General features: G+C 72.9%; 56 protein-coding genes (2 of these 56 running past the window's edge). 24 read left to right on the top strand and 32 right to left on the bottom strand.

The window, feature by feature from the left end; all coding sequences use genetic code 11:
• Window positions 1-637, top strand: partial view of a cupin domain-containing protein gene (locus ACQP2P_RS30825; protein WP_433606718.1) — the 3' portion only. Its footprint begins 227 nt before the window's first position; the window shows 637 of its 864 coding nt (coding positions 228-864); the start codon falls outside the window, past its left edge; the stop codon is at window positions 635-637.
• A 5-nt stretch (window positions 638-642) separates the two neighbouring features.
• Here ACQP2P_RS30825 and ACQP2P_RS30820 read toward each other — a convergent pair whose 3' ends face one another.
• A complete protein-coding gene (locus ACQP2P_RS30820) occupies window positions 643-1170 on the bottom strand; it encodes a hypothetical protein (RefSeq protein WP_433606716.1) in 528 nt (175 codons plus the stop codon).
• A 75-nt stretch (window positions 1171-1245) separates the two neighbouring features.
• Window positions 1246-2088, bottom strand: coding sequence for a LysR family transcriptional regulator (locus ACQP2P_RS30815; RefSeq protein ID WP_433606714.1), 843 nt, complete (start codon window positions 2086-2088; stop codon window positions 1246-1248).
• A gap of 80 nt (window positions 2089-2168) precedes the next feature.
• On the opposite strand from ACQP2P_RS30815, the gene ACQP2P_RS30810 reads away from it, so the two are divergent.
• Complete coding sequence (locus ACQP2P_RS30810; RefSeq protein WP_433606713.1) at window positions 2169-2810, top strand: hypothetical protein; 642 nt, start codon at window positions 2169-2171, stop codon at window positions 2808-2810.
• Window positions 2811-2817: 7 nt separating this feature from the next.
• On the opposite strand, the gene ACQP2P_RS30805 is transcribed toward ACQP2P_RS30810, so the two are convergent.
• The 4 genes from ACQP2P_RS30805 to ACQP2P_RS30790 are packed head-to-tail and all read right to left on the bottom strand — an operon-like array spanning window position 2818 to window position 6967.
• On the bottom strand, window positions 2818-4095 hold the full coding sequence (locus ACQP2P_RS30805; RefSeq protein WP_433606712.1) for a lipopolysaccharide biosynthesis protein: 1278 nt from the start codon (window positions 4093-4095) through the stop codon (window positions 2818-2820).
• A 35-nt stretch (window positions 4096-4130) separates the two neighbouring features.
• Window positions 4131-4922, bottom strand: a complete 792-nt coding sequence (locus ACQP2P_RS30800; RefSeq protein ID WP_433606710.1) for a FadR/GntR family transcriptional regulator — start codon at window positions 4920-4922, stop codon at window positions 4131-4133.
• A gap of 10 nt (window positions 4923-4932) precedes the next feature.
• The gene (locus ACQP2P_RS30795) at window positions 4933-6183 is read right to left on the bottom strand and encodes an amidohydrolase family protein (protein ID WP_433606708.1); all 1251 of its coding nucleotides are present in this window, start codon (window positions 6181-6183) and stop codon (window positions 4933-4935) included.
• 10 nt (window positions 6184-6193) lie between these two features.
• Complete coding sequence (locus ACQP2P_RS30790) at window positions 6194-6967, bottom strand: class II aldolase/adducin family protein (protein WP_433606706.1); 774 nt, start codon at window positions 6965-6967, stop codon at window positions 6194-6196.
• Window positions 6968-7144: 177 nt separating this feature from the next.
• On the opposite strand from ACQP2P_RS30790, the gene ACQP2P_RS30785 reads away from it, so the two are divergent.
• Entirely contained in the window at window positions 7145-7489 is a 345-nt protein-coding gene (locus ACQP2P_RS30785; RefSeq protein WP_433606705.1) for a DoxX family protein, read from the top strand.
• Window positions 7490-7550: 61 nt separating this feature from the next.
• Here the strand turns inward: ACQP2P_RS30785 and ACQP2P_RS30780 are convergent, their stop codons facing one another.
• The 4 genes from ACQP2P_RS30780 to ACQP2P_RS30765 all read right to left on the bottom strand — a co-directional run bounded on the left by ACQP2P_RS30780 (window position 7551) and on the right by ACQP2P_RS30765 (window position 10337).
• On the bottom strand, window positions 7551-8534 hold the full coding sequence (locus ACQP2P_RS30780) for a sporulation protein (protein WP_433606703.1): 984 nt from the start codon (window positions 8532-8534) through the stop codon (window positions 7551-7553).
• Between the two features lie 76 nt (window positions 8535-8610).
• The gene (locus tag ACQP2P_RS30775; RefSeq protein WP_433606701.1) at window positions 8611-9471 is read right to left on the bottom strand and encodes an NAD(P)H-hydrate dehydratase; all 861 of its coding nucleotides are present in this window, start codon (window positions 9469-9471) and stop codon (window positions 8611-8613) included.
• Window positions 9458-10177 (bottom strand): histidine phosphatase family protein, encoded by a 720-nt coding sequence (locus tag ACQP2P_RS30770; protein ID WP_433606699.1) that lies wholly within the window; start codon window positions 10175-10177, stop codon window positions 9458-9460. Before ACQP2P_RS30770 ends, ACQP2P_RS30775 begins: the two co-directional genes overlap by 14 nt.
• 25 nt (window positions 10178-10202) lie before the next feature.
• The gene (locus ACQP2P_RS30765; RefSeq protein ID WP_433606697.1) at window positions 10203-10337 is read right to left on the bottom strand and encodes a hypothetical protein; all 135 of its coding nucleotides are present in this window, start codon (window positions 10335-10337) and stop codon (window positions 10203-10205) included.
• Here ACQP2P_RS30765 and ACQP2P_RS30760 point away from each other — a divergent pair.
• From ACQP2P_RS30760 to ACQP2P_RS30745, 4 genes are all read left to right on the top strand, one after another.
• The gene (locus ACQP2P_RS30760) at window positions 10336-11109 is read left to right on the top strand and encodes a phosphotransferase (RefSeq protein ID WP_433606695.1); all 774 of its coding nucleotides are present in this window, start codon (window positions 10336-10338) and stop codon (window positions 11107-11109) included. The two genes, ACQP2P_RS30765 and ACQP2P_RS30760, sit on opposite strands and share 2 nt — an antisense overlap.
• A 39-nt stretch (window positions 11110-11148) precedes the next feature.
• Window positions 11149-13410, top strand: coding sequence for a putative bifunctional diguanylate cyclase/phosphodiesterase (locus ACQP2P_RS30755; protein WP_433606693.1), 2262 nt, complete (start codon window positions 11149-11151; stop codon window positions 13408-13410).
• A gap of 468 nt (window positions 13411-13878) precedes the next feature.
• On the top strand, window positions 13879-15264 hold the full coding sequence (locus tag ACQP2P_RS30750; RefSeq protein WP_433606691.1) for a lectin: 1386 nt from the start codon (window positions 13879-13881) through the stop codon (window positions 15262-15264).
• A 124-nt stretch (window positions 15265-15388) separates the two neighbouring features.
• Window positions 15389-16162 (top strand): SDR family NAD(P)-dependent oxidoreductase, encoded by a 774-nt coding sequence (locus tag ACQP2P_RS30745; protein WP_433606689.1) that lies wholly within the window; start codon window positions 15389-15391, stop codon window positions 16160-16162.
• On the opposite strand, the gene ACQP2P_RS30740 is transcribed toward ACQP2P_RS30745, so the two are convergent.
• The 7 genes from ACQP2P_RS30740 to ACQP2P_RS30710 all read right to left on the bottom strand — a co-directional run bounded on the left by ACQP2P_RS30740 (window position 16134) and on the right by ACQP2P_RS30710 (window position 22503).
• The gene (locus ACQP2P_RS30740) at window positions 16134-17183 is read right to left on the bottom strand and encodes a LacI family DNA-binding transcriptional regulator (protein WP_433606687.1); all 1050 of its coding nucleotides are present in this window, start codon (window positions 17181-17183) and stop codon (window positions 16134-16136) included. The genes ACQP2P_RS30745 and ACQP2P_RS30740 overlap by 29 nt on opposite strands.
• 19 nt (window positions 17184-17202) lie before the next feature.
• Entirely contained in the window at window positions 17203-18228 is a 1026-nt protein-coding gene (locus tag ACQP2P_RS30735) for a LacI family DNA-binding transcriptional regulator (RefSeq protein ID WP_433606685.1), read from the bottom strand.
• A 16-nt stretch (window positions 18229-18244) separates the two neighbouring features.
• Window positions 18245-19060, bottom strand: a complete 816-nt coding sequence (locus tag ACQP2P_RS30730) for a carbohydrate ABC transporter permease (protein WP_433606683.1) — start codon at window positions 19058-19060, stop codon at window positions 18245-18247.
• A complete protein-coding gene (locus tag ACQP2P_RS30725) occupies window positions 19057-19563 on the bottom strand; it encodes a carbohydrate ABC transporter permease (RefSeq protein WP_433619333.1) in 507 nt (168 codons plus the stop codon). The genes ACQP2P_RS30730 and ACQP2P_RS30725 overlap by 4 nt, the downstream gene beginning before the upstream one ends.
• A complete protein-coding gene (locus ACQP2P_RS30720; RefSeq protein ID WP_433606681.1) occupies window positions 19481-19921 on the bottom strand; it encodes a carbohydrate ABC transporter permease in 441 nt (146 codons plus the stop codon). Before ACQP2P_RS30720 ends, ACQP2P_RS30725 begins: the two co-directional genes overlap by 83 nt.
• Window positions 19922-19971: 50 nt before the next feature.
• Entirely contained in the window at window positions 19972-21282 is a 1311-nt protein-coding gene (locus ACQP2P_RS30715; RefSeq protein WP_433606679.1) for an ABC transporter substrate-binding protein, read from the bottom strand.
• A 207-nt stretch (window positions 21283-21489) separates the two neighbouring features.
• Window positions 21490-22503, bottom strand: a complete 1014-nt coding sequence (locus tag ACQP2P_RS30710; RefSeq protein ID WP_433606678.1) for a LacI family DNA-binding transcriptional regulator — start codon at window positions 22501-22503, stop codon at window positions 21490-21492.
• Window positions 22504-22673: 170 nt separating this feature from the next.
• Between ACQP2P_RS30710 and ACQP2P_RS30705 the strand changes: the two genes are divergently transcribed.
• From ACQP2P_RS30705 to ACQP2P_RS30695, 3 genes are all read left to right on the top strand, one after another.
• A complete protein-coding gene (locus ACQP2P_RS30705; protein ID WP_433606676.1) occupies window positions 22674-25169 on the top strand; it encodes a glycosyl hydrolase 2 galactose-binding domain-containing protein in 2496 nt (831 codons plus the stop codon).
• Window positions 25170-25210: 41 nt separating this feature from the next.
• Entirely contained in the window at window positions 25211-26086 is an 876-nt protein-coding gene (locus ACQP2P_RS30700; RefSeq protein ID WP_433606674.1) for an ROK family protein, read from the top strand.
• A 74-nt stretch (window positions 26087-26160) separates the two neighbouring features.
• Window positions 26161-27648, top strand: coding sequence for a glycosyl hydrolase (locus ACQP2P_RS30695; RefSeq protein WP_433606672.1), 1488 nt, complete (start codon window positions 26161-26163; stop codon window positions 27646-27648).
• A 179-nt stretch (window positions 27649-27827) separates the two neighbouring features.
• Here ACQP2P_RS30695 and ACQP2P_RS30690 read toward each other — a convergent pair whose 3' ends face one another.
• On the bottom strand, window positions 27828-28748 hold the full coding sequence (locus ACQP2P_RS30690) for a hypothetical protein (protein ID WP_433606670.1): 921 nt from the start codon (window positions 28746-28748) through the stop codon (window positions 27828-27830).
• 113 nt (window positions 28749-28861) lie between these two features.
• Here ACQP2P_RS30690 and ACQP2P_RS30685 point away from each other — a divergent pair, with 113 nt between their 5' ends.
• Window positions 28862-29134, top strand: a complete 273-nt coding sequence (locus tag ACQP2P_RS30685) for a hypothetical protein (protein ID WP_433606669.1) — start codon at window positions 28862-28864, stop codon at window positions 29132-29134.
• Entirely contained in the window at window positions 29131-29397 is a 267-nt protein-coding gene (locus tag ACQP2P_RS30680) for a hypothetical protein (protein ID WP_433606667.1), read from the top strand. Before ACQP2P_RS30685 ends, ACQP2P_RS30680 begins: the two co-directional genes overlap by 4 nt.
• Here ACQP2P_RS30680 and ACQP2P_RS30675 read toward each other — a convergent pair.
• Complete coding sequence (locus tag ACQP2P_RS30675; protein WP_433606665.1) at window positions 29394-30692, bottom strand: hypothetical protein; 1299 nt, start codon at window positions 30690-30692, stop codon at window positions 29394-29396. The genes ACQP2P_RS30680 and ACQP2P_RS30675 overlap by 4 nt on opposite strands.
• Before the next feature lie 672 nt (window positions 30693-31364).
• On the opposite strand from ACQP2P_RS30675, the gene ACQP2P_RS30670 reads away from it, so the two are divergent.
• Complete coding sequence (locus ACQP2P_RS30670) at window positions 31365-32198, top strand: LLM class F420-dependent oxidoreductase (protein WP_433606664.1); 834 nt, start codon at window positions 31365-31367, stop codon at window positions 32196-32198.
• A 79-nt stretch (window positions 32199-32277) separates the two neighbouring features.
• Window positions 32278-32700 carry a TIGR03668 family PPOX class F420-dependent oxidoreductase gene (locus tag ACQP2P_RS30665; protein WP_433606663.1) on the top strand — a complete coding sequence of 141 codons (423 nt, stop codon included), beginning with the start codon at window positions 32278-32280 and terminating at the stop codon, window positions 32698-32700.
• Here the strand turns inward: ACQP2P_RS30665 and ACQP2P_RS30660 are convergent.
• Window positions 32616-34718 (bottom strand): ATP-binding protein, encoded by a 2103-nt coding sequence (locus ACQP2P_RS30660; RefSeq protein WP_433606661.1) that lies wholly within the window; start codon window positions 34716-34718, stop codon window positions 32616-32618. The genes ACQP2P_RS30665 and ACQP2P_RS30660 overlap by 85 nt on opposite strands.
• Window positions 34719-34820: 102 nt before the next feature.
• Between ACQP2P_RS30660 and ACQP2P_RS30655 the strand changes: the two genes are divergently transcribed.
• From ACQP2P_RS30655 to ACQP2P_RS30640, 4 genes are all read left to right on the top strand, one after another.
• Window positions 34821-35588: a dienelactone hydrolase family protein gene (locus ACQP2P_RS30655; RefSeq protein ID WP_433606659.1), complete on the top strand. Its 768-nt coding sequence runs from the start codon at window positions 34821-34823 to the stop codon at window positions 35586-35588.
• Window positions 35578-36495 (top strand): cation diffusion facilitator family transporter, encoded by a 918-nt coding sequence (locus tag ACQP2P_RS30650; RefSeq protein WP_433606657.1) that lies wholly within the window; start codon window positions 35578-35580, stop codon window positions 36493-36495. The genes ACQP2P_RS30655 and ACQP2P_RS30650 overlap by 11 nt, the downstream gene beginning before the upstream one ends.
• A 177-nt stretch (window positions 36496-36672) precedes the next feature.
• Entirely contained in the window at window positions 36673-37107 is a 435-nt protein-coding gene (locus ACQP2P_RS30645) for a hypothetical protein (RefSeq protein ID WP_433606655.1), read from the top strand.
• Window positions 37083-37676: a hypothetical protein gene (locus ACQP2P_RS30640; RefSeq protein WP_433606653.1), complete on the top strand. Its 594-nt coding sequence runs from the start codon at window positions 37083-37085 to the stop codon at window positions 37674-37676. Before ACQP2P_RS30645 ends, ACQP2P_RS30640 begins: the two co-directional genes overlap by 25 nt.
• Before the next feature lie 188 nt (window positions 37677-37864).
• Here ACQP2P_RS30640 and ACQP2P_RS30635 read toward each other — a convergent pair whose 3' ends face one another.
• From ACQP2P_RS30635 to ACQP2P_RS30610, 6 genes are all read right to left on the bottom strand, one after another.
• On the bottom strand, window positions 37865-38308 hold the full coding sequence (locus ACQP2P_RS30635; RefSeq protein ID WP_433606651.1) for a hypothetical protein: 444 nt from the start codon (window positions 38306-38308) through the stop codon (window positions 37865-37867).
• Window positions 38309-38572: 264 nt separating this feature from the next.
• On the bottom strand, window positions 38573-39184 hold the full coding sequence (locus ACQP2P_RS30630; RefSeq protein ID WP_433606649.1) for a DUF2625 family protein: 612 nt from the start codon (window positions 39182-39184) through the stop codon (window positions 38573-38575).
• Window positions 39185-39837: 653 nt separating this feature from the next.
• Window positions 39838-40413, bottom strand: a complete 576-nt coding sequence (locus ACQP2P_RS30625; protein WP_433606647.1) for a uridine kinase family protein — start codon at window positions 40411-40413, stop codon at window positions 39838-39840.
• A 264-nt stretch (window positions 40414-40677) separates the two neighbouring features.
• Window positions 40678-41187, bottom strand: coding sequence for a protein-tyrosine phosphatase family protein (locus ACQP2P_RS30620; RefSeq protein ID WP_433606645.1), 510 nt, complete (start codon window positions 41185-41187; stop codon window positions 40678-40680).
• A gap of 191 nt (window positions 41188-41378) precedes the next feature.
• Window positions 41379-41663 carry a hypothetical protein gene (locus ACQP2P_RS30615; protein ID WP_433606643.1) on the bottom strand — a complete coding sequence of 95 codons (285 nt, stop codon included), beginning with the start codon at window positions 41661-41663 and terminating at the stop codon, window positions 41379-41381.
• A 325-nt stretch (window positions 41664-41988) separates the two neighbouring features.
• The gene (locus ACQP2P_RS30610) at window positions 41989-42561 is read right to left on the bottom strand and encodes an AAA family ATPase (RefSeq protein WP_433606641.1); all 573 of its coding nucleotides are present in this window, start codon (window positions 42559-42561) and stop codon (window positions 41989-41991) included.
• A 358-nt stretch (window positions 42562-42919) separates the two neighbouring features.
• Between ACQP2P_RS30610 and ACQP2P_RS30605 the strand changes: the two genes are divergently transcribed.
• Window positions 42920-43327, top strand: coding sequence for a hypothetical protein (locus ACQP2P_RS30605; RefSeq protein WP_433606639.1), 408 nt, complete (start codon window positions 42920-42922; stop codon window positions 43325-43327).
• Window positions 43328-43727: 400 nt separating this feature from the next.
• On the opposite strand, the gene ACQP2P_RS30600 is transcribed toward ACQP2P_RS30605, so the two are convergent.
• Complete coding sequence (locus ACQP2P_RS30600) at window positions 43728-44582, bottom strand: helix-turn-helix transcriptional regulator (protein ID WP_433606637.1); 855 nt, start codon at window positions 44580-44582, stop codon at window positions 43728-43730.
• A gap of 83 nt (window positions 44583-44665) precedes the next feature.
• Here ACQP2P_RS30600 and ACQP2P_RS30595 point away from each other — a divergent pair, with 83 nt between their 5' ends.
• Window positions 44666-45664 carry an NAD-dependent epimerase/dehydratase family protein gene (locus tag ACQP2P_RS30595; RefSeq protein ID WP_433606635.1) on the top strand — a complete coding sequence of 333 codons (999 nt, stop codon included), beginning with the start codon at window positions 44666-44668 and terminating at the stop codon, window positions 45662-45664.
• A gap of 99 nt (window positions 45665-45763) precedes the next feature.
• Here ACQP2P_RS30595 and ACQP2P_RS30590 read toward each other — a convergent pair whose 3' ends face one another.
• Window positions 45764-47257: an alpha/beta hydrolase gene (locus tag ACQP2P_RS30590; RefSeq protein WP_433606633.1), complete on the bottom strand. Its 1494-nt coding sequence runs from the start codon at window positions 47255-47257 to the stop codon at window positions 45764-45766.
• A 218-nt stretch (window positions 47258-47475) separates the two neighbouring features.
• On the opposite strand from ACQP2P_RS30590, the gene ACQP2P_RS30585 reads away from it, so the two are divergent.
• Both ACQP2P_RS30585 and ACQP2P_RS30580 read left to right on the top strand, forming a co-directional pair.
• Window positions 47476-49188, top strand: coding sequence for a hypothetical protein (locus tag ACQP2P_RS30585; RefSeq protein WP_433606631.1), 1713 nt, complete (start codon window positions 47476-47478; stop codon window positions 49186-49188).
• Entirely contained in the window at window positions 49182-50054 is an 873-nt protein-coding gene (locus ACQP2P_RS30580) for a hypothetical protein (protein WP_433606629.1), read from the top strand. The genes ACQP2P_RS30585 and ACQP2P_RS30580 overlap by 7 nt, the downstream gene beginning before the upstream one ends.
• A 171-nt stretch (window positions 50055-50225) precedes the next feature.
• On the opposite strand, the gene ACQP2P_RS30575 is transcribed toward ACQP2P_RS30580, so the two are convergent.
• The 3 genes from ACQP2P_RS30575 to ACQP2P_RS30565 all read right to left on the bottom strand — a co-directional run bounded on the left by ACQP2P_RS30575 (window position 50226) and on the right by ACQP2P_RS30565 (window position 53447).
• Window positions 50226-51482: a PKD domain containing protein gene (locus tag ACQP2P_RS30575; protein WP_433606627.1), complete on the bottom strand. Its 1257-nt coding sequence runs from the start codon at window positions 51480-51482 to the stop codon at window positions 50226-50228.
• Between the two features lie 144 nt (window positions 51483-51626).
• Window positions 51627-52298 (bottom strand): hypothetical protein, encoded by a 672-nt coding sequence (locus ACQP2P_RS30570; protein WP_433606625.1) that lies wholly within the window; start codon window positions 52296-52298, stop codon window positions 51627-51629.
• A gap of 141 nt (window positions 52299-52439) precedes the next feature.
• Window positions 52440-53447: a polysaccharide deacetylase family protein gene (locus ACQP2P_RS30565; protein WP_433606623.1), complete on the bottom strand. Its 1008-nt coding sequence runs from the start codon at window positions 53445-53447 to the stop codon at window positions 52440-52442.
• 64 nt (window positions 53448-53511) lie between these two features.
• Here ACQP2P_RS30565 and ACQP2P_RS30560 point away from each other — a divergent pair, with 64 nt between their 5' ends.
• Both ACQP2P_RS30560 and ACQP2P_RS30555 read left to right on the top strand, forming a co-directional pair.
• The gene (locus ACQP2P_RS30560; RefSeq protein ID WP_433606621.1) at window positions 53512-53679 is read left to right on the top strand and encodes a hypothetical protein; all 168 of its coding nucleotides are present in this window, start codon (window positions 53512-53514) and stop codon (window positions 53677-53679) included.
• A gap of 11 nt (window positions 53680-53690) precedes the next feature.
• Entirely contained in the window at window positions 53691-54716 is a 1026-nt protein-coding gene (locus tag ACQP2P_RS30555) for a LacI family DNA-binding transcriptional regulator (protein ID WP_433606619.1), read from the top strand.
• A gap of 43 nt (window positions 54717-54759) precedes the next feature.
• Here ACQP2P_RS30555 and ACQP2P_RS30550 read toward each other — a convergent pair whose 3' ends face one another.
• Window positions 54760-56430 carry the 3' portion of an FtsX-like permease family protein gene (locus ACQP2P_RS30550; RefSeq protein WP_433606617.1) on the bottom strand. The gene runs 828 nt beyond the window's last position, so the window shows 1671 of its 2499 coding nt (coding positions 829-2499); its start codon lies beyond the right edge, outside the window — the gene reads right to left on this strand; it ends in the stop codon at window positions 54760-54762.

Here is a 56430-nt window from a genome sequence, read left to right as displayed (position 1 = left end):
CGACTTCTTCGCCCACACCCCGAAGAGCGTCATCGCCAAGAACTTCGGCTGGTCGCCCGAGCACCTGGACCGGCTGCCGGAGCGCGAGAAGTACATCTTCGCCGGCCAGGTCCCCCCGCCGCTGGAGCGCGACCAGGTGGTGAGCCCGACCGGCGACGTGCCCCGCAGCTTCAAGCACCGCCTGCTGGCCCAGGAGCCGGAGCACTTCAACGGCGGCCGGGCCCGGGTCGCCGACTCGACGAACTTCGCCGCCTCGGACACCATCAGCGCGGCCCTGGTCGAGATCGAGCCGGGCGGCCTGCGCGAGCTGCACTGGCACCCGACGGACGACGAGTGGCAGTACTACATCTCCGGCCGCGGCCGCATGGGCGTCTTCGCGAGCTCGGGGCAGAACCGCACCTTCGACTACCAGGCGGGCGACGTCGGGTACGTGCCGTTCGCCTTCGGCCACTACGTCGAGAACACCGGCAGCGAGCCGCTGGTGTTCCTGGAGATGTTCCGCAACCCGAAGTTCGAGGACATCTCGCTGAGCCAGTGGATGGCGAACACGCCGCCGCAGGTGGCCGCCGACACGCTCAACCTCCCGCGCCGGGTCGTCGAGTCCATCCCGAAGACGAAGACCCGCATCACGGCCTGAGCCCGTCAGCCGCGCCCGGCGTAGAGGTAGACGGTGACGGCGTCCGGCGCGTCGAGGCCGAACAGCACCGACCGGTACGTGCCGTCCGCCGTCGGCTGCTCCTCCTTGATGCCGGACACGGACACCGCGGTGCCGGGGTCCCAGAGGTTGCCCCCGCCGACGTTGTGCTCCGCCGTGACGGCCCGCAGCCCCGGCGTCGGCGGGGCGGTGAACTTCCCGGCGGCGACGAACGCGTCGAGCCCGGTGCGCGGGATGCGGAACTTCGCCGAGAGGCGGGTTTCCAGGCCGTTGGTGTAGGCGGCGGCGAGCAGCACCGTCCCGGGCGGAAGGGTCACGTGCGCCACCGCCTCGACCCGGGCCGCACTCGCCTCCACCGGCTTGGACTGCACCGGCAGCAGGTCGATGCCGGCGGTGCTCGCGACGAGAGCCGTCACTCCGCACGAGATCAGGGAGAGCACCAGGCTGACGCTCGCGAGCACGAGCGCGGTCTTGCCCTGGCGGACGCGAGGCGCGGGGGCGGGGGCGTCGATCACCGTCGTACTGTAGCCACCCCACTCCACGCCCCAGACCCGCGGCGGCTGCCGGGCTCGCGGGGCCGGTCACCGCCGTCAGGCCCGCGCCGCGATCCGGACGAACGAACGCGCCAGCGGCGTCAGGCGGGCCGGTCGCCAGGCCAGCACCAGGCGGCTCGGCGGGCGGTCGTCGACGGCCACCGTGACCAGGCCCGGCGGCAGCGGCTGGCCGAGCGGCGCGAGCGCCGAGGTGCCGTTCCAGAGCACGGACTGCAGGCACTCCTGGATCGTGCGCATGACCGGCGCGTCCGGGGCGGCGGGGCCGGTCCAGTAGGCGGCCCAGAGCGGGTCGGTGCCGTCCGGCAGCCGGATCCAGCGGCGGGCGGCGAGCGCGGCGACGGACACCGGCCCGGCGCCGGCCAGCGGGTCGTCGGCGCGGACCACGATGCCGACCGGGTCGGCGCTCAGGACGCGGGTGCGCAGGCCCTTGCCGTCGAACGGGGTCCGGGTGAGCGCGACGTCGACGAGCCCGGCCCGAAGCCCCGCGGTCGGGTCGCCGAGGCCGGACTCGTGCACGGTCACGGAGGCGTGCGGGTGCTCGCGGCGGAAGTCGGCGACGAGCCGGCCGCTCACCCATCCGGCGGTGTCGGCGAGCGTGCCGATGGTCAGCGTCTCGGAGCCGGCCTCGGCCCGCACCCGGGCCCGGAGCCGGTCGGCCTGATCGAGCAGCGTCGTCGCCTTCTCGTACAGGGCCTCGCCCGCGGGGGTCGGGGTCACGCCGTGCGGGGTGCGCTCCAGCAGGGTCGCGCCGAGGTCGGCCTCGAGCTGCCGCAGCGCCCGGCTCAGCGGCGGCTGGGTGATGTGCAGCCGCGCGGCCGCCCGCCCGACGTGCCGCTCCTCGGCCACGGCGACGAAGTACCGCAGCAACCGCAGGTCCACGTGCGCACCATACCCAGAGGGTATGCGGCGGACACGGAAGGTCTTGGACGCGAGCGCCGCGGCGGGGCAACGCTGAAGGCATGGAGAACCTGCGCGTGGCCATCGGCCGCAACGACACCACGGAGGCGCTGTTCGAGCGCGGCACCGTGCGGACGGCACCGACGCTGGTGGACGTCTTCCGGCTCCTCGTCGACGGCGAGGCCGACGTGGCCGAGTTCGGCCTCACGTTCTACCTGCGCTCGCTGGACAACGGGGCGCCGTTCCTCGCCGTCCCGGCGTTCCCCACCCGGGTGTTCCGGCACTCGTGCGTCTTCGTGCACGCGGACAGCGGCATCACGCGCCCGGAGGACCTCGAGCGGGACTGGTACCGCCGGACCGGCATCTTCCCGATCATGCACACGATCGCGGCGCCCCGCGGGCTGCTCGCGGCCCGCCCGGGTCTGGCGCGCGAGATCTACGACGTCTTCCTGGCCGCGAAGGAGACCGGCGCCGACCGGTACCGGGCGCGGCGCCGCCTGTTCCAGGCGCCGACGATGCTGCCGTGGGCGAACGCGCTGGACGAGCGCAACGAGGCGCTGTTCGGGCCCGACTGGTGGCCCTACGGCATCGCCGCGAACCGGACGGCGCTGGACACGTTTCTGCGGTACCACCACGAGCAGGGGCTGTCGAGCCGCCGGTGGAGCGTCGAGGAGATCTTCAGCGCCGAGCTGCTGGACACCTAGTCCGGCGTCATCCGGCGCGGGAGCCCGCCCCGCGAGGTTCGGCCGCGGGGGGCGCCGTCACGGGCGGTTCGAGCGGCACCGGGCGCCGGGGTTCGCCGCGCCGGCCCAGTCCGGCGAGGATGATCGCGAGGGCCGCGGCCTCGGCGACGGCCGTGGCGCCCGCGGTGCCGAGCGGGCCCCAGAGCGGCACGCCCACGGCGACGCAGACCGTGAGCACGGCGGCGACGATGGTCATCGCCTTCGTGGCCCGGCCGTAGTGCCCGTCGCCGATCCAGTTGAACAGCAGCGCCCGGGTCACCGCGAGGCACGGCAGCGCGAGCATGAACACGGCGAGCCAGGTGGCCGCGCCGGGGTGCGGCAGGGACAGCACCGTGTGCGTGAGGAACGGGGCCAGGACGGCGACGGTCGCCGCGCCCGGGATCGCGCACGCCAGGGCCACGCCGATCGAGAAGCCGGCCGGGTGCGCCGAGTGCTCGATGCCGAGCCGACTGCGGGCCCGCGCCACCATCGGCACCTGCAGCGCGGACTGCACCACGCCGCCGATGGCCTGGTACGCGGTCACGATCGCGCCGAAGCTGCCCATCACGGCCGGGGTCGCGACCAGGGACAGCACGAGCGTGCCGAAGCGGGCGACGTACAGGTCGGCGAGGGAGAAGCCGAAGAGGTGGCGGCTGGAGCGGTACCCCGCGATCGCCCTGCGCGCCGAGAGCCCGTGCAGCAGGTTGGCCCGCAGCGACCCGTGCTTGCCCAGCACCAGTTCGCCGGCGAGCAGCTGGGCCAGGCCGGCGGCGGCCAGGGCGACGGTGAGCGGGACGCCGAGCAGGACCATCACCAGCGAGGCCGCCTTGCTGGTGCACATGAGCACGGCGCTGGCCAGGAAGCGCATCCGGCGGCTGAAGTCGGACAGCTGGAGGGTGGCGAGCCCGTTGCCGAGCGCGACCACGCCCGCGGCGGCGAGGGCGCCGAGGCCGTACCCCTTCGTGGCGTAGAACGCGCCGACCGCCACGGTGCCCAGCAGCAGGCCGGGCACCACGACGAGCATCCACTGGCTGCGCACGAGGGCGCGCTGCTCCTCGGTGCCGTTGAGGTACAGCAGCGTCGAGCCGCCGCTGAGGAAGATGAGCACGAACGCGAGCGCGGACGTCATGACCGTGTAGGCGCCGATCTCGGCGGTCTGCCCCAGTTTCGCGCACAGCGCGAGGATCGCCGCGCTCAGCAGGCCGTTGGCGACGACCGCGCCCGCCGCGATGGCCGAGTTGCGCGCGAGCGCGCGAACCTCAGCCATGTGCCCCACTCATGCGCCGAACGTAGCAGGCGCCCTCAGTCCGCCTCGCCTGCCTCGCCCGGCGGCAGCATTAGCTCACGCAGGAGGGTGAGGTCGATCGACGGCGAGCCGACCGGCTGCGGGTTGCGCTGCGCCGAGGCGAGGTGGGCCGCGACGAGCTGGTGCACCGCCTCGGACTCGCCGGCCTCGATGAGCTGCAGAATCCTGCCGTGTACCGCTCCGGACTCCTCGCGCTGGCTGAGCGGTACCCCTCGCGGCTCCGTGCGGCTCGCCCAGCCCTCCTCGTGGCTGGACCAGAGCGCCTCCAGCGCCCCGGCCAGCACGATCAGCGGCGGGTTCCCGCACAGGCTCACCAGCGCCTCGTGGAAGCGCCGGGACACGCCGACCACGGTGGGCAGGTCGCCGATGCTCGCCAGGTACTCCTCGTGCAGCTCGCGCAGGCGCGGCACCACCGTGTGCGCCCGGTCGCCGCGGGCCGCGCAGAGCGCCGCGCACGCCGGCTCGACGTGACGCAGGGCGACCGCCACGTCACCGATGCCGGAGCGCTGGGCGGCGAGCACGAGACCGAGGTTGTACCCGAGGTTGGCCGGGGACGGCCGGTGCACGACGGCACCGCCCAGCCGCCCCCGGCGCACCGTGATGAGGCCCTCCGCCTCCAGGATGCGCATCGCCTCGCGCAGGGTCGGCGCGCTGACCTGGTAGCGCCGGATCAGCTCGTCGGCCTTGGGCAGGGGATCGCCGTCGGCCAGCTCGCCGTTGATGATCTGCGCCCGGACGCGGTCGGCGACCTGCTCGGCGAGCCGATGGACGCGTACCCGGGGCTCCACGGCCGTGAGCTTAGTAGGCGTCGGGGTCCCGCTGCACGGCCTCCGGGACCGGGTGCCGGTACAGCCTGGACGCGTTCTCCCACGTCATCTTGCGCACGTCGGCCTCGGGCAGGCCGCCGATCTCCTCCTCGATCGTGCGCTGGGTGTGCGGCCAGGTCGAGTCGCAGTGCGGGTAGTCCTGCTCCAGCAGGATGTGGTCGACGCCGATGACGTCGCGCAGCGGGAACGTCGACGGGTCCTCGACCGCACAGAAGTAGAAGTTGCGCAGCAGCACCTCGGCCGGGGTGAGCTCGATGCCCTTCCAGGTGCCGTACATCTCGTGGTAGCTCAGCATGTGGTTGAGCCGGTCGACCAGGCCCGGCACCCAGCCGATCCCGCCCTCGGAGAGCACGATCCTGATGTCGGGGAAGCGGACGGGGATGCGGGAGTACAGCCAGTCGACGGCGGAGAACATGGAGTACCCGAAGAACAGCACGCCGACCACGTCCGGCGGGGCGTCCTCGGCGGTCGACGGCGAGCTGCTCGACGAGCCGATGTGCAGGTTCACCACGGTGCCGGTCTCGGCGCAGGCGCGCATGATCGGGTCCCAGTGGTCGGTGTGCAGCGACGGCATCCCGAGCATGTGCGGGGCCTCGGTGAACGTCACCGCCTTGAAGCCGCGCTCGGCGTTGCGGTAGATCTCCTGCGCGCCGACCTCGGGGTCGAGGAAGTACGGCAGCTGGCACGGGATCATGCGGTCCGGGTACGCGCCCGACCACGCCTCGATGTTCCAGTCGTTCCACGCGCGGGTGGCCGCGAGCGCGAGCTCGGGGTCCTGGGTCGACAGCTGCAGGCGCTGGCCCGCGAAGCCGGGCAGGAAGGACGGGAAGCACAGCGAGGCGTACACGCCCGACAGATCCATGTCCTTGATGCGCTCGTGGATGTCCCAGGAGCCGCGGCGCATGTCGTCGAAGCGGCTCGGCTCCATGCTGTACTCGTCGACGGGCCGGCCGACGACGGCGTTGAACCCGACGTTGGGGAACTCCTTGCCGTCGTACATCCAGACGTGGCTGCCGTCCTTGTCGACGACGCGCGGGGTCTGCTCGGCGTACTTGGCCGGCATCCGGCCCTCGAAGGCGTCGGGCGGCTCGACGATGTGGTCGTCGACGGAGATGAAGGTGTACTTGCGCGGCTGCCGCGGCGGGTCGGGCAGGAACGTCACCTTGTCGCGGGCGGCGGTGGTGAAGCTCGTGTTGGTCAGGAGCTCGTCGATCGAAGCCATGGGGTGTCTCCTAGTCCAGGACGTCGGGTTCGTGGCGGAGCAGCTTGCGGACCGCGCCGGCCCAGAAGTAGTCGGATCCCCGCTCCAGCAGGGACTTCTTCATGCCGTGGCGCAGCCCCGGGGCGATGGCGAGGGGATCGCGGCCCAGGAGCATGACGTCGTAGGCGAGCCTGCAGGCGCGGTCGATGCTCGCGGAGCGGTACGTGGCCTCCTGGATCGTCGGGGCGGTGACGATGATCCCGTGGCTGGCCAGGATGACGACGGACTTGTCGCCGATTCGCCGGGCGAGGTCGGCCCCGAGCTCGGCGTCGTCGACCTCGCCGGTGTACTCGTGCACGAACGCCAGATCGCCGTCGAACATCGATCCCGTCTGGTGCACGATCTCGGGCAGCACGCCGATCGCGGCCAGCACGGTCACGTAGTACGGGTGGTTGTGCACCACGACGCGGGCGTCGGGCCGCGCGCGGTGCAGCTCGGTGTGGATGTGGAACGCCGGGGTGACGTCCCATCTGCCGTCCTTGACGGCGCCGTCACGGTCGACGACGCACAGGTCCGAGGCGGAGACCTCGTCCCACCACAACCCCCACGGGTTGATCCACATGTCGCCGTCGCCGTTTTTGACCATGGTGATGTGCCCGGCGATGTTCTCGCTGAAGCCGGTGTTCGCCAGGATGCGGAACGCGCAGGCCAGGGCCTGGGCGTCGGTGAGGTCGACACCGATGGGCGGGGTGATGCGGGGAGCCCAGACGGCGGTCCCGCCGGGCTTCTCGGTCACGGTTGTCACTGACCACCTCCGTGTAAATCTTTTAAAAGATTTAGCGGCCGGAGGGGCTGGAGTCAAGCAATCGCTTGGTTGGACTGGCTCGCCGCGGCCTTTGCGGCGTTTTGCGGGCGCCGAGCTTTCGTGTCGCCGGGGTTGGCCGCACCATAGATCCATCGAACACGAGCTACGGAAGGCGACATGTTCATCGGGTATCTCGTCGCAAGTGTCCTGCTGGCCCTGCTCCTGATCGGCTCGGCGACCGGCAAGCTGCGCCGCGCCGACGCGGTCGTGCAGAACCTGGACCGGGCCGCCGTCCCGCACGGCTGGTACCCGTGGCTGGCCACGGCCGAGGTGGCGGGCGCCCTGGGCCTGCTCGCCGGCCTGGCGTACCGGCCCCTGGGGACCGCCGCCGCGATCGGCCTGACCCTGTACTTCATCGGCGCCGTGGTCGCGCACGTCAAGGCGGGCGACCGCGGCGGCCTCGGCCCGGCCTCGTTCCTGCTGTTGCTGTCCATCGCCGCCGGCGTGCTCTCGGTTCTCTAGAGCGCGGCGGCACCCGCGCGCGGAGGGCTCCTGACCCGGGCCCTCCGCGCGCGGTCCCCGGCTACTCGAAGTCGCCGAAGTCCTCGCCGCCGCCGTCGTCGAAGACCTCGTCGATGATCTCGCCGGCCACCAGGCCGCCGACGATGCCCGCGGCGCCCGCGGCCACGACGGTGCCCATGCCCATCCCGCGGCGGCCGTGGCCCGGGTGGCCGTAGCCGCCGTGGCCGTAGGGGTCGTGGCCGTAGCCGTGGGCGGACTGCATCGCCGTGAAGTGGCGGTCGGTGGCCTGGCGCACCCAGCCGTCCACCAGCGCGGTCCAGTTGGTGCCGTCGACGCCGTCGTGGCCGATGCTGAAGCGGCTGATCATGTCGTGCGAGGGCCGGAACATCCCGCCGCGCTTGTCGAACTCCAGGATGACCTCCACGCCGCGGGGGTTGGTCACGAAGGTCAGCTCGACCTCGTTGACGCGGCCCGCGTACTGCTGCGGCGGCCAGAACTCGATCTCCTGATAGATCGGCAGCTGCTGCGACACGCCGTGGAGGCGGCCGTGCTCGACGTCGGCGTGCTTGAAGCGGAAGCCGAGCTCGGCGAACGCGTCGAGGACGGCCTGGTGGGCGGGGAGCGGCGTGATCGACACCGGGTCGAGGTCGCCCTTGTCGCGGCCGCCCGCGACCTCCAGCTCGGTGCGCACGCCCATCACCATGCCGCGCAGGTGCTGGCCGTACACGTTCGTGATCGGCGCCTCCCACGGCACCGCCAGGCGGAACGGGATCGACTCGGTGGTCGCGCCGCGCACGGTGAAGTGGTCGGCGACCGAGGTTCGGGTCAGCTCGAGGCCGGCCTCGCCGTCGAAGCCCGCGCGCTCCACCTCGACGCGCGTGACGAGCGAGAGCACGACGTGCTCGATGCGGGCGTCGCGATCGCCGCCCTGGACGTGGACGTGGCCGTCGATGAAGCCGCCCGGCTGGACGGCGGGGGTGTCGAGCACCGTGTCGACGCTCGGTCCGCCAACCCCGAAGGCGGCGAGCATCTTCTTGAACACCATGGCAATTGACACTAGCACGTGGCACTGTACGGTCTCCGCAAACAGTGATGCCCGTGCGAGTGAAGGCGGTCCCGGGTCAGACGGTGCCGATGGTGTACGCGACCTCGTCCAGCAGCTCCCGCGCCAGGTAGCCGGTGCGGCCGAAGCGGGGGCCGAGGCGCTGGCCGGCCATGGCGTGCGCGTACGTGGCCCAGCACCCGGCCTGGGCGGGCTCGGCCCCGCGCGCGAGCAGGCCGGCGACCAGGCCCGCGAGGACGTCCCCGCTGCCCGAGGTGCCCAGGCCGGCGGCGCCGCTCTCCTCGCGCCAGACCGTGCCGTCCGGGTCGGCGACGTAGCCGTGCAGGCACACCGTCGCCGCGTACCGGGCGGCCAGGGCGGCGGCCTCGGCGGCCAGGTCGTCGCCGGGCTCGCGGCCGAGCAGGTGCCGCGCCTCGGTGCGGTTCGGGGTGAGCACCGCGCCGCACTTGGCGTGTTCGAGCGTCTCCGGGCGGCGGCTCAGCGCGCCCAGGGCGTAGGCGTCGAGCACGACCGCCGTGTCCGGGGAGGCCTCGGCCAGGACCGTCGCCAGGATCTTCTGCGTCTCCTCGATGTTGTCCAGACCGGGCCCGAGCGCGACCGCGTCGGCCTGCGCCACCTGCTCGAGCAGCGTTCGCGGCAGCTCGGCCGAGACGCTGCCCTCGGCGGTCTCGGGCAGGCCGATCACCTTCGCCTCCGGCACCACGATCGACAGGGCCGCGGCCGTGCTCCCGGTCACCGCCAGCTGCAGCCGCCCGGCGCCGGCCCGCAGCGCGGCCACGCCGGCCAGCAGGACGCCGCCGGGGGTCGTGCGCGAGCCGCCGATGACGAGCACGGTCCCGCGGTCGTGCTTGTCGCCGGTGGGCTCGGGCAGCGGCCAGTCGCGCAGCACGCGCGGCGTGATCACCTCAATCGTCGGCACCGACGTACTCCTGGGTCGTCGTCGCGGCCGTGTGCAGGTGGCCGACGTCGTTGAACAGTTCGGGGCGCAGCACCCCGCCCACGTTGACCCAGCTGCTCACCGAGCAGTTGGCCATGGCGGTCGAGCGGGACAGGGCCATGAGCGTCTCCTCGTCGAGGCCTTCCACGAGGTACCGCACCAGCATCACGATCGCCTCGTGCCCCACGAGCAGCACGCGCCCGCCGGGATGCTCGGCGCGCACGTCGCGCATCAGGCTGCGCAGGCGCAGCAGCACGTCGGACCAGGACTCGCCGCCCGGCGGCCGGTAGTACATCTTGCCGAGCCGCTGCCGCCGCGCCGCCTCCTGCGGCAGGCGCGCGGCCACGCCCCGGTTCGTGAGCAGGTCGAGCTCGCCCAGCTCGCGGTCGCGGAGGCGCTCGTCGTACCGCATGGCGATCCCGGTCCCGCCCAGCGCGATCATGGCCGTCTCCCGCGTGCGCAGGTAGGGCGAGACGACGGCGAACTCGGGCATCTCGTGCGCGGGCAGCCCGCGGACCCACTGCCCGACGGCGGCGGCCTGCTCGCGGCCCAGCCCGGTCAGCGGCACGTCGGCGTCGCGCTCGACGAGGTCGATGACCTCGAGCCCGCCGCGCTCGGCCTCCTCGGCCCGCACGTTGCCGACGCTCTGCCCGTGCCGCACCACGCCCAGCCAGCTCAGTTCCGCCATGACTGTCGGCGTACCCAGCGCGGGGCTACTTGAAGCCGTCCCGGGTCAGGGAAAGATCGCGGCCCTGTTCGCGGGCGGCCGCCACCCACTGCGGCAGCCTCTCCTCCCGGGCGGGCTCGGCGGGGTCGATCGCGAACGCGGACACGTACTGTTCGGCCATGGGGACAGTATCGTGGTCCGCGCTGCCGGAGCGGGTGCGCGGTGGCGTGGCGGACCGCCTCGCAAGCCCGGTCGTCGGCGCCGCCGACCTTGCGGGCGGGCACTCGGAGGGGGCGGCGGCCCGGCTGCGGCTCGCCGACGGGCGGGACGTGTTCGCGAAGGCGGCCGCCGACCCGGCGGTGCGCGACTTCCACCGGCGCGAGGCGGTCGTCGCGGCCGGGCTTCCGGCGTCGGTACCGTCGCCGAAGCTGCTGTTCGCCTTCGACGACGGCCCGTGGGCGGTGCTCGTGTTCGAGTTCGTCGCGGCCTCGATGCCGGGCCCGGCGGACCTGCCGCGCGTCCTGGACACCGTGACGGCCATGGCGGGCGCGCTGACGCCGGCTCCCGTCCGCCCGCCGACCCGGCCGCGCCTGGCCGGGTTCGAGTCGCTGGACCTGGCCGGTGACACGCTCCTGCACGGGGACCTCTACCTGTTCAACGCGCTGGTGTCGCCGGAGCGCGTCTTCGTCGTCGACTGGGCGCACGCGTGGGTCGGCCCGGCGTACTGCGACGCGCTCATGCTGATGGCCGGTTCGCCCGACGCGGAGGCGTTGTGCGCCGCGAACCCGCTCACCCGCGACCTCCCCCCGCGCGTGGTCGACGCGTTCCTGGCCGCGCACGCCGGCTTCCTGCTGAACCTGGCGGCGCGCGCCGCGGATCCCCGGCTGTCGGGCACGGCCGCATCCCTCGGCCGGGCGTCGCGGGATTGGCTGGCCCGCAGAGCAACCGGCTGAGCACCGGGCCTGCACCCGGCGGTGGGCACAGTGGAGGGCATGCGGGCATGGATGTGGTACCTCGTCGCCGGTCTGCCCGTCGTCCTGGCTGCTGCGCTGCTGCCCGCGTTCGAGCGCCAGCTCGTCTACGGCCTCGGCGGTGCCGCCACCATCGCCGCCATCGTCCGGCGCCTGCGCGCGGGCCGGGTCGACCGCCGGCGGGCCTGGTGGTTCGCGCTCGCCGCGATGGGCTGCGCCCTGACCGCGAACCTGTGCTGGGCGGCCGACCTCGGCCTCGGCGGCACCGGCGACGACCTGCCGCTCGTCGACGGCATCTACTTCGCCATGTACCCGCTGATCGGCGCGGCGATGCTCGGGCAGCCGGCGGTGCACCGCTACGGCTCCGCGCTCGCCGGCTTCACCGAGGCCGGGGTCGCGCTCTGCACGGCCGTCGTGGTCACCTGGGTGGCGCTCTACGACCCGTTCGTGCGCGACCGGCCCACCCACTCGGTCAGCCTCAGCATCGCCCTGTTCCCGGCCCTCGACCTGGTCATCCTCGCCGCCGCGGTGCGGATGGTGGTCGCCGCCGGGGCGCTGCGGCCCACCCACCTGCTGCTGCTCGGCGCGGGCGCGTGCCTGCTCACGTCCGACGTCCTGTACTTCGTCTCGGCCTCCGGCGGCGGCGCCTGGGCCGGCTCGGGGATCATCTCCGTCGGCTGGGCCGCGACGTACCTGTTCCTCGGCGCGTCGGCGCTGCATCCGTCGGCCGCGCTGCCCCCGGCGCCGGCCCGGCCGTCCTCGGCCACGTGGGGCACCGTGGTGGTCGCCGTCGTCGTGCTCGTCGGGCCGGTGGCCACGGCCTGGTCGCTGCTGCGCGAGCTGCGCGAGCCCAGTCTCGACGTGGCCGACGTCGTGGTGCCGCTCGTGCCGACCGCCGTCACCGCCCTGCTGCTGGTGATCCGGCTCGGGCACGCCGGGCGGGTCGAGCGGCGCCGGGCCCTCGACCTGCAGGACGCCCTGCGGCAGCAGTCGCAGATGCAGGCCCTGCTGCGCCACCACGCGCTGCACGACGCGCTCACCGGGCTGCCGAACCGCCGCCTGCTCGACGACCGGCTCACCGAGCTGCTCGCCGTCGGCGGCCGGGGCGGGCTGATCCTGCTCGACCTCGACGGGTTCAAGGACGTCAACGACCGTTTCGGGCACCCGACCGGCGACGCGCTGCTCGTCGAGGTGGCCCGCCGGCTCGAGGCGCTGCTGAGCCCGGGCGACACCCTGGCCCGCCTCGGCGGGGACGAGTTCGCGCTGCTGTGCCCGGGCGTGGGGGAGGCGGAGCTGCTGGTGCGGGGCGAGCGGCTGCTGGCGGCGCTGCGCCGGCCCGTCGACGTGAACGGCGCCGAGCTGCTCGTCTCCGGCACGGCGGGGGCGCGCGGGTTCAGCGCCGGGTACAGCGCGACGGTCGTGCTCGCGGACGCCGACGTGGCCCTGTACGCGGCGAAGGCGGCCGGCAAGGACCGTGTCGTCGGCTTCGACGAGCAGCTGCGCGACCGGCAGCTGCGGCGCAGCCAGACCGCGCAGCGGCTGCGGGCCGCCCTCGCGGCCGACGAGCTCGCCGTGCACTACCAGCCGATCGTCGCGCTCGACGGGGACCGCACCGTGGGCTTCGAGGCCCTCGTGCGCTGGTGCCCGCCCGGCGCGGCGCCGATCGGGCCGGACCGGTTCATCCCGGCCGCGGAGTCCAGCGGGCTCATCGTGGCGCTCGGCGACTGGGTGCTCAACCGGGCCTGCCGGGATGCCGCGCCGTGGCACGCGGCCACCGGGGCGGGGCTGAGCGTGAACGTCTCGCCGCGGCAGCTGGCCGAGCCGGACTTCGTGGCCCGGGTGCACGCGGCCCTGGCGGGCTCGGGGCTGCCGGGTCACGCGCTCACCCTGGAGATCACCGAAGGGGTGCTCGTGGGCGCCGGGACGCAGGCGGAGCAGACCATCGCACACCTGGTGGCGCTGCGCGCGATCGGCGTGAAGGTCGCCATCGACGACTTCGGCACCGGGTACTCGTCCCTGGCCTACCTGCGGGACCTGCCGATCGACATCCTCAAGATCGACCGCTCGTTCCTGCCGCACAGCCGGGACGACCTGGCCGGGCAGACCGCGCTGGTGCGGGCGATCGTGGACCTCGCGCGCAGCCTCGGGCTGGAGACGGTCGCGGAGGGCGTGGAGACCGAGGAGCACTGCGACCTGCTGCGCGGCCTCGGCTGCGACCGGGTGCAGGGGTATCTGCTGGGCCACCCGGTCCCCGCGGACGCGATCCTCGAACCCGTCGCCTGACGCGGGCGGAGCAACAGTCGACTGCACCGCACCCGCACTGGCTGAGCAGAAGCACCGCGCCCTGCGCGCCCACGATCGCGGCCTGCGTGGCGAAGACGCCGAGCCGGCCCGGGACACCGACCCCGCACTGCTGCCGAGCTACGCAGTCTGGTCTCTCGTGCCCGGGTACACCACCCTCGCGTTGCAGGGTGCGATCGACAGCGGCAACCCGGATCCACGTGCTTCGCGCCATGCTCGCCCTTCTTGACGTGCCCGGCCCTCCGCGGACGAGCATTCCTCAAATGCGTTGAGCCGCATTCGACCGCTCCACCAGTTCCGGAGCATTGCGGCATCCGCGCAGCGGCTCGCTTCCGCTCGTATTGACAGCCGTGACCTTCCGGCCCTACTGTCGGTGCGCTTACTCGGTTCAGTAAGGGTGCTGAACCGAGGGGTCCGGGCGCCGCCTCGCCCGGCCCGGAAGGAGTCCTCGTGCGCAAGGCTCTCGCCGCGGCGGCGATCCTGCTCGCCGCGCTCATCGCCAACCCCGCGCCCGCCCAGGCGTTCCCCGCATCGACGCGGGCGGCGCTGGTCAACTACCTGTCGGGCATCTCCGGGCAGTACACGATCACCGGCCAGCACAACCGCGAACCCAACTCGGACCCGACCAAGTGGACGCGCGTCGCCCAGGGCATCACCGGCCAGACGCCCGGCCTGTGGGGCGGCGACTTCCTGTTCGCCTCCTCCGACGTCAACGCGCGCCAGACGATGGTCAGCGAGGCCATCCGGCAGTGGCAGGGCGGCTCGCTCGTCGCGCTGACCTGGCACATGTGCCCGCCCACGGTCGGCTCGACGTGCGGCTGGGACTCGGCCGGCGTGCTCAGCCACCTCTCCGACAGCCAGTGGAGCCAGCTCGTCACCGACGGCAGCGCGCTCAACACGGCGTTCAAGAACCGGCTCAACGAGGCCGTGCCCTACCTGCGGCAGCTGCAGAACGCGGGCGTGCCGGTGCTGTTCCGCCCGATCCACGAGATGAACGAGGGCTGGTCGTGGTGGGGCGGGCGCCCCGGCGCCAACGGCAGCCGCAAGCTGTTCCAGATCGTGCACGACTACTACGTGGGCCAGGGCCTGTCCAACCTCGTGTGGGTGTGGAACGTCAAGGACGTCAACATGGGCTCGATCGGCGACTACTGGCCGGGCGCGTCCTATGCGGACATCGCCACGCTCGACATGTGGGTGAAGCTCGCCCCGAGCACGAGCGACTACCAGGCGATGCTGAACGTGGCCGGCGGCAAGCCGATCGCCCTGGCCGAGGTCGGGCAGGTGCCGAGCGTGGCCCTGCTCAACGCCCAGCCGCGCTGGACCTACTTCATGGTGTGGGCCGAATACCTGCAGGACCCGGCGTACAACACCAACGCGAACGTGCAGAACACGTACTTCAACAGCCGCGTGCTGGTGCGCGGCGAGTTCACGGTCCCCGGCGGCTCCTCCTCGCCGGGCGGCGGGCCGGTCACCGGGCTGGCGGGCAAGTGCCTCGACGTGGCCGCGTCGGGGACGGCGAACGGGACGAAGATCCAGCTGTACACCTGCAACGGCACCGGCGCCCAGAACTGGACGGTGGGCTCCGACGGCACGCTGCGAGCCCTGGGCAAGTGCCTCGACGTGGCCGGGGGCGTGAACGCGGACGGCACGAAGGTGCAGCTGTGGGACTGCAACGGCAACACGCACCAGCAGTGGGCGCGCAACGGCCAGACGCTGCGCAACCCCGAGACCGGCAAGTGCCTCGACGTGACCGGGCAGAGCAGCGCCGACGGCACGCAGATCCAGATCTGGACCTGCAACGGGCAGACGAACCAGAACTGGACGCTGCCCGCATAGGCAGATCCCTGCTCGGGTCCGCGCCACCTGCGGACCGTCGCTCCCGCCAGGGACCGCGCCGGGGCCCAGCATCCGCTGGCCCTGGCGCGGCGACGTCCGCGGTGGCAAGACCTACGCTGACGCTGTGACCACCGACTTCCCCAGTTTCGAGATCCCCGGCCGCGTCGCCCTCGTGACCGGGGCCGCCCGCGGCCTCGGCCGGGCCATCGCGCTCACCCTCGCCAACGCCGGCGCCGACGTCGCCCTGGGCCTGCGCGACGTGCACGCCGACGCCGGCCTGGCCGAGCAGATCGAGGCCCTGGGCCGCCGGGCGCTGCCGCTGCAGATGGACGTCACCGACCCGGGCCAGGTCCGTGCGGCCGTCGACGCCACGGCGGAGCACTTCGGGCGGCTCGACATCCTCGTGAACAACGCCGGCATCGCCCCCGGGAACCCGGCCGAGGACGTGACCGAGGCCGACTTCGACGCCACCCTGGCGGTCAACCTCAAGGGCACGTTCTTCGCGAGCCAGGCCGCCGGCCGGGTGATGATCCGCCAGGGCTACGGCCGGATCGTGAACGTCGGCTCCCAGGCCGGCGCGGTGGCCCTGCCGGGCGAGTCGGTCTACTGCATGACGAAGGCGGCGATCGCCCACCTGACCCGGTGCCTGGCCGTGGAGTGGGGCCCGCACGGCGTCACGGTCAACGCGGTCGCCCCGACCTTCGTGCACACGCCGGGCACCGCGGACCATCTCGCCGATCCGGCCCGCCGCGCCGACGTGGTCGAGCGGATCGCGGCCCTGCACCGCATCGGCGAGCCGATGGAGGTCGCCGGGGCGGTGCTGTTCCTGGTCTCCCCGGCCGCGTCGCTCATCACCGGCGAGGTGATGCTCATCGACGGCGGCTGGACCGCTCGGTAGGGGCCGGGCCGGTGGAGTCGCGCACGACCAGGGCGGCGTTGCCGTAGCGCACGCTGCGCGGCGGCCCGCCGTCCAGCAGCTCGAACAGCAGCCGGGCGGTGCGCATCCCGTAGTCGGTGATGCTGCGCCGCAGCACCGTGAGCGCCGGGTGCACGAGCTGGCACAGCGGGGAGTCCTCCCACGCCAGGATGGACACCTCGGCGGGGACGGACACGTGCATCTCGGCGGCCACGCCGAGCCCGGCGAGGGCCATGAGGTCGTTGTCGTAGACGATCGCCGTCGGACGTTCCCGGCCGCTGAGCAGGCGCCGCGTCGCCGTCGCCGCCGCCTCCCCGGTGTAGTCCGCGGCCACCGTCAGGATCGGGCCGAAGGGCGCCGCCGCATCGAGGGCCGCCGCGTCGAGGGCCGCCGTGCGGGCCGCGGTGTGCGCCAGGTCCGCCGGGCCGCTCACCCGGGCCACGCGGCGGTGCCCAAGGGCCGTCAGCAGCCCCACCACCTTCTCCGCGCCGGCGTGCTCGTCGGTCGACAGGTTCGCCAGGCCCGGCAGCGCACCCGAGCCGCCGGCGACGACCGCCGGCAGGCCCAGCTCCCGCACGGCCGGCAGCCGGGGATCGTCCACCCGCAGGTCGCACAGGATCACGCCGTCGACGCGGCGCTCGGCGTGCCAGCGGCGGTAGACGGCGATCTCCTCGCCGGCGTCCTCGACGAACTGCAGGGCGAGGCCGAAGCCGCGCGCGGACAGCTCCATCTGCAGCCCGGCGACGAACTGCCGGCGGAAGACCTCGCTGCGCAGGGCCGCGGACGTGCGGCGCAGGGCCAGCCCCACCACGTCGGCGGCCGCGCCGTGCAGGGCGACGGCGGCCCGGTGCGCGGTGAACCCCAGCTCCTCGGCCACCTCGCGGACCCGTTCGCGCAGGTCGGCGGAGACGCCGGGGCGGCCGTTGAGCGCATAGGACACGGCGACCCGGGACACGCCGACGCGCCGGGCGATGTCGCTCATCGTCGGTCGCCGTCCCGCCATGGGACGAAGCCTAACCGCCTCAGCGCGGCGGCGGTGCGATGCTGTCCCGCAGCAGCAGGCGGGGCGTGGCGTCCTGATAGTCGGCCGGGGGAGCGCCGGCCAGCAACGCCAGCAGCACGCGGGCGGCGTTGGCGCCGTAGGCGTGCACGTCCCGGGCCAGCGCACTGAGGGCGGGGAAGGCCATCTCGCACAGCTGGGAGTCGTCGCCGGCCACGATCGAGAGCCGCCCGGGCACGTCGAGGCCCAGCTTGCGGGCCACGTGCAGGCCCGCCGTGGCCATGATGTCGTTGTCGAACATGATGGCCGTCGGCGGCTGCGCCGCGGTCAGCAGCCGCTCGGTCGCCCAGGCCCCCGCCTCCCACGTGTAGTCGGTGTCGACCACCTCGGCGGCGACGAGGTCGTGGCGGCGCGCCGCGGCCCGGAACGCGGCGGTGCGGATGCGCGTGTGGGCAAGCGACACGAGGCCGCCGACCCGGGCGATGCGCCGGTGCCCGATGCCGGCCAGGTAGCCGACCGCCTCGGTGAGCGCGGCCGCGTCGTCGCTCCACACCGCCGGGGTGCCGGCGCCGGGCGGGCGGACCGACGGGTGGCCGACGAGGATGCCCGGCAGGCCGAGCCGGTCCAGGGCCGCGACCCGCTCGTCGTCCACCCACAGGTCGGTGAGGATCGTCGCGTCGATGCGCCGCGCCGCCCACAGCCCGCGCAGCGCCTCGATCGCCTTCTCGTGGTCGCCGACCACCTGCAGCACCAGGGCCGTGCCGGTCGCCGACAGCTCCGTCTCCAGCCCGGCGATGAACTTCATGTAGAACGGCTCCACCCCCAGCGTCGCCGCGTCGCGGGCGATCACGAGCCCGATCGCCTCGGCCCGGGCCGCGGAGAGGTTGCGCGCGGCGGCGCTGGGCTGCCACCCCATCTCGGCCGCGATGGCCCGGATGCGCTCGCGGGTCTGCGCCGAGACGCCGGGCCGGTCGTTGAGCGCGAACGACACGGCGCCGATCGAGACGCCGGCGGCCTCGGCGATGTCGCTGATGGTGGGGCGTCTCACGGCGTTCCCTGGATCGTCACTTGGTGGCCCCGGACGTGAAGCCGTTGTAGATGAACCGCTGCAGCAGCAGGAACAGGATAAGGGTCGGCAGGATGACCAGGACCGCCCCGGCCGAGATGGTCTCCCAGTGGGCGCCGAACGGGCCCTTGAAGCGGAACAGCGACGTGGAGATGGTGCCGAGCTCCTCCGAGGGCATGTAGAGGAACGGGATGTAGAAGTCGTTGTAGACGAAGATGCCCTTGATGATGACGACCGTGGCGATCGCGGGCTTGAGCAGCGGCAGGATGACCGACCGGTAGATCCTGAACGTCGAGGCCCCGTCGAGGCGGGCCGCCTCGTCCAGCGAGACCGGGATCCCGCGCATGAACTGCATGAAGATGTAGATGGCGACGATGTCGGTCCCCATGTACAGCAGGATCGGCGCCCACCGCGAGTCGAACAGCCCCAGCGCGTCGATCACCCGGAACGTCGCCACCTGCGTGGTCACCCCGGGCACCAGGGTGGCGACGAGGAACGCCCCGACCACCACGCGCTTGAACCGGAACTGGAAGCGGTCGAGCGCGTAGGCGGCGAGGGTGCCGGCCAGGACGGTGCCCAGCACCGAGACGAGCAGGATGATGCCGGTGTTCAGGAAGCCGGTCAGCATGCGGCCGGAGCTGAACGCGGTGGCGTAGTTGCTGAAGTTCAGCCAGTGCTGCGGCAACGCGAGGGTGTCGCCGCCGGCCATCTCCTGCGGCGTCTTCAGCGACGTCAGGAACACGGTCACCAGCGGCAGGAGCACCACGACGGAAGCCAGGACCAGCACGGTGTAGCGCAGGAGGTTCGCCCTCACGTCAGATCGGTCCTCTCGTCGGGGACGAGGCGCCGCTGGAGCCAGGTGACCAGCAGCACGATGAGCAGCAGCACGACGGCCGCGGCCGAGGCGAGCCCCGTCTTGTTGAACTGGAAGGCGAGCTTGATGGTCTGGATCACGAACGTCTTGGACTCGCCCGCGCCGCCGGTCATCACGAACGGGATCTCGAAGACCGACAGCGACCCGGACACGGCGAGGATGACGCTCAGGCTGATGATGGGGCGGATGCCGGGCGCGACGATGTGCCGGAAGATCTGCCAGCGGGCCGCCCCGTCGAGCTCGGCGGCCTCGTACAGCTCGCCCGGGATCGCCTGGATCGCGCCGAGGAACAGCACGAAGGTGAGCCCGGTGAACCGCCACACCGAGACGCCCGACAGCGACACGTTCACGAGGTCCGGGTCACCGAGCCAGAGCTTGTCCGGGTGGGCGCCGAACAGCGCCAGCACCGAGTCGAGGGTGCCGTGGGGGCGGAAGAAGTACAGGAAGACGAACGAGACCGCGACGCCGTTGATGAGGTACGGGAAGAACAGGATGCCCTATGCCCTTGAACAGGTTCCGCAGCCGCAGCTTGAAGCTGAGGATGAACGCGAAGTAGAGGGCGAGCGCGATCTGGACCGCGGAGGCGGCCACGTAGTAGAGGCTGACGAAGAACACCTGGAACAGTTCCGGGCGGGTGAACAGCTCCCAGTAGTTGCCGGCCCCGACGAACGCCGGATCGTCGCTCAGGCCGTCCCAGTCCGTGAAGCTGTACCCCACCATGCTGCCGACGGGGACGTACGTGAACACGACCAGCAGCGCCAGCGCCGGTAGCAGGTAGATCCAGGGGGTGAACCTTCTCACGGGCTTCCTTTCGCCGAGAGGCGGGCCGGCGAGCCGGCCCGCCTCCTGGATCAGCCGACGGTCTTGGCCGCTTCCGTCCAGCGCTTGGTCAGGTCGGCGAAGATGCCCTTGAGATCCCCGGGCGCCGCGCCGCGGGCGGTGTCGACGATCTTCTGGCGGTAGTCGGGCTTGCTGATGCCGACCTCGGAGGCGTTGTCGATCTTCGTGAGCTTCGCCGACTCGGCCTGCGACAGCTCGATGAACTGCACGCCGGCCGCGGTGAACGGCTGCAGCGCCGGCGGCATCGGGGCGCCCTTGAGCGCGGAGACGGCCTGGTTCACCGCGGCCGAGTCGGACTTGTCGATGAACCAGTCGAACCAGGCGCGGGCGGCCGCCTTGTGCTTCGAGTGGGCGTTGATCGCGTACTGGTAGTCCGGCGCCACGACCGAGCAGAACTTCCCGTCGACCTGCTTCGGGAAGGGCATGTAGCCGATGCTGTTCGGGTCCTTGCCGGCCTTCTTCGCCGCGTCCTGCATCTGCACGATGGCCCACGACCCGAGCCACATCGTCGCGATCTTGCCGGTGGCGATCGCGCCCTTCGAGTCCTCCCAGTTGGTGGTGGTCGGGTCGGCCTCGGAGAGCTTGTTCTTCACGATGTCGTAGAGCAGCGTGTCGCCGGTGCTCAGGTCGGCGCCGGCCGCCCACGGGTCGGTGGTGGGCAGCTTGTCGTTCGCCTTCGGGTCGCAGCTGACCGAGCCGACGACGCTGGACCAGGAGCTCAGCGGCCAGCCGTCGTGGTAGTTGGTGTAGTACGGCGTGGCGCTCGTCTTCGACTTGATCGCCTGCAGGTCGGCCACGAACTGCTCGGGCGTGGTCGGCCACGCCGTGACGCCCGCCTGGCTCCAGACGTCCTTGTTGTAGACGAAGCCGTTGACGTACGCGAAGCCGGCGACCCCGTACACCTTGTCGCCGACCTTCGCCTTGTCGGTGAAGCTGTACTTGTTCTGCAGGTCGGTCGCGCCGCCGAGCGGGGCGAAGTACTTCGGATAGTCCTCTGTGGACACCGTGTTGGGGATCAGCAGGACATCACCGTAGTTCTCGGTGTTCATCCGGATCTTGACTTCGCCCTCGTAGTCGGTGACGCCCTCGAACTTGACGTTCACCTTCGGGTAGAGCTGCCTGAACTGGTCGGCGTAGCGCTGCATCGTGCCGTCGGTCACGAGGTCGGTGCGGTTGGTCAGCACGGTGATGTCGCCGGAGACGGCGCCGGCGTCGGTGGGGGACAGGGCCTCGTCGGATTGGCCGGACTTGCTCGAGCCGCCGCACGCGGCCGTCGCGAGGGCGGTGACGGCGAGTATGGCGACGAACGCTCGTCTGAACATGGGGTGCGCTCCATTCGGGCCTAAAGCGTTTTAGTAGAGCGGACGCAATATGGCACCGCGACGCGACCGCGGTAAAGCCTCGTCACCGAACCGTTATAACCCGACAAATGGTGTGTTTCGGACATGCCAGAAGCCCCGCTGAGCTGCGGGGTCACGACTCATGTGGGATCGAGGGCGGGGTGTGGTCGGGGGTGCGTCGTCGCGTGCTCAGATCAGGCGGGCGGTGCTGCCTCGGGGGCTCAGGTGGGCGGGGGCGCCGTGGGTGCTCGTCACCGGGTCGCCGTCGATCGCGGCCAGGAGCAGGTGGGCGGCCCGGACGCCGTAGGCCCCGATGTCGCGGGTGAGGGCGGTCAGGGGTGGGTGCAGCAGGCGGCAGACGGGGGAGTCGTCCCAGGCGATGATGGACAGCCGCGACGGCACGTCGACGCCCATCTCGTGGGCGACCGTCAGGCCCGCCACCGCCATGATGTCGTTGTCATAGATGATCGCGGTCGGGCGGTCCTGGGCGCTGAGCAGCCGCCGGGTCGCCCGGGCGCCCGACTCGCCGGTGTAGTCGGCCGCGACCGTCACGGCGTCGGGCAGGCCGAGGCGCGCGCAGACCGCCGTGAACGCGTCGGTGCGGATCGCGGTGTGTGCGAACTCGGCGATGCCCCCGACGCGGGCGACGCGGCGGTGGCCGAGCGCGGCGAGATACTCCACCGCCTCCACCATCGACTGCGCGTCGTCCGACCAAACGCTCGGCAGCGACCCGCTCGCGTCCGGCGGGCCGATGACGATCGCGGGCAGGCCGAGCTCCTCGAGCGCCGGGACGCGGGGGTCGCCGGTGCGCACGTCGCAGACGAGCACGCCGTCGACGCGGCCCTCGCTGTGCCAGCGGCGGTAGAACGCGAGCTCCTCGTCGCGCCCGGCCGCCATCTGCAGCAGCAGGGCGTAGGAGCGGCGGGACAGCTCCAGCTCCAGGCCGCTGATGAGCTCCATGAAGAACGGCTCGACGCCCAGCGTGCTCGGCGGGCGCTGCAGGGTCAGGCCCACGACCCGGGCCTTGGCCCCGGCCAGCGCGCGGGCGTTGCTGTCGGCGTGGAAGTTCAGCCGGCCGGCCACCTCGAGGATGCGCTCCCGGGTGGCGGGGGAGACGCCCGGGCGGCCGTTGAGCGCGTAGGACACCGCGCCCTTCGACACCCCGGCCTCGCGGGCGATGTCGGCGATGGTCGGTCGCTTCACCTCGGCTCCCTCGGCGTCTTTCTCGGTTCAGGCGATGCTAGCTCCACAACGCGCTCCTGTCGCTACCCGAGCCATTGACACCCCGCGTGGCCCTGGCTACGTTGAGCGCGCTTACTCGGTTCAGGACCAGGTTCGGGCCGAGGCTACACCACTCGACACAGGGGCCGCCCATGTACCGCTCGCTGCACGAAGGCTGGACCGTCACCGCCACCGGCACCGCCGCCGGCACCGAGGAGGACCCGCGCTGGAGGCGCCCCGCGAGCCTGGCGGGCGTCCCGGCCACGGTGCCGGGCAGCGTGCACACGGACCTGCTCGCCGCCGGGCTCATCGACGACCCGTACCGCGACGACAACGAGCTCGCGCTCGGCTGGATCGGGCGGACGCACTGGCGGTACACCACGCGCTTCCAGTGGCGGCCCGAGGGCTTCGACCGCGTCGACCTGGTCTGCGACGGCCTCGACACGATCGCCGCGATCACCGTGAACGGGCACCGGGCCGGCGAGACGCGCAACATGCACCGCCGCTACCGCTTCGACGTCACCGGCCTGCTGCGCGAGGGCGACAACGACCTCGAGATCGCGTTCACCGCGCCCTACGAGTACGCGCTGGCGCAGGCGGCGCGGCTCGGGGCGAGGCCGGGCCCGTACGACGAGCCCTACGCGTTCATCCGCAAGATGGCCTGCAACTTCGGCTGGGACTGGGGCCCCACGCTGGTCACCGCCGGCATCTGGCGCCCGATCGGCCTCGACTCCTGGTCCGGCGCCCGCATCGCGCAGACCCGCACGAGCTCGCGCCCCGACGGCGTCGACGTCACCGTGGCCGTCGAGCGGGCCGTGCGGGCCCCGGCCGGGGCCGCCGTGAAGGTGTCCGCCCCGGTCGGCGGGGTGCAGGCCGCGGCCGGGGCCGCCGTGAAGGTGTCCGCCCCGGTCGGCGGGGTGCGGGCCGCGGCCGGGGCCGCCGTGGAGGTGTCCGCCACCGTCGGCGGGGTGCGCGCCGAGGGCCGGCTCGCGCCCGGCGAGGACGAGCTCACGCTGCGCGTGGACATCCCCGAGCCGCGGCTGTGGTGGCCGCGCGGTCATGGGGAGCAGCACCTGTACGACCTCGTCGTCACCGCCGCCGGGGACACCCGCACGAGCCGGGTCGGGCTGCGCGGCGTCGAGCTGGACCCGGACGCGTTCCGGCTCGTCGTCAACGGCGAGCCCGTGTTCGTGCGCGGCTTCAACTGGATCCCCGACGACCCGTTCCCGGCCCGCACCGGCCCGGCCGAGCTCGCCGAGCGCTTCGGCCAGGCGATCGACGCGGGCGCCAACGCGCTGCGGGTGTGGGGCGGCGGCGTCTACGAGTCCGACGACTTCTACGCCCTCGCCGACGAGCTCGGCCTGATGATCTGGCAGGACTTCCCGTTCGCGTGCGCCGCCTACCCGGAGGAGGAGCCGTTCGCCGCCGAGGTCGAGGCGGAGGCGCGGGACAACATCGCGCGGCTCATGGGCCATCCGAGCCTCGTGCTGTGGTGCGGCAACAACGAGAACATCGAGGGCCACCAGCACTGGGGCTGGCCCGCCGAGCTCGGCGGGCTCAGCTGGGGCGCCGGCTACTACTTCGGTCTGCTGCCGCGCCTGGTCGCCGAGCTCGACCCGGCCCGCCCGTACTGGCCCGGCACCCCGTACTCGGGCGCCCCCGACCGCGACGTGCACGACCCCGCCACCGGCACCATCCACATCTGGACCGTGTGGGGCTCGAAGGACTGGACGCACTACGGCGCCTACACGCCGCGGTTCGTCGCCGAGTTCGGCTTCCAGGGCCCGCCCGCCTACGCCACCCTGCGCGCCGCGGTCACCGACGACCCGCTCACCCCCGACTCGCCCGGCGTGCGCCACCATCAGAAGGCGGCCGACGGCAACGCGAAGCTGCTGTCCGGCCTCGGCGAGCACCTGCCGCGGCCGGAGACGTTCGACGACTGGCACTACTGGACGCAGCTCAACCAGGCCCGCGCGATGGCGTTCGGGGTCCGGCGGTTCCGGGCCCTGATGCCCTACTGCATGGGCACGGTCGTCTGGCAGCTCAACGACTGCTGGCCGGTGACCTCCTGGGCCGCGGTCGACGGCGGGCGGCGGCGCAAGCCCCTCTGGTACGCGCTGCGCCGCGCCTACGCCCCGCGCCTGCTCACCTTCCACGAGGACGGGGTCGCGGTCGTCAACGACACCGCCGAGCCGTGGACGGGCACCCTGACGCTGACCCTGCGCGCGCTGGACGGCACCGCGCTGCGCACCGAGCCGGTCGCGGTGACGGCGGCCGCGCGCTCGGTCGCCCACGTCCCGGCCCCGGCCGGCGACAAGGACCAGGTGCTCGAGGCGGCCCTCGACGGGCGGCGCGACCTGCGCTTCTTCGCCGAGGACCCGCACGTGCCGTTCCCGCCGGCCGCGTTCGACGCGCGGGTGGAGGCGATCCCGGGCGGCTACGCGGTTTCGATCACCGCGCACACGATCCTGCGGGACCTGGCGCTGTTCCCGGACCGCCTGCACCCGGACGCCACCGTGGACGATCAGCTGGTCACCCTGCTGCCCGGGGAGTCCGTCCGGTTCACCGTCGAGAGCCCGGCGGAGCTGGACGCCCGGGCGCTCGTGGCGCATCCCGTGCTGCGGTGCGTGAACGAGGCCCGGCCGTGAGCCTGGGGCCCGGACGCCCGAGGTTCCGCGACCGTCCCCGCGTGCTCGCCGTCGACGTCGGCGGGACGAAGTTCGCGGCCGCGGTCATCGACGCCGACGGCGAGGTCCACGCCCGCGCCGAGGAGCCGATCGCGGGCGCCGACCCGGTCGCGGTGCTGCGCCGCGTCGTCACCGCGGCCGGGCCGCGGCACGTGGACGCCGCCGCGATCGGCTCGGCCGGGCCGCTGGACCGCCGGCGCGGGACCGTCAGCCCCGTGAACATCCCCGCCTGGCGGGACTTCCCGCTGGCGGCGACGGTGGCCCAGTGGCTTCCGGCCGTACCGCTGAGCCTGGCCGGCGACGCCCAGTGCATGGCCCTGGGGGAGTGGTGGCGCGGCGGCCGGCCGGGTTCGCTGCTCGGCGTCGTGGTGTCCACCGGCATCGGCGGCGGCCTCGTGCTCGACGGCCGCCCGCACCTGGGCCCGACCGGCAACGCCGGGCACATCGGCCACATCACCGTCGACCCGCGCGGCCAGGCGTGCCCGTGCGGCGCGGTCGGCTGCGTGGAGACCTTCGCCAGCGGCCCGGCGATGGTCCGCTGGGCGCGCGGGCGGGGCTGGTCCGGCCCGGACGCGCGGGCGCTGGCCGCCGCCGCCGGCGCCGGGGATCCCGTGGCGCGCGAGGCGTTCGGCCGCGGCGCCGAGGCGCTCGCGACCGGGCTGCTCACGACGGCCGCCCTGTGCGACGTGGACCGGGTCGTCGTCGGCGGCGGCGTGGCCGAGGCCGGGGACGTGCTCTTCGACCCGCTCCGGCGGGCGCTGCGGGCGCGGCGCGGCATGGCGTTCCTGCGCCGCCTGCGGGTCGAGCCGGCGGCCCTGGGCCGCGACGCGGGCCTGTTCGGGGCGGCCGCGCTGGCCCTGCAGACATCGGTTGACTGAACTGTCTTTAGCTGCCTTACTCGGTTCAGTACTGGTTCAGGACGACCGGTTCAGCAGACGAAAGGACCTGGCTCATGCGATCACCCCGCCGAGCGGGCGCGGCCCTCGCCGCCGCCACCCTCGCCGTCTCGGCCGCGCTCGCCGCCGCCGCGCCCGCCGCCGCCGCGCCCGCCGCCGCGCCCGCCGCCGCGCCCGCCGCCGCGCCCGCCGCCGCGCCCGCCAGTGCGGCCCCGACCCCGGGCGGCACCGCCACCGCCGCCGACGTCGTCAACTACCTGCAGAGCATCGCCGGCCGCTCGATCATCTCCGGCCAGCAGGACGGCCCCAGCTCCGCCCCGAACACCTGGCAGCAGAAGGTCCACGACATCACCGGCGTCTACCCGGGCGAGTGGGCCGGCGACTTCGCGTTCGAGCAGAACGACATCAACGCCCGCCCGACCGTCATCGCGCAGGCGAAGTCGGTGTGGGCGGCCGGCACCGTCCCCGCGCTCGTGTGGCACATGTGCCCGCCGACCGTCGGCTCGTCCTGCCACTGGGACTACGGCACCGGCGCCATCGAGAGCAAGCTGACCGACGCCCAGTGGAACGAGCTCGTCACCGACGGCACCGGGCTGAACACCGCGTTCAAGCGGCGCCTCGACGAGGCCGTGCCCTACCTGCAGGACCTGAAGAACAGCGGCATCCCGGTGCTCTTCCGGCCCCAGCACGAGATGAACGAGGGCTGGTCGTGGTGGGGCGGGCGCCCCGGCGCCAACGGCAGCCGCAGGCTCTACCGGATCACCCACGACTACCTGGCCGGCACCAAGGGCCTGAGCAACCTGGTGTGGGTGTGGAACCTCAAGGACGTCGCCGGCGGCGAGAGCCACGTCGCCGACTACTGGCCGGGCGCGTCCTATGTGGACGTCGCCACGCTGGACGCCTGGGTGAACAAGCAGCCGACGCAGGCCTGGTACAACGCCATGCTCGGCATCGCCGGCGGCAAGCCGATCGGGCTGTCCGAGGTGGGCACAGTGCCGACGCCGGAGACGATCACGGCCCAGCCCCGGTGGACGTTCTTCAGCGTGTGGATCAGCTGGCTCACCGACCCGGCGTGGAACACCGACGACGGGATCAAGCGCACCTACTACGACCCGCGCGTGCTGCACCGCGGTGACATCCACTTCGGTGCCACCACGAACCCGGGCGGCACCGGGCCGATCAAGGGCCTGGCCGGCAAGTGCCTCGACGTGGCCGCGTCGGGGACGGCGAACGGGACGAAGATCCAGCTGTACACCTGCAACGGCACCGGCGCCCAGAGCTGGACGGTGGGCTCCGACGGCACGCTGCGCGCGCTGGGCAAGTGCGCCGACGTGGCCGGGGGCGTGAACGCGGACGGCACGAAGGTGCAGCTGTGGGACTGCAACGGCAACACGCACCAGCAGTGGGCGCGCAACGGCCAGACGCTGCGCAACCCCGAGACCGGCAAGTGCCTCGACGTGACCGGGCAGAGCAGCACCGACGGCACGCAGATCCAGATCTGGACCTGCAACGGGCAGACCAACCAGAACTGGGTCCTGCCGTAGCCCGGGTGGTGCCCCGGCGGCTCCCTCGCCGGGGCACCACATGCTTCCCGGGCGGGAGCGTCGGAGGCCGAGCCGGCCGGTGCCGGCCCGGCGCCGGTGCGATCGGAAGATGGCCACGACCGGGTGGATGACATCGGCCGCCGTCGCACGACGGGTATGGCCGCGGCGATGCTCCGCGGTCAGCCGGTGCGGCGGTGGTGCGCGACCGTTCCACCGGCGGCGGCGAGCAGCGCGACCCCCACGAGCAGAGCGGCGGCGACGCCGGCCCCGGGTCCGTCGCCGGAGCGCGGGACGGGCGCGGCGGCGGCCCGGGCGGTGCTCGGTGACGGGGCGGCGCTCGGCTCGGGGGTCGCGGCCGGGCCGACGCGGCCGATCTGGCCGGTCCTGGCGTCGGCGTAGTACAGGACCCCGTCGGCCACGGCCAGGGCACCGGCGCACACGGCGGGCGGCGGCCCGGCCGGGAGGCGGCGCACCGCGCACCCGTCGCTCGCGTAGAGCGTGCCGTCGGCGTCCAGCGCGAGGGCCTGCGTCCGGCCCGTCGCGACCGGCGCGCGGGTCCCGGCCGCGGTGATCGCGAGGACCTGGGTCGCGGTCGCGACGAACACGTTGCCCGCGCCGTCGGCGGCGAGCGCGGCCGGGCGCGGCGCCTGCGCGAACCGGGTCGCGTGCCCGTCCGGCGTCGCCTTCCACACGGTGTTCGTCTCGGCCCAGTAGACGTTGCCCGCGGGGTCGATCGCCACCGCCAGCACGGCCCCCTTGCCCACGGCGAAGATCGTGCGGGCCCCGTCCGGCGTGAACCGGAGGATGCGGCCGTAGCCCGTGCCGACGTAGACGTTGTCGTGCCCGTCGACGGCGAGGCCCGCCGGGTCGGCGATCTGGTCGGCGAACACCGTCGCCGCACCGTCGCGGACCGCCAGGATCCGGTGCCGGGCCGGGTCGGTGACGTAGACGGTCCCGTGGTGGTCGGGGCTGATGTCGTGCACGCCGGGGACGGTCGCGACCGAGGTGACGACGTCCGCGGCGGCGGCCGGGGGCGGGACGGGGGCCGTCGCGAGCAGGCCCAGCCCGGCGCCGAGCAGTGCCGCCCGGAGTCTGTTCATCGTCGTCGCTCCCTGTCCGAGTCCGAGTCCGTTCCTCGGCCTAACGACTGAGCAAAATTTCGGACATGTCGTAAATTTCGCGACTGGTGCGAGGGGCGGTTGAGATCGTGAGGATGACGGAATCCGGCGGGGAGGCGGCGCGGCTCGCCGCGCTGTACGCGACCGCGGTCCTCGACACCCCGCCCGAGACGGACTTCGCCGACATCGCGGCGCACGCGTCCGACATCTGCGGGACGCCCATCGGCATGGTCAGCCTCGTCGACGGCGACCGCCGGTGGACCAAGGCCGGCGTGGGCTGGGACGGCTCACCGCAGACGCTCCGACCTGTCGTGCTAGGCCCGCGCCGGCGCGCACGCGGGGCGCGTCCCCCCAGTTTCTCTGCGTGATGCGGCGCAACGCCGCTCGCCTCCTGCGCCTGGTGGGGGACCTGTCGCCGGTGAGCACCGTGAGCGTCGCCGCGGACGCGCAGCAGACGCGCACGGCGGCACCATCGCGGTCACGGGGGCACCACGTACGCGCCACGCTGCAGGCGCTCGGCTGCGACATCGCCCAGGGCTACCACTGCGCCCGCCCGATGCCCGGCGCCGACGTGGCCGCCTGGCTGCGCACCCACGCGGCCCCGACCGCGATGCGCGAGGTCGCCTTCTAGAAGAGCTCGGCCTCGAGGTCGGCCGGGCACTGCCACAGCTCCTGCGGCAGCCGCACGTTGCTCGCCGACCAGATCATGCTCAGCCGCGCCGCGCCGTCGTGCAGATCGAGGCCCACCATGGGCTTGGACTGCTGGTTCATGCCCTTGAGCCCGAAGAGCGCGATCGGCTCGCCCGTCGGCCGGCGCACCGCCCGGCGCTCGTCCTGGTGCACCTCGTACGCGGCCGCGAGCCGCCACGGCGCGCAGAGCTGCAGCTGCTCGAAGAGCCGCTTCACCCAGGTCTCGGTGTGGCGGGCGAAGCCGTAGGTGATCGGGTAGCCGGCCAGCAGCGCCGTCAGTTCCTCGTCCAGCTCGACCCCGCATCGATGTAGAGCCTCGGCGGGCGCGTGCCGGTCGAGCAGGCTCACGATGGGGCGGGCGCTTCCGGCGTCGGGCAGCTGCCACCGTACCGCCGCCGGAGCGTCGGCGTGCGTCGCGCTCCACAGCCACGGGAGCCGGTCCCAGCGGTGGTCCTGGTTCGCGCCGATGAGCCCCTCGACCCCGACGGCGAGCGTGTCCCCGTCGGCCCGCACGGCGAGCCAGGGCGCCCGCTTGCTCAGCGCGGTGCCGTCCGCGGCGAGGGCGACGACGGCGCTGCGGACATACTTGCCGCTGCGGTCCCGCGGGAAGTTGAACGCGAGCCGGGCGTCGTCGAGCCCGGCCAGGTGCCCCGCGAGCACCGCCGGCAGCTCGTCGGCGGCGGGCCGGCGCACCTTCGGCGCCGCGGCGGCGGCCCGGCGCGCGGCGGCCGTCCGCGCGCGCAGGGCCCGGCGGCGCTCCGGGGCCGGCTTCGGCGGGGCGGCGCGGAGCATGTCACGGTACCCGTGCCAGAGCCGCACCGCGTCGACCACGGCCTCCTCGTCGCGCACGAGCTGCCGCGGCGCCCAGACCGGCTCGTGCTCCGCGGCGTCCCCGAACCCGTCGAGCAGCGTCACCTCGAACACCACGTCGTCGCAGGCCGCGAGGTCGTGCTCGATGTCGACGTCCCGCGTCCACACGTGCCCGTCGGCGGAGAGCCCGCCCTCACCCGGCGGCACGAGCCGCCGCGCGGCCACGACGGTGACCTGCATCCGGCCCGTGTTGTGCGGCTCGCCGACGACGAGGCCGGTCAGGTTCTCGGGCACCCGTCCGTAGAAGTCGTAGGTCGGGGTGAGCGGGCCGAACGCGGGCTCGATGCCGACCTCGCGCAACCGGGCCGCCACCCCCGCGAGCTCCGCGCGGCGGCGCTGTTCGTGCCGGTCGGGGGCGTCTGCCACGCGCGCCATCCTGCCACAGCCCCGATACGGTGTCGCGACGGGTGATCTCGGCGGGGTGGCTCGCCGCGGCGCTGGGTGGCGAGCGCGTCGTGACGCGGCGGCCCCGGCGGCGCGACGCCCCCGTCCACGAACCGCGACAGCAGCACCCCGGCGTCGGCGTGGGCCGCGACCACCTCCGCGACGAGCACCGCCCGGGCGGGGCGACCGGCGAGCGTGGCCTCCTTCGCGCACGCGTTGGCGCCCCCGTAACGCCGCTGGACGGGTTCGCGGCGGGGGAGACCCTCGCCCGCATCGGGTCCGTGCGCTTCCCGGCGCCCGGGTCGTCGCCGGCGGCGCGCTCGAGCCGGCCGGACCCGAACCCACGAGCGGACTGGACGCGGGGGTCGAGCGGTGCCTGCGCGAGGGCGAGGCGGCCGGGCACCTGAGCGTGGTCGGGCGCGCCGAGCCGGCTTCGACGTCGCCGACATGCTGCGCGACCCGCGCCCGTCGGGCGTCGCCGAGGCGTTCGTGACGGGCTTCACAGCGGGCGGCGGCGAGCTGCCCGGGGACCGGCGCCACCGGTGCGGGCCCTGGACCTGTGCGCCCTCGCCCACCTGCTCACCCGCCCGCCCGGGCATCCCCACTTCGCCAGGGCGATCCCGCCCGTCAAGCACGTGCTGTAGCAATGGTGGTATGGATTTCGGAGTCGGCTACTTCCCCACGCACAATGCCATGGCGCCCGGGGCGCTCGCCCGGATGATCGAGGAGCGCGGGCACGCTGCGCTGTTCTTCGCCGAGCACACCCACATCCCGGCCTCCCGCGAAACGCCCTACGAGGAGGGGCAGGAACTGCCGCAGAAGTACTGGCACACCTACGACCTGTTCGTCGCGCTGACCGCCGCCGCGGCCGCCACCAACCGGCTGCGCGTCGGCAGCGGCATCTGCCTCCTGATCGAGCGCGACCCCATCATCACCGCGAAGGAGGTCGCGTCTATCGACCACCTCTCCGGGGGCCGCTTCGAGTTCGGCGTCGGAGCCGGGTGGAACCGCGAGGAGATGCGCAACCACGGCACCGACCCGCGGGTGCGCATGAGCGTCCTGCGCGAGCGGGTCGAGGCGATGAAGGCCATCTGGAGCGAGGACGAGGCGACGTACCACGGCAAGTACGTGAACTTCGACCGCATCTGGTCCTACCCGAAGCCCGTGCAGCGGCCCCACCCGCCGGTCCTCGTCGGCGGCACCGGCCCGGGCGTGCTGGACCGGGTCCTCGCCTTCGGCGACGCGTGGTTCCCGAACTACGAGGAGGGCATCTTCGAGCGCATCCGCGAGCTGCGCTCGCGGGCGGAGCGGCCGATCGGTGTGCAGGTGCTCTCGGCGCCGAACGACCCGGCGGCGCTCCAGCGGCTCCACGAGGCCGGCGTGCAGCGCGCGAGCCGCTGGATCCCGTCGGGCCCGCGCTCCACGGTGGAGCGTGCCCTGGAGGAGTGGGAGCACACGATCGCCGTGTTCGCGGGCGAGGCTTCATGACCGGTCGGGAGCGACGCGGAGGGGCCGGTCATCACGGGCTCAGTTCCGGGTCGTGCGGCCGAAGCGAGGCGGAGGGCGCATGACCGAGCTGGCGGTGGCCGAGGCGCGCCAGAGGTTCGCCGACGCCCGGGTCGCGCACCTGGCGACCGCGTCGCCGGACGGCCACCCGCACGTGGTGCCCATCGTCTTCGCCGTGGACGCCGACACCATCTACCACGGCGTGGACGCCAAGCCCAAGCGGCACCTGGGGCTGCGCCGCCTGGCGAACCTGGCCGCGAACCCGCGGGCCGCGGTGCTGGCCGACCACTACGAGGAGGACTGGTCGGCGCTGTGGTGGGTGCGCGCCGACGGCTCGGCCCGCGACCTCGACCCCGACAGCGCCGAGGGCCGGATGGCCCTGGACCGCCTCGGCACCCGCTACCCGCACTTCGAGCTGCGCGGCGGGCTGGTGGCGGTGGACGTCACCCGCTGGACGGGCTGGGCCGCGTCGGAGCCCGCGTGAGCGGGTAGGCGCACCACGATGCGGGTCCCCTCCGGCTGCGGCACCAGGCGGATCGTGCCGCGGTGCCGGTCGATGACGGCCCGGCTCAGGGCCAGGCCCAGGCCGGCGCCGCGGATGCCGCGGTCGCGGGTCCGCGTCGAGCGGTAGAAGCGGGTGAAGAGGCGGTCGCGCTCGTCCTCGGGGATGCCGACCCCGTCATCGGCGACGGTCAGCTCGACGCTCGCCGCGGCCGGCGCCGTGAGCGCGACGGTGACCCGGCCGCCGTGCCGGCTGTGCCGGATCGCGTTGTCCAGCAGGTGGATGACGACCTGGCCGAGCCGGGCGGCGTCGCCGCGGACGGTGACGTCCGGGGCGAGGGCCGCCTCGATCGTCACCCCGGCCTCCGCGGCCGCCGCCGAAACGGTGTGCACGGCCCCGGCGACGAGCCCGCTCAGGTCGACCGGGTCGGCGGCGACCTCGGCGTGGCCGCTGTCCAGCGCGGCCAGGTCCAGCAGCTCGTCGATGATGTGCCGCAGCGTCTCCGCGTTGCGGTCCATCGCCGCGACGAGCTCCGGCACGAGGTCCGCCTCGCCGTCGCGCAGCAGCTCGACGCAGGCCGAGATGCTGGTCAGCGGGGTGCGCAGCTCGTGGCCGACGAGGGCCAGGTACTCGTCCTTGCTGCGCGCCAGCGCCACCGCCAGGTCCTCGGCCCGGCGCCGCTCCAGGAACTGGCCGATGTGCGCGGCGATCCCGGACAGCAGCACCACGAGCGCGTCGGCCGGGTCCTCGGCGGCGCCGGCGAAACCGGTCAGCACCGCCAGGGTGCGCCCGCCCGAGGCGATCGGCACGGCCAGGGCGGTCCGCGGCGGCGGGCCCTCGACCGCGTCCGCGGTGACCAGGCTCCCCTCGGTGCCGACGCCGTGGATCCAGACCCGTTCGCCGCTGCGCCAGGCGGTGCCGGCCAGCCCGTGCCCGCAGCGCAGCAGCCGGGGCACCCGGATGCGGACCGGCGACCCGGGGGCCGTCCACGTCGCGGCCGGCACGAGCACGCCGGACTCGGCGTCGACGAGCCAGAGCTCCGCGTGCGGCCAGTCCAGCGACTCGGACAGCACCCGCAGCAGCTCGGGCCCGGCCTCGGCCGCGCTCTGCGCGCCGGCCAGCACCCCGGCGACACTGAGCTCGGCCTCGCGGAAGCGCTCGGCCCGGCGCCGCTCGGTGACGTCATGCACGGTGATGACGGCCCCGGTGCGGGTGCCGTCGCGGTCGGTGATCGGCTCGGCGTCGGCGGACAGCACGAAGGCCCGCTCGCCGGGGCGGGGCACGGTCAGCTCGAGGCCGCGCAGCCGTTCGCCGGCAAGCGCCCGGTGCAGGGGTCCGGTGGCCGCCAGGTTGTCGGCGCCACACCCGCCGCAGAGGCGGCGAATGGCCTCGTTCGTGAACACCAGCCGCCCGTCGGCGTCGCAGGCCGCGACCCCGGTGCGCAGGCTCTCCAGGAGCGCGTCGAGGAAGCGGCGCTGGCGGTCGGCGTCCTCGCGGGCCCGGCGCTCGCAGACGAAGGCCATGCACGCCTGGGCGCCCTCGTCCACCGCGGCCAGCTCGGCGGCCGTCCACGGGCGGGGCCGGCGGTCCAGCACGGCGCAGACGCCGACCGCCTCGCCTTCGGGGTCGCGGATCGGGAAACCGGCGTAGGCGCGGATGCCGGCCGCGTGGATCGGGGCGTCCGGCGGGACCCGGTGGTCGAGCCGCGCGTCGGTGACGATGAGCGGATGGTCGTTGGCGATCACCCAGCCCGCGAGGGTGGAGCGCGCCGGGACGTACCGCTGCCGATCGAACTGCGCCGGGAGCCCGACGCCGCCGGCGTATCGCAGCGCCCCGGCCGCGGCCAGGTGGATCATCGCGGTGGGGGCCCCGGCGGCCCGCGCCGTCAGGGCGGCCAGTTGGTCGGCGGCGGCCTGCGACAGCGCGCCCGCGCTCAGCTCCAGGTCGCCCAGGGGACGACCGTGGTCGACCGGCCTGAGCGCGTAGGCGTGCTCGTGCATGCGGCCTCCTCGTGTTCACAGTATCCGGAAATGGGCAGGTCAACGTCCAGATTGCCCATGCCTGCCGGGAGCGGTTCACACGGCGTCGGTAGAGTGCCGATCATGACCGACTTCTCCGGGGATCACCGGCGGCTCATCGACACTGTTGCGGCGCCCGACGGCGCCCGGATCGACGGGGCGGCGGTGACGTACGACCACGACGGCCGCACCATGGAGGGCTACACGGTGCACGACGCCGCCGTCGCCGGCCCGAAGCCCGCGGTGCTGATCGTGCACGACTGGACCGGCCTGCGCGAATACCCCAAGGCCCGCGCCCACATGCTCGCCCGGCTCGGCTACTTCGCGTTCTGCGCCGACGTCTACGGTGCCGGGCGCCGGTTCGACGACCACGAGGAGGCCGCCGCCGAGGCCGGCAAGTACTACGGCGACCTGCCGCTGCTGCGCGCCCGCGTCCGGGCCGCCTACGACGTGCTCGCCGCGGACCCGAGCGTCGACCGCGACCGGATCGCCGTCATCGGCTACTGCTTCGGCGGCTCCGCGGCCCTGGAGTTCGCCCGCACCGGCGCGCCGGTGCGGGGCACGGTGTCGTTCCACGGCGCCCTCATCGCCCACGAGCCCGCCGACGTCGCCGCGATCGCCGGCCCGCTGCTGGTGCTCACCGGCGGCGCCGACTCCGTCGTGCCGGACGCGGCCGTGGCGAAGTTCCAGGACGAGCTGCGCACCCGCGACGACCTCGACTGGCAGGTGACCACCTACGCCGGCGCCGAGCACGGGTTCACGCTGCCCGGCGAGGCGTACCATGCGGCCGCGGACCGCCGCAGCTGGCGCGAGCTCGAGGCGTTCCTCGGCGAGGTGCTCAATGGCGGCTGAGGGCGGCAGCACCCGCGCGGTCGTCACGGCCCTCGCCGCGAACCTCGGCATCGCGCTGGCCAAGGGCGTCGGCGCGCTCATCACCGGGTCGTCGTCGATGCTGGCCGAGGCCGTGCACTCCCTCGCCGACACCACCAACCAGGCGCTGCTGCTCGTCGGGGGCCGCCGCTCGCGCCGGGTCGCGGACGAGCAGCACCCGTTCGGGTACGCGCGTGAGCGGTACATCTACGCCTTCATCGTGTCCATCGTGCTGTTCACGCTCGGCGGGCTGTTCGCGCTGTACGAGGGCTACCACAAGATCCTGCACCCGAAGGACCTCGAGTCCCCGATCGTCGCCGTCATCATCCTCGTCATCGCGATCGGGCTGGAGGGCTACGCCCTGATCACGGCGGCGAAGGCGGCGAACGAGACCCGCGGCAGCCGCACCTGGTGGCAGTTCATCCGCAACGCCAAGGCCCCGGAGCTGCCCACGATCCTGCTCGAGGACGCCGGGGCGGTCACCGGCCTGGTGGTGGCGCTGCTCGGCGTCGGGCTGTCGGTGCTGACCGGCAACGCGGTCTTCGACGGCATCGGCACGCTCGTCATCGGCCTGCTGCTCGTGGCGATCGCGTGGATCCTGGCCCTGGAGACCAAGAGCCTGCTCGTCGGCGAGGCCGCGTCGAAGGCGAACGTCGCGAAGATCCGCGAGTCGCTGCTCGGCGAGCCGCTCTTCGACCGGGTCGTGCACCTGCGCACCATGCACCTCGGCCCCGACGAGCTGCTCGTCGCGGTGAAGGTGACGGTTCCCAAGGGTACCGTCGCCGAGGAGATCAGCCGGGCGATCAACAGCGCCGAGGCCCGCATCCGGGCGGCCGTGCCGATCGCCACGCTGATCTTCGTCGAGCCCGACATCTACCAGCCGGCCTAGCCGGCGCACCGGGCGGCCGGCGCACCTGTCCTCGCACGGCGACGATCGCGTCGCCGTGCGCAATGGCCGCCCGGATGGCGGCGAGCCGCGAACCGCCGGATGCCGCTGCCGGTTCCCCGCTCCGGCCGGGCCGGTCGCCGGATCGATTCCGGGTGGGCGCCGCCGTAGGGTGCCCGCATGAGCCCGGTCGGCGGAAAGAACAGTGGTCGTTTCCGGCCCGTGCCCGGCCCGTCCGCCAAGCCGGCGGCCCGGCTGACCTCGGCCCGCCGGGTCGTGCTCGGTGCCGTCCTGGCCGGCGTGCTCACCGTGATCACCGGCTGGACGACGGGCGCCATCAACGCGGCCGTGCAGTGGCTCGGCGGCGATTCGAGCCCGGTCCAGATCGCCGTCGTGCCGGCGGCCGGCGGCGGCCCGACGTCCGCGGGCAGCCCGGTCCCGTCCGGCGGCGCCGCATCCGCCGCCGCGCCGGCCACCGGCAACGGGCTCGGGTCACCCTCGCCACGCGAAGACGGCCGCGTGGCGATCGGCAACGCGAACTTCGAGGTGAGCGAGTCCGTCGCGCGGGCGGGTGCCAGCTCCTGGCGGCCGTGGCGAAGCCCGCCGACCAGGTGAAGCCGCCGACCATCAACGGCGACCGGCCGGATCTGACCAGCTGGGTCGCGGACAACAGCGCCGCCGACCCGGACGTGACCACCTACTCGTTCACGGTCTCCGCGAAGCCCGGCCGGACGGTGACGCTGACGCGGGCGCACACGGTCTTCGTCAGGCACGCGGCGCGCTCCGCGCAGGGAGCCCTCGTCAGCCTCCACATCGGCAGCTCCTGCGGCGTCGGCGGCGAGTTCCGGTACTTCACCACGGACCTCGACGACCAGTCGGGCGCCTGGGTCCCGACCAACGACGACGCGGCGCAGATCCACGAGCAGTCGAACTTCCCATACGTCGTGAAGAACGACGACCCGGAGTCCTTCGTGCTCACCGCGAAGACCGTCGACTGCGACTGCACGTGGCGGATCCAGCTGGACTGGACGTCCGACACCCAGACCGGGCGCACCGTGATCGACAACGCCGTGGGCCGCAACTTCCGCACGATGGGCACGGGCGGATACCCGCGCCTTGCATGGTGGCTCGACTACACCACCCACACGTGGGTCACCAAGCGGCCCACCACGCCGCCCTGGTAGCCGCAACGCCCGCTGCCCCGGCTTCGTGGGCTGGACTTCCGGAGTTCCTTCGCCGCTCGCGAGGTGCACTACCGCAGGAATGCCCCGGATCGCGGCACCACCATGCACCATCTGCTATGTCCGGGGGCGCCGTTGCTGCACACCGCCGAGCGGGCCCGAGCGACCTGCACTGACACACGCAGCTGGCATCAGCGGAGTCGGGCGTTGTGGGAATTCACGAACGGGACTACGACAGGGTCGTTGAGCAGCAGGAAGTCCACCATCTCCCAGAACTCCGGCAGCAGCGGGCTGGTCAGCGCCGCAGGCCGGTCCAGTTTGGTACCGAACAGCGGATCGTCCTCGAACACGCCGCCGCCGGTGGTCAACGAACACATCGGTTGGTCATGCCCCTCAACGGCTCCCCAGCGGCAGCCGAAGGTGACGCGGTCGCTGGAGTCATCCGTGCCCCAAGTCCCGATGATGATGTCGAAATACACCTCGCCACCGTCAGCGTGGTGATAACAGCTCGCGTAGAACACCGCGCGCGTGACACCGCCGCTGTCCAGCTGCGCCATCGTCCGTTCGACAGTGGACTCGCAGCACTGGCAGGGAAACTGGCGCACCTGGCGGTCGCCGCTGAACGTGAGAGCCATGATAGGCCATGATCACAGATCAGGGCGCTCCGCCGCTACAGGTGTCCACTTACGGCCGATCTTCGGTAACAGTGCCGTCGGCGCTCGCTACGACTCGTCGGCGGCCGGGCGGAGCTGGTTCCGTTGCACGTCGAAGCAGACGAGTCCACGTTCGGCGGCCATCTGAGCGCAGGCGGCGGAGACCTCGTCAGCCATGCTGTATCGCATCGCGACGGAGAAGGCGGCGTTTCTATGGGCTGCTTGGGCGGTCCTGCGTCACGCCGATCATGGACATCGCCTCAGACATCGGCACCGTACGGCGCGATACAGCTGCGGGATCCTTGCCTTCCTTGGTCCACAGCGGTGGAAGACGTTGATGGCCTGGTCGAGCCGGCACGCGCCGACCTCTTCGACCCAGCCCGGCCAACGCAGCGACTCGTAGAATCCGGTCATCGCACCACCGATCATGGCCGCGAGCCAGGCAGCGTATCCCCGCTCGCAGTTCTCCCACCGCAACGTGTCCGGCGCCAGATACCAGATCGTCGGCGTGCCATCGGAGTCCGACATCCAGGCGAACTGACCGCCCAGCACGTCCTGCGCCACGATCATGCCGCCGGCAACGTTGTCGTTGACCTGGCGCAGACTGGCCAGGCGATGTTCGTCGTTGCCCGACCCGAAGACGCGCAGCCACCCATGCTCGAGCACCAGGCCGCCGCTACGGTGGACCACCGCCCCCAACCACGACCGCGTCGTCACCTGCAATAATCGGAGCTCCTCGTCGGCGCGCCGCGGGTCGGCGGCGAGGACGACGACCGGGTACGGCGCGGCGGCCACAGCGGCCTCGACCTCAGGCCAGGCCGGATCGACGGCATCAACCAGCTCCAACAGCGAGCGCACACCGGCACCCTGCAAGCGACACGCATCGTGACGGCCTGGACCAGCCACCCCGCACCGGACGCGGCATCTCCGGACGTCGTCATGGGCGTCGGCGCTGTCCTTCACGCTCACGTACGACCGGGAGACCGCCAAGAGCGCGATCACCGGCCGCAAGCTGACCCCGGCCGACCTCACCATGGCGGAGCGGGAATGGGGCGATGGAGACGGTCTGAGAGCGGGCGGCATCGCCGTGGTCCTGGGCGACGGTGACGCCCCGCCGAACACAACCGGCGACTCGGCCTACCGGCGAGGTCCCGTGCCGGCCGCGGCGGCCGTTGCGGATCGTAAGACCTGCGGTCATTGCTGGGGTCGGCGACGTCTCCATCCAGATCTACGGCTTCGGACCCGACGCCCAGCAGGCCGGAATCAGGATGAGCGAACTCCTCCGCGCGGAAGTCCCGCTATTCGATGCGCTGTCGGCCTGACGCGAACCCTGCTGGCGAACGACGGTCGCCATCGGGTCGAACAGACAGCGCAGCAGTGTCCGAGGCCGCCTCCCGGCGGCCCCAGAAGGCCGACGCGTCCAACAGGGCAGGGGCATCGGCGCCGCGATCACGTCGTCGTGGGGGACCCTGTCGGTTGACCCGTGGAGGATGTGTACGGCTGTGCGGCCGTCATGTGGCAGGCATGCCGAACATCGAGGTATCGACGATGATGTCGGCGCGGTTGCGGGTGTCGTCGGCGGTGAAGAAGAGGTCCTCTTCACGCATCCACCGCTGCCACAGTTCTTCCTTGCCGGGGAAGGTCGTGTCTCGTGCCATCCCGCGGGCCAGTCGCAGCTGTGCGGGTGCCTCCACCCAGACGGCGTAGGTGAGGCGGCCGATCGTGTCGCTGCGGGTGCACGTGACGCCCTCCAGGACGATGGTGGGCGACCACGGCTGAGTCTTCCACGCGCCCAGTGAGGAGCCGTACCAGTCATTCCAGTCCCTGGCCTGGTAAACGGCGCTTCGACCGGCCAGCAAGGGGGTGAGCACCTGCGCGTCAAAGCGCGGCCACCAGTCCGCGAAGCAGTCCCACGATACGAAATCATCGATCTCGATGATGGGAGCGTTGAGGAGTTTCGAAACCTGAGCGGCAAGGAAACTCTTGCCGGATCCGCTCGGGCCGTCGATGCCGACGATGCGAATGCCCATCACCGGGTCCCGCCGGGCAATGTCGGCCGCGATCGTCTGCGCAATCTCGATGTCCACGTTCGAGCCTTTCCGTACGCCGACCGGCGCATCACCGTAGCCGGCCGGATCAACGCACTGGCCGGAAGGCGCACTCCTGTCGACAGATCATGCACCGGCGGTGCTGAACACTCGTCGCGCGGCGTGACCGAAACCGGTACGCGCCCGCGTGAACAGCGGCATGAGCGTGCGTCCGACGAGCCCATATGCCATGTGACAAGCTTGGAGCATGGCAGACTGCGCCGCCGGAGGTTCCCGGCGGCGTCGTGGCTGGGGCGAGACCAGTCAGTGCGGCGGTTCGAGGCTGGTCAGCAGGCACGCAACGTCGAGGCCGGTGCGGATGTACTCGACGAACGTCTCGTTGTTCAAGGCTCGGGCGGACCGGCGGCGTCTGATCATGTCGATGGTGTCGTCAGGCTGGTGGCCGAGCAGTACCAGCGCGTGGGCGATGACCAGTCCTGAGCGGTTGTAGCCGCGGTGGCACCGCACGAGCACGCGACGCTCGGCGCGCACGGCGTCCGCGGTCAGCTCGGCCGCGCGGCGTACTGCCTCGAGCTGGTCGGCGCGTAAGGGCTGGTCCGGAACGTCGACGACGTGGTGCCGCACGCCGGGGTCCGGGCCGTGCCCGTCGCGTTCGTGCAGGCTGACCACCAGGTCGAACTCGCTGCCGACAACGGCCGGCACCACGAGCCCGGCGTCGAGGTGGTGGTGACCGCCCATCCACAGACCGCCGACGATCTCGTTCCACGGATCGTCCGCGAACGGCTCCCCGTGGTCTTTCGCTCGCGTCTTCACCGCATCCTCCGCCCCGGCGGCCCGCCCGGACCGAGTCACCGCAACCCTAACGGCTGCCCCGAAACGCGACGCCGCTGTCGCCGATCCGCCGAGCACGCGGTACCGGGGCACCAGCTACGCCACCTGGGACGACCCAGCCCTCCCACGCCCTCGACCAAGCTCGCTCGACGGACAGTGTTGCGCGGCCGCGGTCAGGACCGCTGTCGCGGAGCGCCCCGTTCCCACCATCCGTGGGGCGGCTGCGCTCTGATGATGTCCGCGACGATCTCCACCTGACCGTAGTTGCAGTACTTCCAAAGCTCCTTCGCCGCTCGCGAGTACTGGAACAGCACCCGGTCAACGTCGAAGGCGTCGAGATCTCCGGCACGGTAACGGTCGACAGCCTCACCAAAGCGGGCAACAAGCGCGCCCAACTCGGCCTCGTGGTAAGCAGCAACCACCTCGCGCGCCGCCCGTCGCTCCGCCTTGTCAGACATGGACACGAGACTACGCACCGCCGCGGGTGCAGGCGCTCCACCAGCCGGGACCGCCCGGATCGCGGCCATGAGCGGATGCCACCACCCGCTGGTCCGCCCACCGAGGAGACGCCTGCCGTCGGGCCGTGCCGACATGGCTGCGAGACTGCCGGGTGTGGGTCATGACCGGGGGTCGGCCAGAGTCGAGTGGCGGGCCAACGGCTCGACGTGCCTCGCCACCTACAGCGTCACGGTTGCACTTGAAACCGGCCACCGCAGGGCAGGCCACGACCGCAACGGGCCACGTCCACCTCGACACCGATGCTGTGCCCGATCAAGGTTGCGGCTACGCAGTGGTCGAACGCTGCAATGGTCCGTGCAGCCAGTGAGTGGCCTCGTCGCGGCTGCGAAGCCGTACGACGTTGAGGCCAGGGCGCTGGCGCAGCAGCTGGGCCACCCGGGTCGCTGTCTTGCGGTGGGTGGTCCATGCCCAGCGCACGATGTGTTCGGGTTCGGTGAAAATCGTCCAGAGCGGGGGCTCGATGTTGCCGTTCCACAGCTGCTGCCGGCGAAGCCGGCGAACAAGGGTGCGTCGGATGACCTGGCGCATGACACGGGTTCGCGGTAGATCAAGCCAGACCAGCAGGTCGGCGCGCTCGGCAAGGTGAGCGCGCACGGAGCTGTACTGCCATTCGGTGACCCAGGCGGGTTGAGCACTGAAGCGGTGTACGTCTGCTTCGAAGGAGGGCCGCGGCGTCCAGGCCGGACCGTGGAAGAGAGCGTCGATCTCTACATGTGACAGCTGGAGCGCGGCGGCGATACGGGCCGCCAGGGTCGTCTTGCCTGAACCGGAGGTGCCGGCGACCAGGACCCGCTGAGGACGCTCGGGTAGCGGATCCCCCGATCCCAACAGCGGCACACCGCACACGCTAGCAAACGACCTATGGCCCCAAGGAGGCGTCCGCCCGTCGCCAGGCGTCAGGAACAGCGTGAACGCACTCCTCGTATTCGTCGGCGACGAGACCGTCGCACCAGTTCCCCCGCAACTGGAGGTCGTCGAGGCCGCGAACCTCGGCACAGATGCGGAACTCCAGCTAACGGTCCTCCACAGCAACCGCGCTCAGCTCAGAATGCCACAGCACGCACGCCTCCGAAATCCGCGACGCCATCCACAGCCGAGCATCCGATCGGCGGCACGAGTGTGCATCCGCATCCTGCCGCCACCGTGACCGACCTGCATCGAATTCTGCACATCGGCGCTCTTTATCCTTCGGGGCGTGACTGGACCTTCGCCGGTGCCCGAGTTCGAAAGCCTGCGGTTCCTGTGGAACTGCGCCGCCGACTACGGGGCGGACGGCGAAGTACCCGAGGACGCACCGCTCGGAGTTGAGCACCTTTCGCATCTGCTACGGGTCTACAACTCCGCGATGGGTGGTGGTTTGGGCTTCGCCATCCAGGTCAACGAGGAGTTCCGGCTGCGACGCGCCGTCGACGCCGCGCGGTACCTCGGCCTGGTCGGCTTGGCCGAACTGCTGGAGGACCTCATCGCCCGCTACGGAGACGGCGCGTATGCCGAATCCAGGGATTCCGATCTGGTGACCATCCTCGGCCAGCGGGACGAGCACCTCGAGGCCGCGTTCCGCGCGAAGGCTGCTGAGTCGCCTGCCGACTTCGGCCTGCACTGACGACCCGAAGAACCCGCAGCCGGCAATGACCGCCGCCTTCCGCCGCGCGACATCCGCGGCAGATGAGGAACCCAAGATCAGGAGTAGTGCGGACCGATTCGACGCCGGATCGCGGTAAGTCCGGATGTTGGATTACTCCGGGACTTCCTTCGCTGCTGCCAGATCTTCGCTGCAGCGGTGGACGTGTGTAAGCGTGCCGTTGGCAACCTTTGCGTCGGTGTTGTCGGCACCAGCATCGGTTCGATGTGGTCCCACTGCCTGCGCCGGTAGGCGCTCACCTGGTCACGGCCGTGCACCGTCAGGTCGCAGCGGGTCGCGGCACTCCAGCACGTCGAGGCCGCGGGCTGCTCCGGCGCGTACGGGCGGCGCGGTGCAGGTGAGCAACGACAGCGTGTGTGCTCTAACGGGGTGCGGAGAAGTCCTGGGTGCCGATCACGCGGAGGAGTTCGAGGGCACGGTAGACCGGTGAGCCGGGCTCGGCGGTGAACAGCACCACCTGCTGGTCACGGTCGGGCAGCGTGAGGATTTCGAAGTCGAGCTCCAGCCGCCCGACCGCCGGGTGGTCGATCACCTGGTGACTGCGGTGTTCGATGCGCAGTTCCTGCTCGCGCCAGAGCCGCGCGAACTCGGGGCTACCGGCGAGCAGGTCGCGAATCAGATCGCGGATCTCGTCGTTGTGCGGGTAGCGGGCCGCAGCGACCCGCAGGTAGCTGACCGCCGTCCGGGCGAACTGCGGCGAGGCGCCCATGCCGTAGCCGCGGCGAGACGGATCGGGGTGAAGGAAGAATCTGCGTACGAAATTGCGATCGTCCGCACCCAGCGCGGAGAAGTCCTCGAAGAGCGCCGCCGCCAGCGAGTTCCAGGCCAGCACCCGGCAGGCTCCGTTGATCACCACGATGCCGGCGTCGGTCATCCGGTCGAGTAGCCGCAAGGTCGCGGCCGGCACGTTTTCGGCGGGCCCGTCGGTACTCTCGGTCTCGGCCTGTCCGGCCAACCGGAACAAGTGCGCCCGCTCCTGCCCGGAAAGCCGCAGCGCGCGGGCGATCCCGTTCAGCACCGCCCGCGAGGGATGCCGGCCGCGGCCCTGCTCCAGCCGGCTGTAGTGGTCGACCGAGATCATCGCGAGCTGGGCGACCTCCTCCCGCCGCAGCCCGGGCGTGCGCCGCCGGGTACCTGCCGGGAGCCCGGCGTCCTGCGGCCTGATGCGCTCCCGACGACTGCGGAGGAACGCCGCCAGTGCTTGCCTGTCCATCATCCGAGATTACGTACGGACGAGCCGCTCACCCACGCACTGTCGGTCCCTGGCTACGGGAGTACGGGCTCGCGACAGTGCTCGGCATGAGCGAATCAGTGTTGGTCACCGGCGGCTCCGGTTATGTGGCGGGCTACGTCGTGCGGGAACTTCTCGCCCGGGGCTACCGGGTGCGGGCAACGCTGCGAAACCTGGGGCGGGGCGACGCCGTGCGAAAGAAGCTGGCGGTTCCGGGAGATCTGTCGTTCGTCGCCGCGGATCTGCTTACCGACGACGGCTGGGACGCGGCCGCCGAGGGCGTGGACTACGTGGTGCACACTGCATCGCCGATGCCGGTCGGTGAGCACCGCGGACAGGACATCACCACGCCGGCTCGGGAGGGCACCCGGCGGGTGCTGCAGGCGGCACGGCGAGCGGGCGTACGGCGGGTGGTTCTGACATCTTCGACAGCGGCCGCGATCCCCGCCGTACCGGGTGCGCCAGCCGACGAGAACACCTGGACCGACCTGCCCGACAAGCCCCGCTACGTCTATCCGCGCGCGAAGGCACTGGCCGAGAAGGACGCGTGGCGGCTGGTCCGCGCCTGGTCGGACGGACCCGAGCTGACCACCGTGCTGCCCGCGAGCATTCAGGGCCCCGCGCTCGACGAGGACCTGTCCCCGTCGGTGTGGCTGATCCGGCTGATGCTGACCGGCAAGATGCCGGTCCTGCCGCACATGGGCTATTCGATCGTCGACGTACGCGATCTGGCCGTGCTGCACGCCGAGGCGATGACCGCCACCGCCGCGGCCGGGCAGCGGTTCATCGCGGCGGGAGAATTCCTCTGGTTCCGGGAGATGGCGATGATGCTGCGCGACCGGCTGGGGGACCACGCGGCGAAGGTGTCGTTGCGCCGGCTGCCAAACTGGGTGGTGCGGGCCGCTGCACCGTTCAACGCCGAAATGGATCAGATGGCACCGAGCCTCGGCGTGCGCAGCCAGTTGAGTTCCGCGCAGGCCGAAAAGCTGCTCGGCTGGCGCACCCGCCCGGCCGCGGAGTCGCTGATCGACACCGCGAACAGCCTGCTCGCGCTCGGCCTGGTCTAGGACACCGCTTCTGGGACTGGGTGCCGGTCCCAAACTGACCGGATTCGCCGTCGCGGGCGGGAGGGCTGCGGCACGGTTTCGGTGCCGTTGCGGTCCGGGTCAGGCGCGGTTGTGGTGGCTTGGTGCCGGGGACAGGCCGCTGGTGGCCATCTCGTCGCAGAGGGGCGGCAGCACCCGGGCCAGGCCGGCGCTGGCGAACTGCCAGTTGTGCCCGCCGGCGTCGACGAAGCGGTGGTTGACGACGCCGGCGCGGGTGGCGGCGGCCGACAACTGCTCGCCGACCGTGATGCCCCGGGTGTCGTCGGTCCCGGCGCCGAACCACAGGGTCACGCCGGGGTACTTGCGCGTGCTCAGCAGCCGCGCCGGGTCGTGGGCCTGCTGGGCGGCGAGGTTCCCGCCGAACAGCGTGCCGAGGGTGTGCGCGGGGTTGCCGAGGTTGGGCCGGGCGTCGCCGCCGAAGTCCGCGGCGTGACGGTAGATGTCGGGGTGGCCGAGCACGAGGTCCAGCGCACAGGTCCCGCCCTCCGAGAAGCCGACGATGCCCCAGCCGGACGGGTTGTGGTCGAGGTGCAGGGTGCCGGTGATGAAGGCCGGTACGTCGACGGTCATGTAGGTCTCGGCGTTGCCGCCCTTGGGGCTGTCGACGCACTCGGTGTCGCCCGTCGCCGAGCCGTTCTGGTCGACGACGACGAGCACGGGGGCCCGCCCGTGGTGCTCAGCGGCGTAGGCGTCGTCGGTGGACTGGCCGTGGCCGGACTTGAGCCAGTTGATCGGGGTGCCCGGCGAGCCGACCAGCATGACGAGGACCGGGAGGGAGGCGCGGTCGGGGCCGAAGTACGCGGGCGGCAGGAACACCACGCCGGGGCGGTGGTTGAAGTGCGACTTGGTGGCGGGGGCGTCGAGGGCGGCGATGACCCCCTGCGAGGGCGGGGTGGCGCCGGGCGCGGTGCCGTTGGTGATGAGGTTGTGCGCCTGCTGGGCGTCGAGCGCGCCGGAGTGGCCGAGGACGTCGCCGATCTGGGGCCAGATGCCGTACTGCTGGTCGATGAGCATGAAGGCGCCGGCGACCGTCGCCGGCACCGCCACCACGGCCGCCGCCCGGCGCCAGGCGAGCGCGCGGGTGGCCGGGCCGGCGCGCGGCCGGCGCAGCAGCAGGGGGCACCCGGCGAGGGCGACGAAACCGCCCCAGACCCACAGGGCGAACGAGGACGGGTAGGCGTCGGTCACCGTACCGGTGACGCGCAGGCCGAGCGCGACGAGCCCGACGAGCGCCGCGACGGACAGCATCAGGATCGGCAGCGTGCGGGTGAGCCAGCGGCGCTCGGAGTTCCACCACGCCGCCACGAGCAGCGCGCCGCCCGCGGCCTCGCAGCCCGCCGCAACCCTGTGGTCGAGCAGCGACACGTGGTCGAACACCCCGTCGGAGGCCGCCCACCCGAGGCCGGCCGCGGCCGTGGCGGCCGCCGCGATGGCGACCCGCCGGGCGCGGGGACGACGACCCGCCGGGCGCGACGGCGCGACGGCGAGCTCGTGCGTGGGCTCCTCCGCACGGGAGATCACCATGACCTTGAAGCCTTTCGGCCGAGAATCCACCAGCGATTCCATGAAAACGGGGACGAGCGGAAGGTATCGAGCCGCCCCCGCCCACGGCAACAGCGTGCCGTGCCGACTTGATCACGCTAGGTATGCGGGCGGGTTCCGGGACCCCCGCGGGCCCGCTGTTGCGCGATGATGCATGGACCCGGGTCCATGGGGGTGTTCCTGCGATGCGCCGGCTCCTACGCCGGGCGGCCCAGCTATCGTGCCCGATCGTGACAGCGTCGAGCGGCGAACGGCTTGGCATCATCGAACGGCGCCTGCGGGCCTCCGGCACGGGCGAGCCGGCACGCCGACTCACCCGGCTGCTGACGTATCGGGACCGGCACCACGTGACCGCCCGATCCGCGGCCCTGCTCGATCTGGTCGGGCGCGTGGCGGACCGGCTGCGCGCCGACGGTGTGCCGGTGATCGGCCCGGATCGCCTCAGTGTGTACGACCTCGACCTGTGGGACCTGCTGGCCGCTGAGGCGGTCCCGTTCGAGTTCACCAGCGCGAGACATGTCGGGCTCGCGGCGTGGTTCGACGACGACGGGCCGGGTCGACGGACGCTGCTGGCGTTCGCCGCGCATCCGGCTTTCCGTGACGCCTTCCGGCGGACCTGCCTTGATGAGCTGTCCAGCCACACGTTCGGCGCCGAACGCGGGTCGCCGCTGCACCCGAATCTGCTCGCGTTGGCGTTGTCGGTGCCCGGAGTCGCCGCCGGGCTGGAGGCCGAGGTCGACGCGGTGACCGTGCGGGCAGCCGCTGCCCCGGCCGCGGAGCTGCGCACCATCCTGCGCCGCCTCGAACCGCTGCGCTCCCAGGCCGGATACACGGCGTTCGGCCGGTACCTGGACCGGGTGTCGCGCCTGGACGCGGCCGAGTCGCTGGTCCGGACCCTGCGCTGTGGCCTGCCCGCGGAGCTGGTCTGGCCGGAGTACGAGACGGCTGTGGCCGAACTCGACCAGCAGCGTGTGCGCATCGAACGTCAGTGGCCGCTGCTCGCGGTCCACGACGCCGAGACCGCGTTCGTGTTCGATCCGTCCGGGGTGCTTGCCCGGCACGAATTGCGGGTGCCTGACCGGGAGGGCCTGACCGGCCGTTTTCCGGCGCGCTGCACCCTGCACGATGGGCGCCTGCTCGTCAGCTGGTACACCGACGAGGGTGAGCGCGGCTACTGGGCTGACGTCCCCGGTGCCGAGTTCCTGCTGGACGCCGAAGGGATCGACCTCGGCGGGCTGATGATCGGATCGGTGACGCGTCTGCCCGACCCCGGCGAGCACGTGGTCCCGGGCGGCCGGTTCGAGCCGGTACCGGATGGCGGACCGCTCCTGCGCCGCTGGCGGCGGACCCTGCCGCCCGGCGCGCCCGCCCCGTTCGGCGCGGTCGACGGTGAGACCGGCTGGGACCTGGTCGAGGCGCCGGCCGGGCCGGTGGTGCGCTCCATTGACGGACGGGAGGTCCCCCTCCCTCCCGCCGCGTGGCGGCCCGGCATCGCGGGCGTCTTACGCCTGCCGGGTGGCGACGGCGACCGGCTGGTCACCGCCGACGCGTTCGGCACCATGACCCTTTGGGACCCGCAGACCGCAACGCCGGCGTTCGTCCAGGACAACCAGTCCGGCCTGCCACCGGTCGGCTGGTGGGACCAGATGCGCCCCCGCGACCCGGCCGCCTCGGCGGCGCTGCGCACCGGTACGCCGACTGCCCGGATCACGGACCCGGTGCTGCGGGCCGCGGTCGAGCGCGAGGCCGAACCGCAGCGGAACTGTCCGCCACGATCGCGTCGTTCCGGGCATTGCCACACGAGCCGGCGCCGACACCGGTGTCCCCGCACGCGCACAATCACAACATCCGCAACGGCCTCGCCGGACTCCTGGGGCCCTGGAGCCACTACCAGGGCATGCGCCGGCTGGCCCCCCGCCCGACCAGCGGCTACGGCATGTTGACCTACCTCGCGGGCCTCCCGGCAGCGCTGGCCGGTACCGCTACGCCGGCGACGCGGTCCGCCCGCCGGTGGAGCAGCCACGTGCCGGGCTGGACGCAGGTGCTGCCCGGCCTCGGCGCCGTCGCCCTGCGCGCAGGACTGTCCACCACACCTCCACCGGAGCGCGAGGCGCTCGCCGAGTTCCTGACCGCGGTCGCTGACGTCGGGCTCGCCGACGCCGACGCCGACCTCACACTCGTCACCGTCGTGGCGAAAGGCGAACATATCGCCGATCCGGCGGCCGAGTTCGGCCTGCCGGCCGACCTCGCTGACGGCATCGCGAGCGGGTTTGGCCTGTCGTGCCACCGACTGATCGTGGCCGGCCCCGTGCTACCGCACGATCGGCTCCGGGTGGTCGAGCGAGTACCGCTGGGCGGCTGGGGCGACGCGGGCACCGTCCGCCGATTTGTGGCACTACTCGCCGAGCGGGGCCCGGCCCGCTGGCGACCCGAATGGGTGCCGGCCGCCATCAACGCCGGCATGAACCTGCCGCCCGACGCTGTCACCACGCTGCTGACCGGCGCACTCTACACAGCAGTGAACGACGAGTACACAGTGCCGGGCGAGCACCTGACAGCGGCCGCGCTGTCCGCCGCCGCCGAGCGGACCGCGGCGAGGCAGATCAGCACTCTGCCGCCAGAACGGCTGGTTCAACTGCTCAATGCGGCCATGCCCAACGAACCGGCAACGCTGTGGGAATCCGGCCCGGACCTGACCAGCCTGGCGAGCGCCTGGCGGTCCGCGCCACCCGACCCGCCGTACGAATTCGCCCCGTGGCGAGATCCGATCCTCGCCGAATGGCTCAACGAGGATGACGACAATTCATGAACGACGACGCGTGGCACTTGTCGCCGCCGCGGTCTTGGTCTTGCGTCGCGGCCGTGGTGTCAGAACCAACAGTCGGTAGCTGCAGGCATGGTGCCGTGGACTGACCAGAGAGGGTGCTTGCGTCAGGTCCTCGCCGGCAAGGCCACATCGAGCACGTAGCAAGGACCGTTGCTAGAGCATTGGGAGCAGGCCGATGCGGCCGTGGTACTCGCCGCCGATCCGGTCCGTGTCCGAGCCGACCAGGAGCCCGGCCGGGCACGTGACCAGGACGCCGACGCCGACGCCGCGGCTGTGTGAGGGGTTCCACGGCAGTGCGGCTCCGGTCGCGGGGTCCAGTGCGGCGATCCCGGAGCGCTCGACGGCGCCGGGCCCCTTGGACTTGTGGCCCTTCGGGTTGTCCATCCACTGCATGTGCCCGCCGACGTAGACGGCCGCGTCGGTCACGGCCACCGACCACAGCGTGTTCCCGCCGGTCCGGTTCACCCATACCGGCTGGTGGTTGCCGCTGCCGGCGACGTCGAAGCGGGCCGCGCTGTCGCACATCCGGGTCGGGCCGGACATGCCCCCGGTCGCGCTCACCACGATCCAGGTGCCGTCGGGCGCGAAGTCGACGCCGCGCAGATAGGAGTCGTACAGCGTGTTGCACCGCCCCGTGTAGGCGTCCGTCGACCAGCCCGAGACGCCCGGCGCGGCCCCGGCGTCGGCGACGACGAGCTGGGCGCGCTTCTGCCCGGCCGCGGAGTCGAACGCGCCCACCGCCGCCACCCGGGCGCCGTCGGCGCTGACCGCGACCTCCTCGACCTTCACCAGGCCCCGGTCGCGGCGGGCCAGCCGCAGGTCGAACGCGGCGTCGGTGGCCCCGGTCGCGGCGTCCACGCGGGCGAGCGCGACCCGGGGCACGCCGCCGAGCTGGGTGAAACTGCCGCCGATGTACAGCCATGGCCCGGCCGTCGCCAGGGTGCGGATCTGGCCCTTGCCGGCGGTCGCGGCGAACCCGGGCACCGTCGCACCGGTGACCGCGTCCACCTCGGCCAGCCCGGTGCGCGGCTGCCCGTTGACCTTCGCGAACCGCCCCGCGACGAACACGCCGACGCCGTCCGGGGCCGGGGCGAGCGCGGTGACCGGCCCGTCCACCGTGGCGCTCGTGCCGAGGATGCGGCCCGTGCCCAGCTCGAAGGCGAACAGATACCGCCGCTTGTACCGCACGCCGCCGCCCGAGTCCGCGACCTGCGTGAAGTCGCCCCCGACCACGACGGTGCCCCCGACCACGGCCATGGCGCTCACGGTGCCGTCGAGCACGTTGGGCGTCCACGCGACCGGCTTCTCGCTCACCACCCCGTGCTGGGCGACGCCCGCGGTCGCGGACCCGGCACCGGTCAGGGCGAGCAGCAGGACGGCTACGGCGAACAGACGGCGCTTGGTGGACACGGACCTTCAACGACCCTTCGCGCGACTCGGTCACGGTGGCGCGCAGCCGTGCGGGGTCGGTCGTTCATGCCGGACTCGGCGACTGATGGGCTTGTGACCGCGGGCCCGGCCCTGCCCGAGGACTGAGCCGTCACGCCCCCGAGCCTAGAAGGGGATCGCGGTCAGCCAGTCGCCGCCACGCAGCGGGCGGTAGCCGAGCGGGGCCAGGGTGCGCACGACGGCGGGCATGTGCGCGGCGCCGTACACCACGGCGACCTCGATGTCCTCGGCCGCGCGCCGCTCGTGGACGCGGGTCAGGTCCGCGGTCAGGAGCCGGTCGCGCTCGACGAGCATCGTGCGGTTGAACAGTGCCGCCCGCACCTCGGAGTCGTCGCTCACCTCCAGGTTGCGGGCCAGCAGCCAGGCGCGGCCGCCGACGGCCATGCTGACGGTCAGGGCCGGCACCAGCAGGGCCAGGTCGAGCCAGCCCAGCAACGGCAGGCGGTCGCGGCGCCCGCGCAGGAGCACACCGTCGGGCCAGACCGTCGGCACCCCGAGCGCGGCGTAGTCGATGTTCTGGTGCACGAGCCCGCGGGCCTGCCGCTGGCGGGTCAGGCGCATCGCGGTGACGTACGCCAGGCCGGTGGAGCTGGGCCCGTCGTACGTCTCCGCGACGATGAGCTGGGAGCGCGCGATCCGCTCGGCGATGCGCCGGTAGTACTCCGGCCGTCCCATGTGGATGGTCGGGACGAGCACGAACCGCAGGGGCGTGTGCCGGTGGCGCAGTACCACGACCGCGGACCGCACCCCCAGCACGCTCACCTCGGTGATCTGCATGGCCGCCTCCCCGTGACGTGACCCCAGGGTAGGAAGGCGGCGCCGGGGTGTCAGGCCTCGACGGCAAACCTTTCCGCTTCCTTGAGCATCCGGCGGGGGTGCGGTGACGCGGCGGCGAGGTGCCGCGCCACCGCTTCGGCGCTAGGTGCTACACGAGACCGTCGGCCAGGTCCAGTTGCCGTTGGCCATGATGGTCACGCCGAACGTGTTGCCGGCGCCGTTCGGCCGGCCCACCATCACCTGGGAGCTGGTCCAGGTCGCGTTCACGTTCCACGTCGCGCTGATCCTCGCCGGGCTCGGCACCGTCATCGTCACCGTCCACGCGTTGCTGCCCGAGACCGTCACGTTGAGGTTGTACCGGTCGCTCCACTGCTGACCGGCCGAGAGGGTCGCCGTACAGCTGCCGCCCTGTGGAGGTGGCGTCGTGCCCCCGCCGCCGGGCGGAGTGCCGCCGCCGTCGGGGGCCACCGCGCGGCCGGTCTGCGGGGAGATCATGCCCGCGCACAGGTTCCGGCTCGCCAGGCCCTGTGCGATGCGGGGGATCGCGGCCAGGGTGTTGCCCGGCCACTCGTGCATGAGGATGATCTGGCCGTTGGTGAGGCGGGCGTTCGCGGCGACGATGGCGTCGACACTCGCGCCGTTCCAGTCCTGCGAGTCGACGTCCCAGATGATCTGGGTCAGCCCGTACTTCGCCTCGACCGCCTGCAGCGTGCCGTTGGTCTCGCCGTAGGGCGGGCGGAACAGCCGCGGGGTGCCGCCGCCCGCGTTCGCGATCGCCTGCTGGGTGCGGGAGATCTCCGAGTCGATCTGGGCCTGGCTCTGCTGGATCAGGTGCGGGTGGGTGTAGCTGTGGTTGCCGACCCACATGCCGGCGGTGACCTGGGCGCGGACCTGGGCCGGGTACGCGGCGGCGTACTGGCCCTCGTTGAACATCGTCGCCCGAAGCCCGTTCTGGCGCAGGGCGTTGAGGATCGCGGGCGTGTGGTCGTTGGACGGGCCGTCGTCGAAGGTGAGCCCGACGTACCCGTTGCAGGTGGCGGCCCTCGCCGGGGCGGCCCCGACGACGCCGGTGGCGAACGTGGCGGCCGCGGCGAGCGCGAGGGCGCCGATCAGGAGACGGCGGGTGCCGTTGTTGGTGCGTCTGTTCATGTGCGCGCTTTCCTCCTCAGCAGGGCAGCGAGCCGTGACCCGGTGGGGCGGCCGGGTTTGACGGATGTCGATGGCGCAAGTATTGGGCGGCCCGTTCGGCGGTGTCAACGATTTCCGGAAGCGCCTGAGCCGGTTCAGCTGCCGTGACGTGCTGATCCCCGGCTTCGGGGACCTGAAAGTTCCGGAATTGGTTCCGAAAACCGCGGCGTGCGAAAATATCGAAAACTGGTGAAGGGGATGCGCGTGTCAGTCGAGGACGCAGGCCGGGTCACCATCACCGCGATCGCGCGCGAGGCCGGCGTGTCGGTGCCCACGGTGTCCCGGGTGCTCAACGGGCGCTCCGACGTGTCGCCCCAGACGCGCGAGCGGGTCGAGGCGATTCTGCGCGAGCACGGGTACCGCCGCCGGACCGCTCGGAACAAGCCCGCCGCGAACCTCATCGACCTCGTCTTCAACGACCTCGACAGCCCCTGGGCGGTCGAGATCATCCGCGGTGTCGAGGAGGTCGCCCACGCCACCGGCATCGGCACCGTGGTCTCGGCGATCCACGACAAGCCGGCCTCGGCCCGGCAGTGGCTGCAGAACCTGCGGGCCCGCGCGACGGACGGCGTCATCTTCGTGACCTCGGACGTGACGCCGCCGCTGCACGCGGAGCTGCGCCGCCTCGACATCCCCCTGGCCGTCATCGACCCCGCGGGCGTGCCGACCATCGACGTGCCGACCGTGGGCGCGACGAACTGGGCCGGCGGTCTGCGCGCGACCGAGCACCTGTTGTCCCTGGGCCACCGGCGCATCGGCTTCATCGCCGGCCCGAAGCGCCTGCTGTGCAGCCGCGCCCGGCTGGACGGCTACGGTGCCGCCCTGGCCGCGGCCGGCCTCGACACCGACCCGGCGCTCATCCAGCAGGGCGACTTCTACCACGAGTCGGGCTGCTCGGGCGCCGACGCCCTGCTGTCCCTGCCGGAGCCGCCGACGGCCATCTTCGCCTCGAGCGACCAGATGGCCTTCGGCGCGTACGAGGCCGTGCGGCTCCGGGGCCTGCGCGTGCCGGACGACGTGTCGGTGGTCGGCTTCGACGACCTGCCGGAGAGCCGCTGGACGTCGCCGCCCTTGACGACGGTGCGCCAGCCCCTGGCCGAGATGGGGCTGATGGCCGCGCGAACGGTGCTGCGCATGGCCCACGGCGAGACGATCGAGACCCCCCGGGTGGAGCTGGCGACCGAACTGGTCGTCCGCGACAGCTCAGCCCCACCCCGAGCGGCAGCGTGATGGTGCGACTACGTCAACAAGGCACCCTCGGGACCCACGTGGCCTACTCGCGCTGACCGATGTTCTCCATCAGCGGCGCTCGCAGCAGCCGGCCGATCGGCACGATGGTGGTGACCAGCGCCAGCACGGCGGTGCCGCCCAGCACGAGCGCCCACCCCAGCGGAGGCACATACGGCAGCAGGCTCCCCGTGAGCGCCTTGACCACGGCGATCAGCGTCACCGCGGCGATCGCGGCACCGAGCAGGAGCGCTGTGCCCAGCAGCCCGGCCTGCTCGGCCCGCACCATCCGCGCCGCCTGCCGGCGGGTCACCCCGACCAGCCGCAGCAGCGCGAGCTCCCGCCGCCGGGACAGCGCCGCCATGACCATCACGTTCGCCGCCGCCAGCGCCGCGTAGCCGACCATCACCCCGATCAGCAGCCGGTTCAGCCACGCGCTGACGGCGAGGTCGTTGCCGACGCGGGCGGTGAGCTGCGAGGCGGCGGTGACCCGGCCGCCCGGGTAGCGGGCCGCGATCCGCGCCAGCGCGGCGTCGACGTCGGCAGGCGCGGAGCCCGGGGCGCCGGAGGTCCCGGGGGCGCCCGCACCTGCCGGATCGGTGCGGATCAGGATCGCCTCGTCGGTCGCCATCGCCGTGTGGCCCGCGACCGTCGCGCGGGACAGGGTGAAGTCGCCGAAGCCCAGGCCGCGGTCGTAGACCGCCGCCACCGTCAGCGTCACCGGCGTCCCGTCGCCGAGGCGGATCCGCGCCCGCGAACCCGCGTGCCAGCCGTGCGTGCCCGCGCGCATCGACGACACCGCCATCGTGTCCGCGGCCAGGGCGTCGAGGCGGCCCTCCGTCACGCGCAGGTCCATGGTCCCGGCCAGGCCCGCCGGGTCGACGACCTGCGCCGGCGCCGTGGCCGGCTCGCCCATCAGGGTCACGAGAACGTTCGTGTGCGAAAGACCCGTCGCCGCCCGCACGCCCGGGAGCTTGCGGACCTCGTCGGCCGCGGCCGCGGGCAGGCCGCCGGGGGCCACCAGGGCGCGGTCCGCGCGCAGGCCCGCCGCCGACTGCGACACCGTCCCGCGCTCCAGATTGTCCTGGACGAACCAGACGGACCCGCCGAAACCGACCGCCAGCACCAGCGCCGTCACCACCGCCGCCGAGCCGCGGGCGTTCGCGCGCAGGTTCGCCACCGCCAGGCGGCCCGGGGCCGTGCGGAACACGTGCGACCACACGCCCGCGGCGAACGTGTTGATCCACGGTGCCAGCAGCGCCACCGCCGCGGTGCACAGGTAGAGCATGCCCGTCGCCGCCGCCAGCGCCGTCTGGCCGCCCGCGGCCACGGTGAAGGCGCTCGAGGTCGCCGCGCCCGCCAGGACCACCACGCCCGAGACCAGCCGCACCCGGCCGCCGCGCGCCGGCTCCACCGCCGCCTCGCCCAGGGCCTGCGTCGGGCGCACCCGCGTGATGCGGCGCCCGGCCAGCAGCGCGGCCAGGGCCGCCGACACCACCGTCAGCAGCGCCACCGCGGCCGCCGCGACCAGCCCCGGCGACATCGGCAACGACGCCGGCACGAAGCCGCGCGACACCAGCGAACCGTGGACCCAGCGCGCCGCCAGCAGGCCCGCTGGAGTGCCCAGCGCCGCGGCCGCCGCGCCCACCCAGACCGCCTCGGCCACCAGCAGGCGGCGGGCCTGGCCCGGCGTCGCGGCGATCGCTCGCAGCAGGGC

The organism is Dactylosporangium sp. CA-139114 (genome assembly GCF_050955725.1).
GTDB lineage: Bacteria > Actinomycetota > Actinomycetes > Mycobacteriales > Micromonosporaceae > Dactylosporangium.
This window is presented reverse-complemented; position numbering and strand designations above follow the sequence as displayed.

Coding starts and splice junctions, on each gene's coding strand:
- ACQP2P_RS30810 (WP_433606713.1), top strand. CDS start 2,169: ATGGAGAACCTGCGCGTGGCCATCGGCCGCAACGACACCACGGAGGCG.
- ACQP2P_RS30805 (WP_433606712.1), bottom strand. CDS start 4,095: ATGGCTGAGGTTCGCGCGCTCGCGCGCAACTCGGCCATCGCGGCGGGC.
- ACQP2P_RS30795 (WP_433606708.1), bottom strand. CDS start 6,183: ATGGCTTCGATCGACGAGCTCCTGACCAACACGAGCTTCACCACCGCC.
- ACQP2P_RS30785 (WP_433606705.1), top strand. CDS start 7,145: ATGTTCATCGGGTATCTCGTCGCAAGTGTCCTGCTGGCCCTGCTCCTG.
- ACQP2P_RS30780 (WP_433606703.1), bottom strand. CDS start 8,534: ATGGTGTTCAAGAAGATGCTCGCCGCCTTCGGGGTTGGCGGACCGAGC.
- ACQP2P_RS30770 (WP_433606699.1), bottom strand. CDS start 10,177: ATGGCGGAACTGAGCTGGCTGGGCGTGGTGCGGCACGGGCAGAGCGTC.
- ACQP2P_RS30760 (WP_433606695.1), top strand. CDS start 10,336: ATGGGGACAGTATCGTGGTCCGCGCTGCCGGAGCGGGTGCGCGGTGGC.
- ACQP2P_RS30765 (WP_433606697.1), bottom strand. CDS start 10,337: ATGGCCGAACAGTACGTGTCCGCGTTCGCGATCGACCCCGCCGAGCCC.
- ACQP2P_RS30755 (WP_433606693.1), top strand. CDS start 11,149: ATGCGGGCATGGATGTGGTACCTCGTCGCCGGTCTGCCCGTCGTCCTG.
- ACQP2P_RS30740 (WP_433606687.1), bottom strand. CDS start 17,183: ATGGCGGGACGGCGACCGACGATGAGCGACATCGCCCGGCGCGTCGGC.
- ACQP2P_RS30715 (WP_433606679.1), bottom strand. CDS start 21,282: ATGTTCAGACGAGCGTTCGTCGCCATACTCGCCGTCACCGCCCTCGCG.
- ACQP2P_RS30705 (WP_433606676.1), top strand. CDS start 22,674: ATGTACCGCTCGCTGCACGAAGGCTGGACCGTCACCGCCACCGGCACC.
- ACQP2P_RS30695 (WP_433606672.1), top strand. CDS start 26,161: ATGCGATCACCCCGCCGAGCGGGCGCGGCCCTCGCCGCCGCCACCCTC.
- ACQP2P_RS30690 (WP_433606670.1), bottom strand. CDS start 28,748: ATGAACAGACTCCGGGCGGCACTGCTCGGCGCCGGGCTGGGCCTGCTC.
- ACQP2P_RS30685 (WP_433606669.1), top strand. CDS start 28,862: ATGACGGAATCCGGCGGGGAGGCGGCGCGGCTCGCCGCGCTGTACGCG.
- ACQP2P_RS30670 (WP_433606664.1), top strand. CDS start 31,365: ATGGATTTCGGAGTCGGCTACTTCCCCACGCACAATGCCATGGCGCCC.
- ACQP2P_RS30665 (WP_433606663.1), top strand. CDS start 32,278: ATGACCGAGCTGGCGGTGGCCGAGGCGCGCCAGAGGTTCGCCGACGCC.
- ACQP2P_RS30660 (WP_433606661.1), bottom strand. CDS start 34,718: ATGCACGAGCACGCCTACGCGCTCAGGCCGGTCGACCACGGTCGTCCC.
- ACQP2P_RS30655 (WP_433606659.1), top strand. CDS start 34,821: ATGACCGACTTCTCCGGGGATCACCGGCGGCTCATCGACACTGTTGCG.
- ACQP2P_RS30650 (WP_433606657.1), top strand. CDS start 35,578: ATGGCGGCTGAGGGCGGCAGCACCCGCGCGGTCGTCACGGCCCTCGCC.
- ACQP2P_RS30645 (WP_433606655.1), top strand. CDS start 36,673: ATGAGCCCGGTCGGCGGAAAGAACAGTGGTCGTTTCCGGCCCGTGCCC.
- ACQP2P_RS30635 (WP_433606651.1), bottom strand. CDS start 38,308: ATGGCTCTCACGTTCAGCGGCGACCGCCAGGTGCGCCAGTTTCCCTGC.
- ACQP2P_RS30615 (WP_433606643.1), bottom strand. CDS start 41,663: ATGTCTGACAAGGCGGAGCGACGGGCGGCGCGCGAGGTGGTTGCTGCT.
- ACQP2P_RS30600 (WP_433606637.1), bottom strand. CDS start 44,582: ATGATGGACAGGCAAGCACTGGCGGCGTTCCTCCGCAGTCGTCGGGAG.
- ACQP2P_RS30595 (WP_433606635.1), top strand. CDS start 44,666: ATGAGCGAATCAGTGTTGGTCACCGGCGGCTCCGGTTATGTGGCGGGC.
- ACQP2P_RS30580 (WP_433606629.1), top strand. CDS start 49,182: ATGTTGACCTACCTCGCGGGCCTCCCGGCAGCGCTGGCCGGTACCGCT.
- ACQP2P_RS30570 (WP_433606625.1), bottom strand. CDS start 52,298: ATGCAGATCACCGAGGTGAGCGTGCTGGGGGTGCGGTCCGCGGTCGTG.
- ACQP2P_RS30565 (WP_433606623.1), bottom strand. CDS start 53,447: ATGAACAGACGCACCAACAACGGCACCCGCCGTCTCCTGATCGGCGCC.
- ACQP2P_RS30560 (WP_433606621.1), top strand. CDS start 53,512: ATGTCGATGGCGCAAGTATTGGGCGGCCCGTTCGGCGGTGTCAACGAT.